The 57,671-nt window shown below is 47.2% G+C and carries 33 protein-coding genes (1 of these 33 running past the window's edge); 10 read left to right on the top strand and 23 right to left on the bottom strand.

All coding sequences use genetic code 11. From position 1 onward, the window contains the following. Positions 1-2,350, top strand: partial view of a DEAD/DEAH box helicase gene (locus RIF36_RS18535; protein WP_350127022.1) — the 3' portion only. It extends 596 nt beyond the left edge of the window; only the last 2,350 of its 2,946 coding nucleotides appear in the window; its start codon lies beyond the left edge, outside the window; its stop codon occupies positions 2,348-2,350. A gap of 12 nt (positions 2,351-2,362) precedes the next feature. After that, positions 2,363-2,539 (top strand): hypothetical protein, encoded by a 177-nt coding sequence (locus RIF36_RS18530; RefSeq protein ID WP_193218038.1) that lies wholly within the window; start codon positions 2,363-2,365, stop codon positions 2,537-2,539. 56 nt (positions 2,540-2,595) lie between these two features. Here RIF36_RS18530 and RIF36_RS18525 read toward each other — a convergent pair whose 3' ends face one another. After that, positions 2,596-3,099: a hypothetical protein gene (locus tag RIF36_RS18525; RefSeq protein WP_350088657.1), complete on the bottom strand. Its 504-nt coding sequence runs from the start codon at positions 3,097-3,099 to the stop codon at positions 2,596-2,598. Between the two features lie 21 nt (positions 3,100-3,120). Continuing rightward, a complete protein-coding gene (locus tag RIF36_RS18520; protein ID WP_193218037.1) occupies positions 3,121-3,696 on the bottom strand; it encodes an RNA polymerase sigma factor in 576 nt (191 codons plus the stop codon). Between the two features lie 114 nt (positions 3,697-3,810). On the opposite strand from RIF36_RS18520, the gene RIF36_RS18515 reads away from it, so the two are divergent. Further along, positions 3,811-4,137: a DUF6249 domain-containing protein gene (locus tag RIF36_RS18515; protein ID WP_152001535.1), complete on the top strand. Its 327-nt coding sequence runs from the start codon at positions 3,811-3,813 to the stop codon at positions 4,135-4,137. Positions 4,138-4,140: 3 nt separating this feature from the next. On the opposite strand, the gene RIF36_RS18510 is transcribed toward RIF36_RS18515, so the two are convergent. Both RIF36_RS18510 and RIF36_RS18505 read right to left on the bottom strand, forming a co-directional pair. Beyond that, on the bottom strand, positions 4,141-5,067 hold the full coding sequence (locus RIF36_RS18510) for a carbon-nitrogen hydrolase family protein (protein WP_350127019.1): 927 nt from the start codon (positions 5,065-5,067) through the stop codon (positions 4,141-4,143). Between the two features lie 10 nt (positions 5,068-5,077). Then, on the bottom strand, positions 5,078-5,794 hold the full coding sequence (locus tag RIF36_RS18505; protein WP_350127016.1) for a hypothetical protein: 717 nt from the start codon (positions 5,792-5,794) through the stop codon (positions 5,078-5,080). A 229-nt stretch (positions 5,795-6,023) separates the two neighbouring features. Between RIF36_RS18505 and RIF36_RS18500 the strand changes: the two genes are divergently transcribed. Beyond that, positions 6,024-8,921, top strand: coding sequence for a PAS domain S-box protein (locus RIF36_RS18500; RefSeq protein WP_350078833.1), 2,898 nt, complete (start codon positions 6,024-6,026; stop codon positions 8,919-8,921). 96 nt (positions 8,922-9,017) lie between these two features. On the opposite strand, the gene RIF36_RS18495 is transcribed toward RIF36_RS18500, so the two are convergent. Then, positions 9,018-18,980 carry a leucine-rich repeat domain-containing protein gene (locus RIF36_RS18495; RefSeq protein ID WP_350149501.1) on the bottom strand — a complete coding sequence of 3,321 codons (9,963 nt, stop codon included), beginning with the start codon at positions 18,978-18,980 and terminating at the stop codon, positions 9,018-9,020. Positions 18,981-19,217: 237 nt separating this feature from the next. Between RIF36_RS18495 and RIF36_RS18490 the strand changes: the two genes are divergently transcribed. Next, positions 19,218-21,611: an ABC transporter permease gene (locus tag RIF36_RS18490; RefSeq protein ID WP_350129692.1), complete on the top strand. Its 2,394-nt coding sequence runs from the start codon at positions 19,218-19,220 to the stop codon at positions 21,609-21,611. 6 nt (positions 21,612-21,617) lie between these two features. Here the strand turns inward: RIF36_RS18490 and RIF36_RS18485 are convergent, their stop codons facing one another. The 7 genes from RIF36_RS18485 to ccoN are packed head-to-tail and all read right to left on the bottom strand — an operon-like array spanning position 21,618 to position 28,115. Next, a complete protein-coding gene (locus RIF36_RS18485; protein ID WP_350129689.1) occupies positions 21,618-22,196 on the bottom strand; it encodes a Uma2 family endonuclease in 579 nt (192 codons plus the stop codon). A gap of 52 nt (positions 22,197-22,248) precedes the next feature. Beyond that, positions 22,249-22,953 carry a sulfite exporter TauE/SafE family protein gene (locus tag RIF36_RS18480; protein WP_350129686.1) on the bottom strand — a complete coding sequence of 235 codons (705 nt, stop codon included), beginning with the start codon at positions 22,951-22,953 and terminating at the stop codon, positions 22,249-22,251. Position 22,954: 1 nt separating this feature from the next. Continuing rightward, positions 22,955-23,389 carry a FixH family protein gene (locus tag RIF36_RS18475; RefSeq protein WP_350129683.1) on the bottom strand — a complete coding sequence of 145 codons (435 nt, stop codon included), beginning with the start codon at positions 23,387-23,389 and terminating at the stop codon, positions 22,955-22,957. Next, positions 23,386-24,816 carry a cytochrome c oxidase accessory protein CcoG gene (gene ccoG, locus RIF36_RS18470; protein WP_350129680.1) on the bottom strand — a complete coding sequence of 477 codons (1,431 nt, stop codon included), beginning with the start codon at positions 24,814-24,816 and terminating at the stop codon, positions 23,386-23,388. The genes RIF36_RS18475 and ccoG overlap by 4 nt, the downstream gene beginning before the upstream one ends. Before the next feature lie 29 nt (positions 24,817-24,845). Further along, the gene (locus RIF36_RS18465) at positions 24,846-25,775 is read right to left on the bottom strand and encodes a cbb3-type cytochrome c oxidase N-terminal domain-containing protein (protein WP_350129677.1); all 930 of its coding nucleotides are present in this window, start codon (positions 25,773-25,775) and stop codon (positions 24,846-24,848) included. After that, on the bottom strand, positions 25,759-25,962 hold the full coding sequence (locus tag RIF36_RS18460) for a hypothetical protein (protein WP_152001526.1): 204 nt from the start codon (positions 25,960-25,962) through the stop codon (positions 25,759-25,761). Before RIF36_RS18460 ends, RIF36_RS18465 begins: the two co-directional genes overlap by 17 nt. A 2-nt stretch (positions 25,963-25,964) precedes the next feature. Further along, complete coding sequence (gene ccoN, locus RIF36_RS18455) at positions 25,965-28,115, bottom strand: cytochrome-c oxidase, cbb3-type subunit I (protein WP_350078848.1); 2,151 nt, start codon at positions 28,113-28,115, stop codon at positions 25,965-25,967. A gap of 200 nt (positions 28,116-28,315) precedes the next feature. Here ccoN and RIF36_RS18450 point away from each other — a divergent pair, with 200 nt between their 5' ends. Next, a complete protein-coding gene (locus tag RIF36_RS18450) occupies positions 28,316-29,560 on the top strand; it encodes an aspartyl protease family protein (RefSeq protein WP_350078850.1) in 1,245 nt (414 codons plus the stop codon). Here RIF36_RS18450 and RIF36_RS18445 read toward each other — a convergent pair. From RIF36_RS18445 to RIF36_RS18435, 3 genes are all read right to left on the bottom strand, one after another. Next, positions 29,557-31,476 (bottom strand): LTA synthase family protein, encoded by a 1,920-nt coding sequence (locus tag RIF36_RS18445; protein ID WP_350129674.1) that lies wholly within the window; start codon positions 31,474-31,476, stop codon positions 29,557-29,559. The genes RIF36_RS18450 and RIF36_RS18445 overlap by 4 nt on opposite strands. A gap of 77 nt (positions 31,477-31,553) precedes the next feature. Next, entirely contained in the window at positions 31,554-31,724 is a 171-nt protein-coding gene (gene ccoS, locus RIF36_RS18440; protein WP_152001522.1) for a cbb3-type cytochrome oxidase assembly protein CcoS, read from the bottom strand. Positions 31,725-31,727: 3 nt separating this feature from the next. Next, positions 31,728-34,154 carry a heavy metal translocating P-type ATPase gene (locus tag RIF36_RS18435; protein ID WP_350129671.1) on the bottom strand — a complete coding sequence of 809 codons (2,427 nt, stop codon included), beginning with the start codon at positions 34,152-34,154 and terminating at the stop codon, positions 31,728-31,730. Between the two features lie 131 nt (positions 34,155-34,285). On the opposite strand from RIF36_RS18435, the gene RIF36_RS18430 reads away from it, so the two are divergent. Further along, a complete protein-coding gene (locus RIF36_RS18430; RefSeq protein WP_350129668.1) occupies positions 34,286-35,401 on the top strand; it encodes an NAD(P)/FAD-dependent oxidoreductase in 1,116 nt (371 codons plus the stop codon). Here RIF36_RS18430 and RIF36_RS18425 read toward each other — a convergent pair. Next, positions 35,398-36,264: a UbiA family prenyltransferase gene (locus RIF36_RS18425; RefSeq protein ID WP_350129665.1), complete on the bottom strand. Its 867-nt coding sequence runs from the start codon at positions 36,262-36,264 to the stop codon at positions 35,398-35,400. The two genes, RIF36_RS18430 and RIF36_RS18425, sit on opposite strands and share 4 nt — an antisense overlap. Before the next feature lie 54 nt (positions 36,265-36,318). On the opposite strand from RIF36_RS18425, the gene RIF36_RS18420 reads away from it, so the two are divergent. The 3 genes from RIF36_RS18420 to RIF36_RS18410 are packed head-to-tail and all read left to right on the top strand — an operon-like array spanning position 36,319 to position 39,067. Continuing rightward, the gene (locus RIF36_RS18420; protein WP_350129663.1) at positions 36,319-37,443 is read left to right on the top strand and encodes a type III polyketide synthase; all 1,125 of its coding nucleotides are present in this window, start codon (positions 36,319-36,321) and stop codon (positions 37,441-37,443) included. Next, entirely contained in the window at positions 37,436-38,149 is a 714-nt protein-coding gene (locus tag RIF36_RS18415) for a methyltransferase domain-containing protein (protein ID WP_350149497.1), read from the top strand. Before RIF36_RS18420 ends, RIF36_RS18415 begins: the two co-directional genes overlap by 8 nt. Before the next feature lie 9 nt (positions 38,150-38,158). Continuing rightward, the gene (locus RIF36_RS18410; RefSeq protein ID WP_350129657.1) at positions 38,159-39,067 is read left to right on the top strand and encodes a cation diffusion facilitator family transporter; all 909 of its coding nucleotides are present in this window, start codon (positions 38,159-38,161) and stop codon (positions 39,065-39,067) included. Positions 39,068-39,072: 5 nt separating this feature from the next. On the opposite strand, the gene RIF36_RS18405 is transcribed toward RIF36_RS18410, so the two are convergent. The 7 genes from RIF36_RS18405 to RIF36_RS18375 form a co-directional block, all read right to left on the bottom strand. Next, positions 39,073-39,657, bottom strand: coding sequence for a nitroreductase family protein (locus RIF36_RS18405; RefSeq protein ID WP_350129655.1), 585 nt, complete (start codon positions 39,655-39,657; stop codon positions 39,073-39,075). 37 nt (positions 39,658-39,694) lie between these two features. After that, on the bottom strand, positions 39,695-42,205 hold the full coding sequence (locus RIF36_RS18400; RefSeq protein WP_350129652.1) for a T9SS type A sorting domain-containing protein: 2,511 nt from the start codon (positions 42,203-42,205) through the stop codon (positions 39,695-39,697). A gap of 11 nt (positions 42,206-42,216) precedes the next feature. Continuing rightward, a complete protein-coding gene (locus RIF36_RS18395) occupies positions 42,217-46,674 on the bottom strand; it encodes a beta strand repeat-containing protein (protein WP_350129649.1) in 4,458 nt (1,485 codons plus the stop codon). A 166-nt stretch (positions 46,675-46,840) separates the two neighbouring features. After that, positions 46,841-51,817: a T9SS type A sorting domain-containing protein gene (locus tag RIF36_RS18390; protein WP_350129646.1), complete on the bottom strand. Its 4,977-nt coding sequence runs from the start codon at positions 51,815-51,817 to the stop codon at positions 46,841-46,843. 21 nt (positions 51,818-51,838) lie between these two features. Next, complete coding sequence (locus RIF36_RS18385; RefSeq protein ID WP_350078873.1) at positions 51,839-52,972, bottom strand: hypothetical protein; 1,134 nt, start codon at positions 52,970-52,972, stop codon at positions 51,839-51,841. A 151-nt stretch (positions 52,973-53,123) separates the two neighbouring features. Further along, positions 53,124-57,110, bottom strand: coding sequence for an ATP-binding protein (locus RIF36_RS18380; protein WP_350078875.1), 3,987 nt, complete (start codon positions 57,108-57,110; stop codon positions 53,124-53,126). A gap of 131 nt (positions 57,111-57,241) precedes the next feature. After that, positions 57,242-57,671: T9SS type A sorting domain-containing protein (locus tag RIF36_RS18375; RefSeq protein ID WP_350129643.1), on the bottom strand; the 430-nt coding region annotated here is incomplete at its 5' end.

The following is a 57,671-nucleotide window of genomic DNA, read 5'->3' as shown; positions in this document are numbered from 1 at the left end:
CACTTTCAAAAAAGAAGTAGACGGCCATAAGCTAATGCCGTTTTTGAACAAGAAATTTATTGTGATCCCCAAGTCGGTGGAGGATACTTACTACAGGAAATTCGTCGCTCCTCTCGTTGCAGCTTTTGACGTATATGCCAAAGGCTTTACCATCAACACTGTTAGCTTCCCCCCAAAGGCTGTTATCACTTTTTCTGAGCTTGCATCAACAAAAGAGCTATCACTCTTTTCCGACGAGGGCAATGTGGCTGTGGCGGGCGATCCCAACGATGAAAAAATGCTTTTTGAGCTCGTTTTTCAATACGGCCCGTACAAGTTCAAAGCTGAAAATCTGACAGAAGTGAGTGTGTCGGTAGAGCAAAACGGAGACGATTACACATTTCACAGGGTCAATCGTGACCTGGTAAGAGAGCGGGAAATTATTGCCATACTGAAAGAGTCGGGCCTGGAGTTGAAGCATGCAAAGGCCACCTTGAACAAAGGGGAAGCATTCAGTTGGATGTCTTTTACCGCCCCTAAGCTGGCTGACCTTGGTGTCAAACTTCAGCAAAATCAGAAGGGAGACAAACGGTACTTTATTGGCACGTCCCAAATCTCGATTGAGGTTCGAGAAAATATTGACTGGTTCGACATTTTTGCCACGGTTCGGTTCGGGGAGTTTGAAATTCCATTTCAAACCATCCGAAAGCATATCATTCGTAAACAGCGGGAAATTACACTCCCCAATGGGGAAATCGCCGTTATCCCTGAGGCCTGGTTTACGGAATATTCAGAGCTTTTCAATTTTGCCGAAGATGGCAAAGCTGATGGAAGTGCCGTTTCACTCAAAAAACATCACCTGGCGCTGGTTAAGGAGTTGAGCAATAGCGACCTGGCAACCGTGACACTCAGCAGAAAACTGGAGAAGTTGCGTGGCTTTGAGGAGATCGAAGACTTCCCGGCACCATTGCATTTTAAGGGCACTCTAAGACCCTATCAGAAGGCGGGGTTCAATTGGCTAAGGTTCCTCAACAGCTACAACTTTGGTGGCTGCCTGGCGGACGACATGGGCCTGGGGAAAACAGTGCAGACGCTAGCAATGCTTCAAGCTGTGAAAGAAGAACAAAACGGCAACACCGGCACCAGCTTGCTTGTGATGCCTACATCGCTTATCTACAATTGGGAAAAAGAAGCAATAAAGTTTACTCCCGGCCTCAAAGTGCTGAACTACACAGGCACACAGAGAGAGAAAGATGTGACCAAATTTGCCGACTACGACCTGGTGCTTACCAGCTACGGCATTGTGCGGCTTGACGTCGACTTGTTGGAAAAATTTTACTTCAATTACATTATCCTCGATGAGTCGCAAGCCATTAAGAACCCATCGTCCAATATTGCCAAGTCGGTGAAGAAACTTCGATCGAAGCACAAACTTATTCTGACGGGAACACCAGTCGAAAACACCACGCTGGACTTGTGGTCGCAAATGAGCTTTATCAATCCTGGACTTTTGGGAAATCAGGCATTTTTCAAAAATGAGTTTCTTAACCCGATTGAAAAAAAGAACGACGAAAAGAAGGTTCAGAAGCTTTACGCCATTATAAAACCGTTTATTCTGCGGAGGAAGAAAAACCAGGTGGCTACTGAGTTGCCCGAGAAAGTTGAAAACGTTCAGTATTGCACCATGACTGCCATGCAGGAAGAGGAGTATGAAACAGCCAAGTCGCTGTTCAGAAACAAAATCATGGATCAGATAGAAACGGATGGCGTCAACAAGTCGCACATGATTTTGCTACAGGGCCTGACAAAGCTCCGGCAGATAGCCAACCACCCCAAGCTCGTTGATCCCGACTATGGTGGCGACTCAGGAAAGATGGAGGACGTGACCCACATGCTGGCAACAGCTGTCGGCAAAGACCACAAAATATTGGTTTTTAGTCAGTTTGTGAAACACCTGGCTTTGCTGGAAAATTACCTGAAGGAAAACAGAATTACCTATTGCTATCTCGACGGCTCCACCAAGGACCGCCAGGCACAGGTAGAGAAGTTTCAAAATGATCCCTCCATTAAGGTGTTCCTTATCTCTCTGAAAGCAGGAGGTTTAGGACTAAACTTAACCAAGGCCGATTATGTGTTCCTCCTCGACCCCTGGTGGAACCCGGCCGTGGAGGCACAAGCCGTGGACAGAGCGCACAGAATTGGGCAGGAAAACAAGGTTTTTACCTACAAATTCATCACGAAGAACACTGTAGAGGAGAAAATATTGGCACTTCAGCAGTCAAAAATGAAGCTGGCTACGGAATTAATTAGCACCGAAGAGAGTTTTGTAAAAAATCTTTCGAAAGAAGATATCCAGAATCTATTAACCTAAAAACCACTAGTAATGACTGATCAGGAAAAAACCACCGTTGAAGGCGAAATCGCAACACTGGAAGGCAAGCTTACCGGCGACATGTTTCAAGACATGGAGATCAGGGATAAAATCCATAACCTCAAAATGACACTTGAGGGAGTCCGCCCGAGCAACTCTGAATTTGAGTGCGTGGGCTGTGGGAGCTAATGAATACCCTTCGGTAATATTTTCTGACCTGCCCCTCCGCAACCGCTATCTCGAAGCTAAAAGAGAGACGGCAGGTTAGGTTTGAACTTCCCACCTAAAAATTTGTCAGCCACCAGCAAGACAGCAATGGCCGTGGCAACCACCACTAGCTGAATAAGGGCAGGGTTGTTGATCATTTCGATCATGGGAGTAAAGTCAAATGCTGGCAACTTTGGGAGATAATTGTCCTCTACATTTGGGGCTGGTGTCGTTTCCTGAAATAAAGGCAGCATACTCAGTACCCCAGCAAACATAGCTGCAAAAATCCCCAGTGCCATCCAAAGAAGTCGGTTGCTCTTACTGGCCCTGGCTCTTCCGGCCTCTATCCTATTCATGATGTTATCGGTGAAAAACATATCATCGAATTCCATCATGTTATGTTCAGTCATTAGCTTGTCAGCATTTTGCATGCTTATCAACTGCTTTTGCAAAATGTTGTCCTTGCTTATTTGCTTCTCCAGCTCCTTCCTCTCACCGGCTGGAAGTTTATTTTCTAAATAGTCGAATAATTTTTGTTCCATGTTTTCCATTGCCTTTTCTTTTTAGGTCAATGAGGTTATTTCCTCTTTCAAGCACTTTCCCAGCCATTCGGCCAGCTTTTTTCGTGCCCTGAAAATTTTTACTTTAACGTTGTTGGGAGCAAACCCAGTAATTTTTTCAATCTCCTCCAGCGTCAGCTCCTGAAAGTAATAGAGTGTAATCAAAAACGCATCATCCTCAGGCAACCTTTCAATCGCCTTGTTGATCCAGGCCCTCCTTTCCTTTTGAGAAAGCAGCTCACTGGAGTTCATACTGTCCGCATCCAAAACGCCGGAAGCCTTCTCAATATCTGTTTCAGGTAGCCTTTTTTTCCTCCTTTTACTTATCGCAGTGTTAAAAACAATTCTATAAAGCCATGTACTGAATTTGGCGTCGCCTTTGAACGACGAAATATTGTTATAGGCCTTAATAAAAGAATCTTGTGCTACCTCCTGGGCGTCTTCGTGCGAGCCCGCCACCCTGAGAGCAAGCGTGTAAACATAGCTTTTGTGCCTGTCTACCAAATGGCGAAAGTAGGCAGACTCCCCCTTTTTAATAAAGGTGATTAGCTCCTCTTCAGTATAACTAGTTTTTGACACCGCCCCTATGACGCACGTTTAGACACAGAAGTTACCGAAAAAAATAATAAAGTTTCATTTGTAACCGCCGCAGGAAGCCGGGCGTCATAGGGGCAAATCAAAACTTAAAATATCATGCACGGACCAGAAGTATTAATCCCATTAGCGCTGTTTACCTCCATTGCCATCACCATCATCTTTTGGAGGAAGTTTCTTAACGAAGAAAGACTAGCTGCCATCGAGAAGGGTGCCGACCCCAATGTTTTCAGAGGGAAGTCAACCAATAGCATTGCGCTTAAATTTGGCTTGCTGTTTATTGGTGTAGGCTGCGGAATTTTATTTGGAGGTCTTATTGAAGGCTTTTTCAGAGATGAAGAGGTGGCCTATTTTTCCATGATTTTCATCTTTGGAGGCGCAGGACTTTTTATCTCACACAAAATGGAACAGAAGGAGAACCAATAATCTTTATTGGTTTCTCCTCTTGTCGACCTGAAAGTCAAAAATATCACTCCTTTTATAATGACCCGTTACATCAAGGGTCATTTTTTCCTTTATAGTCTCCCGTAGTGGTAACTCCACTTCAACTATAGCTTCCGAATCGAACACTGGCTTCTGGATGTAAAACCCGTCGGGCGCTACCACACAGCTTCCTCCTTTTAAAAGAAAGCTTTCGGGGTTAGCTTTTAGGTCATCGGGTAAATCCAGCGCTGAGGGTATGTCTTTCGCTCTCAGTATCTGCCCAACGGCCAGCACAAAACACCGGCCCTCGAAAGCATACTGACGACTGGCAACCTGGTGCATTTCGTGTACTGTGGGCCACAAAGCAATGTGAACTTCCTCCCCGGTTTCGTGCATTGCTTGCCGTGTAAGAGGCATCCAATGCTCCCAGCAAATGAGCCCACCTACTCTTGCGCCAGCGATTTCTGCTGACCGCAACCCATTTCCATCACCGACACCATAGATCAATTTTTCCGTGAAAGTCGGCATCAGCTTTCGGTGATGCACCACTAGCTCGCCAGCCGAGTTGATTAGGGCCATTGAGTTAAACAACGTTCCATTGGCATTTCCGCTGCCTTTTTTCTCATTGATTCCAATGCAAACAGCTATACCAAGTTCGGCAGCTGCCTGCTGTAAAGCCGCCATTTCAGGCCCGTCGATCACAATCGCATTTTCATAGGTCTTTGCGAAGACCTCCTTTGTTGGCTCGTGGTTCCAAAGGGCAGCTCCGGGGCAGTAGTCGAGCCAGGCCGGGTAGCCACTTAGCCAGCTTTCCCCAAAAACCGCCAGCACATTGCCACCACTAGCCGCCTCCTTTATCAGCACAAGGGCTTTTTCCAAACTCCTCTTCTTATCAAGGTATTCTGGGGCATGTTGAATAATGGCTACTTTCATTTGGATGCTGTCAGTTAAAAAAGCTATCGTTGAGAGGATAACCCAAAAGCACCTCGTCGTAGATTAAGTCGGCACTGCCTTCTTCAGTGTCCATCACAAACACGGCTGGCACTTTCACACCTCCGAGATCCATGTATCTGAGGTACCTGATTTCCTGCACGTCTTTTTTTGATGACTTTGAAACGCTGATAATTCTTTCCAGTGCTATCTCGTAACTCCCCTTGTCAACTAAAAACTCCAATTGCGACTCTTCAGTGTCAAGTGTCAGCTTGTAAAATTCCCCGTTGTTCCATTTTTCGGAAGACAAACTGAAGTGGCCGTCCCCCGTCTCCCTCAAAGGCGATGTCGATCTAAGCATCCAAAGCAGGTCGAACGACTCCTTTCCTTCCAACTCTGTGGTGATGCCGCCTTGTCTGCTTACAGCCCTCCCATTGGCATAGGTATCCGTCCACTTCACTCTCCCTTGTGTCCACTCAATCTTTATCTTATCCGGAAACTTCAGATAAGCCACGAATGAGATTGGCTCCATCGTTAGCGGCACGTACCGCCCCTTGATGCAAGCCGTGCGAAGCTGCTGAAGACTTGCCTCCCCTATCATACGAAAGTGTTTTTCAACTACCTGATTTTGTGCGAACAGCGTGGTGTGGACAAAGAAAACCAAGGTCAATACAAACCCCGCCACAACCGGCCCGGGAAGATTTTCATGCGCAAAAAGAAGTTTTCTCATAGTTATATGTCAAAAGTAGCAAAAACCAAACATTTCATGCTGTTGCTTAAATCATATATAATATTGAATTAGTCCAATATATGGCCCGAATAGTGACCATATGACTGCATAGTGGGCTTGCTTTTCGATTGAATAGCAGAAAAAAACATACATGTAAGGGGCCACGCCAGCTTCCGAAAACTGAGAGATGCCTACCCTTTAATTTTGAATCATACTTTACTCTCTGGTTATGTTAGTTGAAATTTTAAACGGTTACGAGAAAAAAGGCCCGATGGCTGCAAAGGATTCCAAGGCCTTTGTAACCACCAATATTATCAATTACTTCTTTGGCGCACTTAACGCTATCGTTGCATTTTCACTCTTCCGCACCTATAACATAGATGCGCCTTTTACTTTTGCTCTGATTAGCCTCACCCACTTTTCTCTTACACTATATACCAACAGCCACAAAGGTTTCTGGAAGAGATACTGTACACTGGCTAACGCCAGTTTGTTCACAATACTCCTGGGATATGCTTTTGACGGCATGCTGCCTATTCAAATACTGTTTTTTACGCTACTGACTGGAATATCGGCGCTGCTTTTCGGAAACAAAGAGAAAAAATCGTTGGTGCTCTGGTTCTCCATCCCATTTCTATTCCTCACCATCACCTCACTCTCCTCGGTTACCTTCGGCGACATCAGCAAATCACACCTTTCCCTTAATATCCTCCTGATCTGCGTGGGCATATTTGCCATAGCATTTGGCCTTGGCTCTACCATTATTAAGGTTCGTCAGGTACAAACCATACTAGATGCCTTGCTACGGTCTTCTTCAAAGGAAAAAAATTCGTTCTCCAGCCTTTCATCCAGCAATCTTGAGCTGATAAAAAACGACATCACTGAGAAAGAAGGAGTTTATAAGCTGCTTGCCACCCACTCGAAAGACATTATCCTCCTTTGCTCAAGACAGGGGGAAATTACCTACATCTCCCCTGCCGTAGAAACCATTCTTGGTTACCAACCCTCAGAAGTAATTGGTGAAAACATCAAGATGTTTATCGACCCAAGTGCCAAGGGACTGACACAAGACGGCACAAATAATGACTTCTCGGTGAGAACGAAGGCAGGCAACTTTGTATGGCTGGAAGCTACTGCGCAAAAAATATTTAACGAAGAAGGACAGCACATTCAAACTCAGGCCATTCTCAGAGACGTAACCGAGCAAAAGTGGCTAAACGAAGTACTAAAACAAACGACACAGCTAGCCCGCATTGGTGGCTGGGAAACCGATGTAGTGCCGGGAAGAAGTACATATACAGACAGTTTGGCTGAGTTGCTAGGGTTTAAAAGTGGTGAAATTCCGGCGGTCGGCGAAATTCTGAAGAAGTTTAGCAAAGCCTCTGCGGAAAAAATTGGTAGTGCTTATGCGCAGGTCTTCGAAGCAAATGTTGGCTTTGATATAGAGGCTGAATTGGAACTTCCCGGGAGTGAGACAAGCTGGGTGAGGATTGTAGTTGAGCCAAAAACTGAGAATGGCCAACTGCACAAAGTTATTGGCAGCCTTATAGACATTACAGAAAGAAAGAAAAACGAACAAGCGCTCAGTGAGTTGGCAATGGTGGCCCAATATTCAAGCTCAGGCACCATCATAAGCAACAAGAACGGGCTAGTGGAGTGGGTCAATGAGGCGTTCATCAAAATGTCGGGTTACAACCTCGAGGAAATGAAGGGAAAAAGGCCAGCCACGGTTCTTCAAGGCCCTGATTCTGATGTGCAGGTTAGAAAGGCCATGTGTGAAGCGCTTGACTCCGGCACTAGCTTCAGAGGAGAAATAATAAGCTATAACAAGGGAGGTGAGGCTTACTGGGTTGAAACACAAATAAACCCTGTTTTCAGCGAAAATGGCGAGTTAATAAAATTCATCTCTATTGAAAACAATGTGAGTGAAAGAAAAGCTGCAGAAAGCCAACTGCTGGAGGCGAAGAAAAATGCTGAAGAAGGATCTGTGGCAAAGGAAAGATTCCTGTCTACCATGACCCACGAAATACGGACTCCATTGAATGCTGTGATAGGCATGAGTAAAATTCTTATGGATGAGGATCCACGCAAAGATCAGCTTGAGCTACTACAGACACTCCACTACTCGGCCGAAAACCTGCTTACCCTGATCAACGACATACTTGATTTTTCAAAAATCTCTTCGGAAAACATTCAGTTTGAAAACATCCCCTTCAAGTTCAATGAAGAAATAAACAAGGCGGTTCAGTCGATGAAGTTTAAAGTGCAGGAACGAGGCAACACCATTGAGTTCGATGGGGATTCGAAGCTCCCCAAGCTACTTGAAGGTGACCTTCACAGGATTGTTCAGGTGCTCAATAACCTCATAGGCAATGCTACGAAATTTACTGAAAAAGGAAAGATCAGGGTAGCCACAAAACTGCTTCGCCAAGACAACAACAAACTTTGGGTCAGGTTCTCAGTGGCCGACAATGGCATTGGGCTGAGCAAAGACAAGCTTCAAATCATCTTCGAAAAGTTCAGCCAGGCTGATGCCTCGACTTCGAGAAAGTATGGTGGAACGGGCCTCGGCCTGGCCATTTGCAAAATGATAGTAGAACAGCAGGGCGGCAAAATATGGGTTGAAAGCAAAAACAATCAAGGCTCAACTTTCTATTTCGATATCCCTTTAAAAACCACAAATCAAACAATTAAAAGCGACCAGCATATGACACATCTACTTGAATCCCTGGAAGAAATCCGTGTACTTACTGTTGATGACAATCAGATCAACCAATTAGTACTTGATCGTTTTTTGAAAAAATGGAATGTTAGCTTCAAACAAGCAAGCAATGGCAAAGAGGCCATTGAACTAGCGAACAAGGAGAAGTTTGACATTGTTCTCATGGACCTTGAAATGCCGGTTATCGATGGGTATCAAGCAAGTAGAGAAATCAGAGAAACAAGTAATTTCAACAGCGACACCCCTATCATTGCTCTGACTGCCTCTACGAGAAAAGAAGTGGAGGGCAATGTGTATGCGGCCGGCATGAATGACGTAATGATGAAGCCCTTCAATCCTACTCACCTGCATCAATTGCTGATGGACTACACCATGCCGATCAGAACTTTGCATCATGTGGCATAACAAGAAAGACCACTAAGCGTGGTCCTTCTTGTTGATGATATCTCACAGCAACCTATACCGTTGTCCGCATGCAAACAGCTATCTACAATTTTTCCTCTATTTTTTCTGAATCCTCCATGTCTCAGTGAAGCTTCCTGCTTCATCAGAAATTACGAGAATGTACATTCCAGGTGTAAGTCCAGAAATATCCATTGCTGTTCTTTGGGGCCCATGACTAAAGGGAAGTGCTTGTAACATCAGCTCTCTTCCGGTCACATCCGTCACCCTCAAGTTAAGACTCTCAACTTTTCTTCTGACGAAATAATCGAGACTAATAATATCCTCGCCGGGGTTAGGGTACACATTAAGGTCACGAATAAACGGAGCTGCAATCCCCTTTACTGCTACTTTGTCCACTACAATTCCTTCGGGCGTTACAAGTGCGGCTACTGAAATCTCGTTGAGATCCGTCTCTGTGCCTAGTGTTAGCAAAATATCAGAGCTCTGATCCATTGGAACGCCCGGGTACTGAATATTTATGAGATAGGTGTCGTCTGGCAAAGTGCCAAAACTAAAATTCCCTTCTTCATCCGTCACAGTATATGCCACAAAATCATAGTCAAACTCATTGCCCTTTGCCCTAAACCGCTGGCGACTCAAGCTCACTCCGGCCCCAGCCACACGTTTTCTGTCAAGAATTCGAGCCTCTTCATCAGTGAATACGCTGTCTGGTAAGTCAGAGTCAACTCCTCCTGTTATCACACCATCGCCGTTGAGTGGTGGTGGTGTACCGAGAAGACCAATGGCCAACCCTGAAACCGGATTCCTTACCCTCAATGTATCCGCTTGTACCCAGTCAATAGTGCTTGAATAATAGGTTTGCAGAGCGTCGGGGAACAGCTCCAAGTCCGGTTTGGCTATTACGATATAGTCGCCGAGTACAATTTTGTTAACAGCAAACGCCCCTTCTGGAGACACCTGCGCAGCGGCTATTGAGTCATAGGGGCCACTCTTGATTTTATAAACAATGGCGGCACCACTGGTAAGAGGACTTTGATCAAAAGCTGAGTTGATCACACCAGAAATAGTTGTTGTGGCCAGCACATTCTGATTTCTGTTTCGAATACTAAAGTCAGGCACTTTCGGGCTCTTCACCTCCACGAAATAAGCACCCATCTTGTCATAGGTTACGTTGTCGATAATGTGGAATCGCCTTGTTGCGCCTTCAATAGGCTGATCGTTAAAGTACCATTGGTAGTTGTTGGTAAGACCGCTGACCTCAATGGCTACCTTATGAGCCTGCCCGACAGGCACGCTGTCGTATCGGGTTTCACCAAACCTGCGCTGCGGACTGAATAAGAACTTGTCGCCAAGAGCAGCCAGGTTTGTTTCGATGCTGACAAAACCGAGTCTGTTTCTCGTTAAATCCACAGCGGTTAAGCTGTCCAATCGCTTAAGATCAGGAAGGAACCTGATCTGGTTGTCTATTGCCGGGTCGAACGAAGGAGCTGAGTTGGAAAGATTAATAACGGCTAGCTCGCCAATGTCTCTGATGGCTGCTGGCATAGGGCCAACCATGCGGTTATTTGGCAAATTGAGCTGGCTCACTCGTCCATTCTTGAGCGTTATCCCACCCCAGGTAGACAACTCTCCCTGGAGCCAGTTGGTCTTGTTTACCCAGTTTGGCCCATCGGTTCCTTCATAGATCGCCACGAGCGCCAAACTATCTCTTTTTCGTGACGAAATCTTCAGCACGTACTCATCTGTGTCCAGCACAAGGTCGGGCACCGATGCATTGGCCACACGAGCAAAATAGGTTCCCTCACTGTCCTCCGTTGTACTCGCAATAAAATAGTCTTGTTCTACTGCACCAGCAATCTCAGCATCATCTTTGAACCACTGGTAGCTGTTCGTGGATCCTCCCATTTCTAACTCAAACAGGAACGCATCGCCTGCGCTATGCAGCGTATCGAGTGGGAGCCCAAACCTCCCTTGCGGGCTATAAGCAAAGCCATTCACCGCCAGGTTCGGCTCAATGGAGCCAAAGCCCACCTTGTTATTTGAGATATTTAGTGTGTCGAGGCTGGCCAACCCAGTGAGGTTGGGCACGAACGTGAATTGGTTCTGCTGCAAAATAAGAATCTGCAGGCTATCCATGGTGGCTACGCCCGCTGGCACCGAACCTTCAAGCTGATTGTCGAAGAGGTAGAGCGACTTCAAGCTTTTAAGCTTTGCAATCGAGTCGGGCAATGGACCTGTGAGCTTGTTTTGATGCAGATAGAGCGCCTCCAGGGCGGCCATATTACCAATTTCTGCCGGCACCGACCCGTCAAACTGATTGGCATCGAGGGCAAGAATCTTCAGTTTGTTGAGGTTCCCGATTGTAGGTGGAATTATTCCCTCCAATTGGTTCCCCATCACTCCAAAAATAGATTCCAGCATGGAGAGGTTGCCAATTGATGCTGGCAGGCCACCAATCAGCTGATTTCGCCCCAAATCAAGTGCGTTGAGTGACTGAAGCAGACCTATGTCATCCGGTATCTCACCCCCTATCTGGTTGTCATTCAAGTACAGCATTTCGAGCCTTTTCATCCCTGTAATGCTTGAAGGAATTGTTCCGTTCAATTGGTTGGCTCCCAGGTTCAATATGCGCAGAGAATCCATGGCAAATAGCTCGGTGGGCAACTCCCCTATCAAATTGTTTCCGGGAAGATCGATTTCTACTACTCTGCCATTGGAGGTCTTTATGCCATGCCAGAAACCAACAGGCAAAGCTGACTTCCAATTGGTTTTGTTCGTCCAGGTATCGCCGCCGGTAGTATCATACAACTTAACTATAGCAGCCAGGTCAGCTGAGTCCATTTGGCTGGCTGTCTTGAAAAAGCGCAAGTTAAGCCAATCGCCGCTTGCTGTTTTGTACTCCATCCACAACGTATCGGGAGCATAAATAACTGAGGACACAGACGCCAAAACGCCCGTAGGGTCTGTCAGTGAAGGTTTTGACACCACGTTGCACACCCTGCTCAGCGTGTCAATAACTGTCGCCGAGCCGAAGTACTTTTTGTAGTAGCCACCCGTTAAGCCATTGATAACATAGGTGCCAGGCGCTGTGGAATAAATGGCCGCATATGACTCCTCACTTTTTATGATTACCCCGTCTCGTTTTCTTGCCCCGTACTTCACCAGATAATCTCCATCCGTTAAAGGAAGCGCTCCACAGGACATCGTCACATTTACAGTGGCTGACACGGCAGACTGGCTAACACTTTGACCATAGGCGACCACCCTCACGTTGTAAACACTGTCCGGCAAAAGGCTTTTTATAAGCACCTGCGATGTGTCGGAGCGCACCACCTTGATGTTTGAAAAAGCAGCTGCGCCCGAAAGCTTGGCCTGCACCAGGTACGAAGAGGCATCAGCTACTGGTGCCCACTGTATGTAGGCTGACGTAGTATTTGCGGCTACAGCCTTACTAATAACAGGAGCCAGCGGTGTAGCCGACTGACCGTGCATAGTAAAGAACAAATCTCTTTCTTCTACACCCTCAAATTTTGTCGATCCAATTTGCGCATTAAAATGCACTCCGCCTGCCACTACCGCCGCATTGTGATAGGCTGAATAGTTCATCGCCCAGGAATATAGCTCTCCCTCACCGGCATCTGCCCATTTAATGGTGCCATTGGTATCAAACGAGGCAAGGTACAAAAGACCTCCATTGACGACCGGCCCACCAAACGGTGTCGGTTCAATATCCATTGCACCAGCTACAAAAAAGCCCGTGGGGTCAGCAGCTATTTTATATGGGTAGTCACTTCCTTGCGGAGTTCCAAAAGTTTTCCCCCATATGCCCCGACCTGTGCTGCCGTTCAACTTGGCAATAAGGTTTAATTGTCCATTTTGACTTACGGTTATCGTGTCTATTGAAATCGAGCTGCTTTTGGGGGAGGCTAACACCAACACATCTCCACTTGCATCAAGGGCTATGTCCCTGGCCTCATCGTCACCTGTCCCACCAATGGATCTAAGCCATCGTATGTTTCCGGCAAGGTCATAGTGAGCCACAAAAAGGTCTGTTCCGCCTATGCCAGTAGCAGGAAGTCCGCCAAAAGTCCAGTCGTTGTTGTACTGCCCAAGCACATAAACTCCGGCGCTGTTGACTTTCACTCTTTGGAACTGATTAACAAAGGCTGTTTGAGCGGAGACCAACGCCCCCTGCAAAGCCAGAAGTGGTGCGCCAGTGGCATCATATTTCAATAGTGCATGACCTCCGCCGTTTAAGGTTGTGGCCCCGTGAGTAAGGCTACCGTTGAAATAGCCTGCCACAAAAACATTTCCAACCGAATCGACGGCGACTGACAGTCCCCCCGACTCGCCAGTCCCGCCGGTCGGCTTGGCCCAAATAACGTCGCCGTTTGCCGCATTAAGCTTAATGGTTATCATGTCCGTATGGCCCAGAGCAGGGAGTGAATCCGCTCCGATGGTCATCGCTCCATTATAATAACCCGTCACATACACACTTCCCTGCCCATCAATCTGAACTCCCTCTAAAATATCGGTTCCTGTGCTACCGAAACTTTTTGCCCAAATTGGGCTACCTAACGAATCAAGTTTGACAGCCAAAAGGTCATGTGCGCCTTTGCTCGTGACTTGCAGGGCACCAAATGTGGTTGTGTCTGTTGCGTATCCAACCAAATAGGAAGAGCCCGAGGCGTCAGTGACCACATCCAGAAAATTTTCCCTACCCTTTCCCTTAAAAAATTTTGTGTTTTTCCAGGAATCCGCCAAAGAATTTGAAAACGTAAATACTTCTTCAGTATAGGTATAGTCGGAATAGACACCTTGCAGAGATCGCAACCTGTAGTAATAGGTCGCTCCCGAGGCTACGGACACATCAGAATAGGTCAGCACCGAATCAGGCAGTGACGCAATTTGGCTATAGGGGCCAATGAAATCATCCGCTCTTTCTAAACTATAGCTTGCTATACCCGGCACGGCGGCCCACTTTGCACTCACCGAACCATTGAACGTGGCAAATGCCTGAAAGGCACCTGGCGCAGCCGGAATAGGCAAACCAGAATCGTTGTGAAAAACCAAAAACCCATTTCTATTGCCCTGGTCTATTAAATCGGTGACACCAAAGCGCTGAGTATATTCGAAAGAACCCGTCATTAGAATCCCCTGATCAATAGCTGAGTATTCCAGTCCCCAGGGAAGGCCAAACGAACCTTCTGATTTGTCGGCCCAACGCACTGTTCCGTCGGTTCCGTAGGAAGCTAAGAAAAGCTTTCCGTTGCTGAGCGTGTTGGTGTCGAAGCTGGTGGCACCATAGCCCATTGTGCCTGCTATGAATGCGTTGCTTCCGTCGGTCGTCAAACTATATGGAAAGTCATTTTCATTGGCAGTTCCTGCACTTTTCCCCCAAAGCACTGTTCCGTCTACTCCATTGATCTTTGAGAGAAAAATATCGTATCCAGTTCCCGAATTGGTAACACTCACGGCATCGACCGTAGCTGTCGCACCGTTAAAATCCCCTGTCCAAAATACATTTCCGGCACCGTCAACCGCCACCTCCGCACTGTAATCTTCTCCTGGCCCTGCAAGGGTTCTAACCCACTTCAGGGAGCCGTCGGTGCCGTAGTTGATCAATACCGCATCTCTGAGCGCATTGGGTGTGATCGGTGTGCCTTCGAAAGACCACTGGCCGTCTACTTCACCCGAAACGTAGACATTGCTGCCGCTAACTGCAACCGAGTTAAAATTGTTAACAAAGCGGGTGTTGCCCACAAGTGTACCAAACCTTGCAAAAATCTTGCTGCCATCAGGCCCTACTTTGTAAAGAGCGGGCCCTCCTCCTCCACCGCTAAATGTAGTAGCTCCGAATGTAAAGTCTCCATTGTAGTATCCCGCCAGGTAGACGTTGCCATCAGCATCCACCCCGATTTTGTTGACAGAAGTTTCCTCAGGGGCGTTGATGTTGGTAATCCAGTTTGTCGTACCATCAGCACTCAATTGCATTACAAAGCCATCTCGCACGCCGGGGCTGACTTCCGTCACCGACTGGCTATCAACGATGAAAGCATCATTGTAATGGCCCCCAACATAAACCAATCCTGCGGGGCCAATTTCTACGTCTAACGCTACTTCTACCGCCAGGCCTCCAAAGGTTTTTATCCAATCAATGGTTTTGGCGCTATTCACTTTAATGACAATGGCATCGTTAGCGCCGTTGGAGTAGATACTATCTCCTTTCAGGAACAAGGTGCCTGAAAAATTTCCCGCCAGGTAGGTATTGCCGAGGCTGTCGACCGCCATATCGAGAAGGGTGAGCCGGCCCGGAGTTAGGAATGATTGCTGGATATTCCATGTGTCGGGCAAGCCGTTGCTGAAAGTGGCGGTAACAACGGAAGGCGAATATGCAGATACGGTAAGTCCGTTTTCATGCTTGAGTCGGTAATAATATACGGTGTTGGCAAATAGCCCAACATCCGAATAACTCGATATCGTATCACTAAGTATACCAACCGTCAGAAAAGGGCCTGCATCGCTGGTAGCACGCTCCAAATAAAGAGAGCCGCCATTGGCAAATTGGTAAGGTGTCCATTTCAGTTCAATGCTATTTGCCGACTTAGTGCCAGCCAAAAGCCCTTTTGGAACCGTGCTATTTTCGGTCACGGTCAAAACCTGATTAATCCCCGGATTTAGAATTACGTCGGTATTGCCAGAAGGCCAGTTCACTGTAACCGAAGTGATTGCAGTTTGAGCTCCTAAGCCGAAATGCTGGATCACGCTGTTTTGACCAGCATAACCAGATCCTGTTTTAACAACTCTACTCTGCGCACCCGCAGAGTATTGCAAAGTTATCTTAGCACCAATTCCTTCGGCATTGGAGATGCTTCCAGCCAACTTCACCTTTAGCCAGTTGTTGGCATTCCCAACATTAAGATAACCTCGAGGGATATTGGTTTCCAATTGCCCATCTGAACCAACATTGCGGTCAATATTCAGCATGTCAAGGAAGCCGTCGTTGTTAAAATCTGCCAAAGTAACGGCGTAAAACTGGTAATATTTATACAGTGTTTGCTGAAGAGCATCGAGTTTTGTAAAGCTACCGGCGCCATTATTTAAAAAAACCGGGGGCTCTATTGCTGGTGTCAAAGTAATCAAATCCAGATCCCCATCATTGTCAATATCCCCAAGCGTTGCTCCCCGGGTATTGATATCAAGGCCAGCAAATGTAAAGTCATCGGAAACTGTAAAGTTACCTGCGCCATTATTTGTAAATAGTTGGGTGTCGCCTGCTCCCTGACCACCAAAAAGGAAAAGGTCTTGATCCCCATCATTATCTATATCACCCCAGCTATGGCCTCTGGTTCCTAACACTGGCTGAGTTACAATAGGACTGCTAAGATTCTGGGTAAACGTGCCATCGCCATTGTTCTGAAAATAAAGCCTTCCAGTGAGGTAGCTAATAAAAAAGTCCAGAGTTCCATTATTGTCAACGTCCTCCCACGAAGCAGTGGCTAGTTGAGCCAAATTAACCCCAAACGCACCGACAACTTCTGTAAAAGTGTTGTTGCCGTTGTTTTTGAATAGAGTAATGGGACTTGACACATTGGCACTCCCCCAAACAGCCAAATCAATAAAACCATCACCGTCGTAGTCACCCCAAACACCACCCTCCGTATTGTCAAGATTGGCTACCGCAGGAAGCGTGAGGCCGGTAAAAGTGTTGTTTTGATTATTCAAATACACTTTCACATCTATGGTTGGAGGAGCGTCTGATCTATACCCCAAATCGCCTACAAAAATATCCGGGTACCCATCATTATTAATATCGCCCCAGCTAGCCGAACGAGGATCGAGTAAGTCTGTAGTTAAATCTCCCGCACTAATAGAAGTGAAGGTGCCATCACCATTGTTTTGGTAGAGTCTATTTGGAGTGCCCGGACCAGTAAAACCTGCGCCAATAAACAAGTCCTCATCGCCATCCTGATCAAAATCTGCCCACGCCTGGGCATATGTCTCGTTTGGAATTGAATCAGCAAAGATAGTGTTGGTCTCATCCAAGAAGAAAAGAGTCTCTGCCTTGGATCTAAGCGTTTTCGGAAAGGAAGAAATGGTAACAGCTAAAGTGGGATGATCAATATTAACAATATATTCTCCGGCATCTGTAGCTGTTGTAAAAGCACCGATCGAATATGTGTTGCTATTGGCTCCAGGGATGTCAACTCCATCCAGGGTCCATTGGTAGGTAACTCCTGTTCCAGACTGTACAGGCACGGTGAAAGTAAACGGATCACCATCCTGAAGAAAAAATTCTGTGGGGTTTACCGTGCCGAGATTTTGCTGTGGGTCATAGCTAAAGCCAGGCCCCAACGGCTCATATGGTTCAAGATCCCCGAACTGAAGCTTATTCTGCGTAACATCCAGAGTGCCTATGCTTATCCAATCGAGAGTAAAATCTGGCAAAGCGTCAAAATCATTGGCATTCAGCGCCACATTCACAAGACCTGTTAGCGAAGACCAAGCGGCTGGCACACTGCCTGAAAAGCTATTGTGATTAAGATATAGGTTTGCCAGGCTACTGCCAATATTGCCAAGCTCGTCGGGAAGCACCCCCGACAAGTTGTTATCAGAGATGTCCAGATAAGTTAATCCTGTCAAATCACCAATTTCTGCCGGAACCGCCCCTTCAAAATTATTGCTGGCTATATCGAGTATTGCTACAGTGAATAAAGAGCCCACAGGTATTAACGAACCTGAAAGGCTGTTATTTGAAAGGTCAAATGTTGTTATTGTTACCAAATTAGCTATTTCTACTGGCAGTGATCCATAAATCCCATTGCCTTCCAAATAAAGATCAAGAAGAGCGGAAAGGTCTCCAATAGATGGAGGCAAAAGACCAATTAGATTATTGGCATTTAAGCTGATCTGGGTAACTCGATCACCGGCTACTGTAACGCCATACCATGTTGCCACGTCCCCTGTCAGCCAATTGGCATTATTTATCCAATTTCCCCCGTCTGTCGAATTGTACAAATCAACCAGTGCCAAAGAATCTGCTGCATTGACAGATTGATAAACAATTATTGGTTTACTGGAGATGGTAAGCCCGGGAAAAACAGAATTAGTAACATTCAAAATGTAAGTGCCACCATCACCGACAGTGGCGCTAGGAATACTATATGTGGCAGCGTTAGCACCCGGAATATCAATAATCCTTTGCCATTGATAAGCATCACTTGCGCCAGCTCCGGGCAGAGGTGGATCAAATAGCAATGGGCTGCCGGTTTGTAAGTGAATATATTGGGTAATACCAAACTCCTGCTGAGTAGGAGAACCAGTAATGATTGCACTATTTGGCTCCAAGTCTTCGAAAGTAAATATGTTTCCATCTACTTCAAATGTCGTTAAGCCAACCAAAGCAGATAAATCCGGCAAATCAGTTAACGAATTTTCCTGCAAATACAGTGCGGTGAGCGCTGTAAGATTCACCAGCGATCCCGGAACTGCCCCGACAAACTGGTTATGATTTAACCACAATGTCCCGAGATTTACCAAATTGCCTATTTCCGTTGGGATGGTTCCTGAGAACTGATTTGGTGCCAAATCCAAATACGTCAAATTGGTCAGGTTGCCAATCGAAGTTGGCAATGATCCGGATAACTGGTTATCCCACAACTGAAAATCCACCAATGCTGTGAGGGTACCGATTTCAGTAGGGAGGGAGCCGCTTAGCATATTTCCTCCTAAGTTCAGGTTAGTAAGTGCCGTGAGGTCGCCAATAGAAGTTGGTATTGTGCCAACCAAGTTGTTTGTATTTAGGTCAACCTGTGTCACTCTGTTCCCAACGACCGTAATTCCGTTCCAGGTAGGAACAGCCCCAGTGGTCCAGTTAATGTTATTACCCCAACTTGCACCATTGGTGGCATTATAAAGATCCACCAGCGCCAGGGAGTCAGCCGCCAGCACCTGGGCCTTGACTTGTGACGGTTTGGATATCAGCAATATGAAGAAAACTGCGGATACTACTGCCAGAAAGGCATACTTAGTCTTGGGAGTGTTTGGTTTGGTCAACATAATACTCAGGCTAGCGCTAATACTAATTTAAAACATGTAACAATATAAACTATTTGTCAAAAAGTCATCAAACTTTGACCAAGAGGCAAAATGTGTACACTGTCGAACAGCTAATTGACTCATTAGCGTACAATTAAACAATACTCCTAATTGAGTATTTTTATAATCTACTGTTAATCAGACACATAGACAAACAGGTACGTAACTTGCGGCTGGTTTTGCATAAATCTTCTCTTTATGCTCAGAAGTTATATAATTGTCGCCATCAGAAATTTGCGCCGCCAGGGCTTTTATAGCTTCATCAATATTTTTGGTTTAACGGCTGGCGTGCTTTCCAGCCTGTTTCTTTTGCTCTATATCAAAGATGAGCTGAGCTTCGATGCCTTCCACAAAAACACCGATCAAATATATCGTGTAGGCATGCACGCCTCTATTCAAGATACCAAAGTGGATATTTGCCAGGCCATGTCACCCATTGGGCCTACCATGAAGACAGATTTTCCCGAAGTAGAAAATTTTGTTCGGATCAACTACCCCGGAAGAGAGCTAGTAACCAAAGACGCCCAGCAGTTTTATGAAGAAAAATTCTATTTCGCCGATTCTTCTTTCTTCTCCATTTTTAGTTTTCAACTACTTAAAGGGGATCCAAAAAAGGCACTAGTTGAGCCCAATTCCATTGTGCTGACTGAAAGTGTCGCAAAAAAATATTTTGGCGACGATGAGCCAATAGGCAAGGTGATCAAAACAGGGTCTGAAGAGTGGCAAAGAATTGTTACCGGTGTGATGAAAGATGTGCCGACCAACTCACACTTTCAGCCCAGGGCACTTATCTCCTATAGCAGCTTGCCAGTACAAGGCCCTTCTGCGTGGGGCAACATCAACGACTGGGTATACCTTCTGCTTGCTCCTGGCACTAACCCAAAAGTGCTGGAAGCCCGATCCCCGGTGTTTATGGAAAAGTATACCGGTGACCTCTTCCGCCAGTTCAATGCAAAAGCCGACTTTTACCTTGAATCGCTGGCCAGTATTCACCTTTATTCTAAAAATGAAGGGCAAATTGAGCCCGCCGGAGACATCACCTATATATATGTTTTCTCCATCGTCGCTGTATTCATACTGCTTATTGCCTCCATTAACTATATGAACCTGGCCACTGCACGTGGCACCATGCGGGCCAAAGAAGTGGGCATCAGGAAAGTGCTTGGCTCCTATCGCAAGCAGCTCATGATCCAATTCACTGTGGAGGCCATGGTGGTGACACTTTTATCCGTTGTGTTAAGCGTGGTTTTGGCATTCTTCCTTCTTCCCTATTTCAATGAACTGGCTGACAAGGCAATCACCCGGGAGTTCTATAAGGATCCAGTTATTTTGCTTGCTTTGAGTGGGGTTTTGGTGTTTTTAGGTTTGGTGTCGGGAAGCTACCCGGCTTTCTACCTGTCCAGGTTCCAGTCGGCGCAAGTGCTAAAGGGCAGGGTCTCCTCTAAATCGGGGAATCCGGCACTAAGGAAAACGCTGGTGGTATTCCAATTTTCCATTTCGATCATTATGGTGATATGTACCTGGGTGGTGTACGACCAGCTCAACTTTATGAAAGAAAAGAATCTCGGCTTCAACAAGGATCAGGTCATCCGTATTCCGCTGGAAGGGCAGGAGGCACGCAAAAAACTTGACGTGCTAAAACAGTCGCTTTTGACTAATCCGGATATTTACAGTGTAGGCTCCGGATGGGCCACTCCCGGAGGTGACTTCAACCTGAACGGTATATTTGTGGAAATGGAACAGGGTGGTTTTACGGAAAAGGGGTTTATGAGCTGTCAGGTGGATGCTGGCTACCTCCCAACGCTTGAAATAGAAGTGGTAGAGGGGCGCAATTTTTCCGAAGGTACAAAGAGCGATACTTCCAACGCTGTGATAGTGAACCAGGAGCTGGCCAGGGAAATGGGCTGGACGGAGCCTATCGGAAAGCGGTTCAAGGTAATGACTGGTGACGGCCTGCAAACCCGGGAAGTAAAAGTGGTAGGCGTTATTAAGAACTTTCACCAGAGAGCTCTTCAGGAGCCTATCATGCCCATGATTATTCACAACAGTATCCAAAACGGTATTTTGCTGGTGAGGATTAACACGGCCAACACTGGCGATGTGTTAAGCTTTATCGACAAAACTTGGAAAGATATTATTACCAACAGACCACTACAGTATTCCTTTCTTGAGCAGGACTTCTATGAGAAATACCATGCAGATGAGTCGAAAGGCCAGGTTTTTGCCACGTTCTCCATTTTCACCATTGTTATTGCCTGCATGGGCTTGTTTGGCCTTGCTTCGTACACGGCAGAGCAAAGGAAAAAGGAAATCGGTCTGAGAAAAGTGATCGGCGCCTCAGTTTCCAGCATCATGCTACTGATTTCGAAGGACTTTTTGAAGCTGGTTGGCGTTTCTATTTTGATCGCCTTCCCTATCGCCTACTATGCCATGAGCAACTGGCTGCAAGAGTTTGAGTTCAGGATCAGTCCCAGCCCAATTACTTTTATTTCTTCGGCTGGCCTCATTCTGATTGTCACGCTGCTCACAGTCGGTTACCACAGCCTGGTAGCAGCTACAGGTAATCCTGTGGCCTCATTGAAAGACCAGTGAGGTTCATTAAAATATCTTTGTCAGATTCAGACTGAAGCCTGGCAGCACCATTTCGCCATCAAGAACCTTGTTGAATGGAGTTTCAATCATTCCTTCAGAGCGATAAATGTATGTCATCCTCTTTCCAGAGTCGATTAACCAGCCAAGACGACAACCATTGCTTTGATACTCTTCCATTTTCTTGTGTAACTCGGAAAGCCGATCAGAAGGAGGCATCAGTTCAATGATAAAGTCGGGACAAATTGGTGGAAACCTTTCTTGCTCTGCAAGTGAAAGTGCCTCCCATCTGGCTTTTGCAACCCATGATGCATCGGGGGATCGAATGGCTGCGTTTGGCAGCGTGAATCCGGTAGACGAATCAAATGTATATCCAAGGTTGGTTTGCTCATTCCACGCATCAAGCCTCGCACCGATGCGCATTCCCTTATTACCAATTAAACCCCCGCCTGGTGTCATAATGATAATTCTTTTATCGAAAGTTCGCTCAAACCTCAAGTCTCTGTTTTGATGGCAAAACAGATAAAACTCCTCCTCAGTAAAGGAGTCAAGTACTTTATCCGGAAATTTGAGTTCGAAAGAGTCCATTTCTTGCCTTTTATTCTAAGATAGCAAATCTGCAGATATGCTTGTAGAAGTATCAGGGAGTCGTACAGATTGTAATTCCAGCAAAAGGACTGCTGCCAGGTGCCCCTGGGATATATTCAATGTGAAGATTGAGCCCACGCCAAATGAGCAACAGCCCAAGACACGCAATAAAAATGGGAGCCAGCCTTCTTATGTTCAGCCAGCTGAGATGATTGGCTAACCCACTGCCATAGGAAATAGCCAACAACATGGGCCAGGTGCCCAGACCAAAGAAGATCATGTATAAGCTACTTTGAAAATAGTCGGCCATGGACAATGAACCGGCTATGGCAATGTAGACCATGCCGCAAGGCAGCAGGCCGTTCAATCCGCCAAGCCAAAGTTGGCGAAACGGACTATGGGAGGCCACAGCCCTACCCATCCATTTTCTTACACCACCTGATAGCCATCCGCTGGTTTTAGCACTAAGGTAGTGACTGTGAAACCGGGAAGAAATCAGGGGAAATATCACTGAAGCAAGCAGGCCAACGCCAATCAGGACAGAAAACCACTTTTGCAAACCTGCAAGTTGGGAGGCAAAGCCAAGACCACCCAGAATAAGGCCCAACAAAGCGTAGGTAAGAATTCTACCCGTGTGGTAGGTGATTTTTCCATAGCCGCTACCTCCTTTGTGAAGGGCAAAAACCAGTGGGCCACACATGCCTGCACAGTGTAGGCTGCCCAATAACCCGAGCACAAAAGCTGACCAGAGCGGCATATCAGATCACTATAGTTTTCTCTTCAAAGAAAGTCTGTCCTCCTTGTTGCCAGGAAATTTTCATTTTCCAAAGTCCCTTTTTTAGCTGAGAGGTGTCCATTTGAAAACTTCCTGTATCGTCCAGCTTCAGCAAAAACTTCTTATCAAGTTTGGCATCAGATGGACGAAACATAACGACTTCGCCAGTCAAAGCCATACCTTGCTCGCCGAACGAAAGCTCCAGCCGGTTCTCACCTGGCGTGCGGGTTACTTCAACTTTTGTCGATGATTCCTGTGCATTAGCTATGTCATCGATCCTCGATTGGTACTTGATTTCCTGCTGGTAGTAGTCGGTTGACACCAGCGACACATCCTGCCGCACACAAACCACCACAAGGCTGATAATAAGACCTGCAAATAGTACAAAGGCTACTGTAATCCAGCTTCCGAAGTTCATGGCTTTTTCTGTTTAAAGGGCCCTAGAAAGTTTGTCTTTATCTCATCAAGCAACTCTCCGTCTCTATAGAGTTGTATCACCAGCTTATTACTGGTTTCGGTCACATTCTCTCGTGGCAGGTCAATAAAGTAAACGGACTCCAGGTTGCTGGCTGCCGGTATCACCAGGCCTTCGCCCCCTACCCGGTCAATCGTGCCTCCGTTGGCGTCTTTCAGCTTCACTTCTATGTGAATATCCTCATAGGTTTTGTTCACAAACTGAATATTGTAAAGATTGGAGATCATTCCGTTTTCCTTCTCCTGATACAGCATTCCCGGAACACGCAGCATGGTAGCTTCCACGTCTGTTCGGGTGGTAAGCAGAAAGGCCAATAGCCCCAAAATTCCCACAAGGACTGCGGTGTAAGCAGCTATCCTGGTGTTGAAAGAAAACTTCTTCCCCTCACTGACCATGCTGTGACTGTAGTAACCAATGAGGCCCGTTGGGCGGTCAACTTTAGTCATCACCTCATCGCAAGCGTCAATACAGGCTGTGCAGTTGACGCACTCCAGCTGCGTGCCGTTTCTGATATCGATTCCTGTCGGGCACACGTGCACACAAAGTTTGCAGTCGATGCAATCGCCCTTAGGCGGCTCAGCTTTCGCTCCGGTTACTTCTTTCTTTATTTTTCCTCTGGGTTCGCCCCGCAACCAGTTGTAGGCCACAACGATTGACTCTTTGTCGAGAAGCACGCCCTGCAAACGGCCATAAGGGCAAACGGCAATGCAAGCTTGCTCTCTGAAATAGGCAAAAACCCAAAAGAAGATGCCTGTAAATGCAATAAGCCCAATAAAACCCGCCATATGCGCAGTGGGCGGCTGCGATACAATCGTAATCACCTCGTCAATCCCAATCAGATAGGCCATAAGGGTATGGGCGATAAGGGCCGAAATCCCCAAAAAGATGGACAGCTTGAGGCCCTTCTTCCAAATCTTTTCAAAATTCCAGTCTTGTCTGGCCAGTTTACGCTGCTGATTGGCATCTCCCTCAATCCAGTACTCAATTTTCCGAAAGACCATCTCCATGAAGATAGTCTGAGGGCACATCCAGCCACACCAAATACGGCCGAATACAACGGTAAAAAGAATCACAAACACAAAGAAGGCGATCATGCCTATTCCAAAAATGATGAAATCCTGAGGCCAGAATACCGTGCCGAATAGAATAAACTTGCGCTCGAAAATATTGAAAAGAAACATTGGGTGCCCCTTCCACGAAAGGAAGGGAGCGCCAAATAATAAACCTAACAAAAGCACTGTTACTGCTATCCTGTAAGTGTGGTACCTCCCTTTGGGCTTTTTAGGATTAATCCACACTCGCTTGCCCTGTTCGTCTACAGTGGCAATCGTGTCACGGTACAGTTCATCATATTCATATAAATCTTCCATCGCTTTTTTGGGATACTTACGTCTTGGCTCTAGTTTCCAGATTCCTGCCCTGCGGCTCCCGGCTCATAAGGATCTCCCTGGGGCTCTTTGGGGCTTGCCGGCGTAGTGCCTTGCATAGTCAGTATATAACTCGCCACGTCTCTGATGTCTGTTGGTTTCAAAGTAGCCTGCCAGGCGATCATACCCTTCTGCGGCACACCGTACTTGATGGTTTTGAATACATCGCCAATTGATCCCCCATGAATCCAGTAAACATCGGTCAGGTTAGGCCCAACGCCGCCGCCGCCGTCGGCAGCGTGGCACACGGCGCAGCTTTTTTCAAAGATATCCTTGCCGTTGGCTAATTCTGCCTCTACCGTGGTTATTTCAACACTGTTCTCATCCAGCTCGTTTACAGCGAGTAGCTTTCTGGCCTCAGCCTCCTCACTGGCCACCGCTAATTCGTTTTGATATTCCTCCTCCTGTAGGGGAAGTGTGTCAAAAACATGGTAGGCAAGCATATAAACCACTGCAAAAACTACCGATAAATAAAACATGTACTTCCACCATGGCGGCAGGTGATTATCGAGCTCTCTGATGCCATCGTAGTTATGATCGAGCAATACGGCGTCCTCTTTTTCAAGTGGCACTGCATCCGTCATTTTTTGATTAAACCTTGCCCAAAAGCCGGGACCCTCTTTATACGTTAAACCCTGGTCAGCTAACTCGCTCACTTTTTCCTTCCTGATTATCACTTTGATAATGGTGAGGGTATATAGCGCCACAACCAGTACAAGCACGGCCACAATGACCACAAGCGCCATGGCTGTATAGAGCAACAATTCAGGGCTATCGGAGGTGGCTGATGAAGCACTTGCATCCTGGCCAAAGCCAACCGCAGGTGCCAGCAATCCAAAAAGCGTTAACCACGTTTTCGGCTTTTTCTTTAGCAAGGCCAAAAGTCTATTTAAGTGTGTCATGATTCAACTGGTTAGGGGTGGAACTTTGATCGCTATCCATAGGGAGGTGGCTCATTTCATCTATATAGTCTTTGTCTGCCAACCAGACCCAAAGCAATAACCCAACAAAGAAGGCGAAGAAGATGGCCAGTGAAACAAGCGGCCAAATCTCTATGCCCGTGATTGATCTTAATACTTCCTTATACATGGCTAGTTTCCTCCTTCTTGGGTTGACGATACATTTTGATTGGCAACTCCCTTCACTTTGATGTCAGTGCCCAGGCGTTGCAAATAGGCGATGAGTGCGATGATTTCTGCCTCCGGAGCGATCTCTATGCCATCCTTCTTCAGGTTTGTGGCTATCAATGCGGCTTGCTTACTCATCAACGCATTGGCCTGATCCTCAAACCCCTCCTCGTAAGGTACCCCTACATGGCGCAAAGCACTGATCATGGCCGGAGTTAAGTCGGCATCTACCTGTTGTTCAAACAACCAGGGATAGGGAGGCATAATAGAGCCGGGCGACATGGATGTGGGGTCAAGCATGTGATTGAAGTGCCATGAATCGGGGTACTTGGCGCCTACCCGGTGCAAATCGGGCCCGGTACGTTTAGAGCCCCACAGGAATGGATGGTCATACACAAACTCTCCTGCCTTAGAATATTCTCCATAGCGCTCCGTTTCCTCCCTGAATGGGCGCACCATTTGAGAATGGCAGGTATTACAACCCTCCCGGATATAAATATCTCGGCCGTGCAATTCCAATGGTGTGTAAGGTTTCACGCTGGCGATAGTGGGCACATTGGATTTGATCAAAAATGCCGGCACAAACTCAATCACCCCGCCGATTAAAATGGCAACAAGTGCCAGACTGGTAAAAATAATCGGCTTGCGCTCCAATACGGCGTGCCAATGTCCCCCAACAATTTCCCTTTTCTCAAGCGCTGGTGCTTCCGCTGGCTCATTGGCAATCAGCTTACCAGCATAGGCTGTTTTCACTAGGTTATAAGCCATTACCAGCACTCCAATGATGTAAAGCAAGCCACCAACAGCCCTCAACATGTACATGGGCACAATCTGAGTGACAGTTTCAAGGAAGTTAGGATACTGCAAGAAACCGTCTTCTGTGAATTGTTTCCACATCAAGCTTTGGGTGATGCCTGCCCAATAGAGTGGCAAGGCATAGAAAATGATACCAAGGGTGCCAATCCAGAAATGGAAATTGGCGAGCTTATCGGAGAAAAGCTTTGTCCCATAAATCCGTGGGATCATCCAGTAGAGCATGCCGAAAGTAAGGAAGCCATTCCAGCCCAGGCCACCTATGTGCACGTGGGCAATGATCCAGTCGGTGAAGTGAGCAATGGCATTCACATTTTTCAGTGAAAGCATAGGCCCCTCGAATGTTGACATACCGTAGGCGGTAACTGCCACCACCATAAATTTCAATACTGCATCTTCACGCACCCTGTCCCAGGCACCACGAAGCGTTAGCAGGCCATTGAGCATACCACCCCACGAAGGAGCCAGGAGCATGATGGAGAAGACAACACCGAGTGACTGAGCCCAATTGGGCAAAGAGGTATAGAGCAAGTGGTGAGGGCCTGCCCAGATGTAAATAAATATCAAAGACCAGAAGTGAATAATAGACAGCTTATAAGAGTAAACTGGTCTGTTAGCCGCCTTGGGCAGGTAATAGTACATCAAGCCAAGGAAGGGTGTGGTAAGGAAAAAAGCCACGGCGTTGTGACCATACCACCACTGAACCAGTGCATCCTGCACACCAGCAAAGGCTGAATAGCTTTTGAACAGGCTTACCGGCCATGCAAACGAGTTGAAAATGTGAAGCACAGCAACGGTGACGAATGTGGCAATGTAAAACCAGATGGCCACATACATGTGCCTCTCCCGCCTCTTGAGGATGGTGCCTATCATATTGATGCCGAAAACGACCCAAATGAGGGCGATGGCAATGTCGATCGGCCATTCCAGCTCGGCATACTCCTTAGAGGACGTGAAACCAAGCGGCAATGTGATGGCCGCAGCCACAATAATGAGTTGCCAGCCCCAGAAGTGAATCCAGCTTAAGGCGTCGCTCAGCATTCTGGCTTTTAGCAGCCGTTGCAAGGAGTAATACACACCGGCAAACATAGCGTTGCCCACAAATGCAAAAATCACCGCATTGGTGTGCAGCGGCCTGATTCTACCAAATGTGGTGTACTGCAGGTCAAAATTGAATATCGGGTAAAAAAGCTGAATGGCCGCAGTAAGACCTACAAGCATACCCACGATACCAAAGACAACTGTGGCAATAGCAAAGTACTTTACTATTTTGTTGTCGTAGCTAAATTTTTCTAATTCCATATTTATAGAGGGTTAGCAAATGGAAACAGAGACAAAGCTATTTGCCATGCGCCGGGGGATGAATGACTATTCTTCCCGGCAAAACTGACATTTGTCATAATTGCCCGTGAGTAAATAAGACTTGGCCCAATAGGTGTATAGAAAAACAGAAATGTTTACATTACGTTAAACCACTACCCTACTTGACGAACTGGTTGAAAATGATAGAGAGAAAAGCTTTTTCTCGCATCCTGTGTGTTTGTTTGCTGCTTCTACTTTCATCACAAGCCCGTGCTCAGTTTTTAGGCTTTAGAATGAGCACAGGTGCCAAGGTGATCGAGTTTCCTTTTGAGCGATATAATAACCTGATTATTATCCCGGTAACTATCAATGGCAGGATTACTGTCAAGTTCATTCTCGACAGCGGTGTTCAAAACTGTATTCTGACGGAGCCCCTTGTCGCCTCTCTCCTCAACCTTACTTACGACCGCACCATCACCTTTACTGCTCCGGGGCAAGCGGACAGCATTTTGGCGCACGTGGCCAAAAATGTGCAGCTTAAGCTCCCCGGCATTGAAGGACAAGGCATCTCCATGCTGGTGCTTGATCAGGACTACCTCAACCTAAGCAATCAGCTTGGCACCGAGGTATTCGGCATCATCGGGTATGAGCTGTTCAGCCGGTTTATCATCGAAGTCAATTATGACAAGAAGGTGGTAAAATTCTACGAGCCTAATTTTTTCAACCCAAAAAAATACTATGAAAAAGTGCCACTCATTGTTCGTGGTACCAAGCCCTATATGGCTGCCGAAATCACTCAAAAAAATGGAACCAAAATGAATGTGGCCCTGATGGTTGATAGCGGCGCCAGTCACGCAATTTTACTTGATCAGAGCACCAGTTCGCTGATTCATCTGCCAGAAAAGAACCTTGAGGCGAGCCTGGGCAAAGGCCTTGGTGGCGATATAGAAGGCGTAGTGGCCAGGGTCGACAAGGTGAAGATTGGTAAATACAGCTTTGACCAGGTGATCGCTTCCTACCCAAATGAAGGTTCGTATGGCCTCGTTCCGGAAGAAGCTGAGCGTAGAAATGGCACCGTAGGAGGTGAAATCCTCAGCAGGTTCAATCACATTTACGACTACTTCAGTCAAACGCTTTATCTCTCAAAAAGCGTTGAGTACCAAAAGAAGTTTGAGTACGATATGAGCGGGCTGGAAGTGGTGGCGCATGGCACAGAGCTCAATCGCATCAGGGTCGTTAATGTGAGGGAAAACTCGCCAGCGAAAAGAGCAGGTGTGATGGAAGGCGATATTATCAAAACGGTGAACGGCCTGACTATAACCAATACAAGCCTCAACTTTCTTACCACGCTCATGCGGCTTAAAAAAGGGAAAAAAGTTACGCTGAGGCTGCTGCGAAACGCAGAAGAGGTAAAGGTCACTTTCCGCCTGGAACGAATGATCTAGAAAAGAAAGTCCCTGTACACCGCCGTTATGAAGGCTCTGCTATTTTCGTAGGCGGTAGCAAAAGCAGACTCGTCAGTAAATTCACTTTCTACCACTTTGTTCCTGTCGAAGTCGAAAGCGAAATAGCCATTGGCGTCCACCCAACCATAGCCGTTGTGGTGCTCGTACATAGCAAAGCCCGCCGACCCTTTGTTGAGCAAATCCTTACTGAACCGATAGCCGGAAACTTCACGATCTATTTGGTTTAATAGCGTTTTGGCAAGGTCATATTGAGAACCTATTTTATCCACTTTGGCTCCCCGAAACTCCTCTTTGATCACTCCTCCCCACCAAATCATGGGAATGTGGTACATCTTATCATTGTAAGGAAAGGGGTTGTATTCGTTGGTGCGACCATGATCTGCTATCAACACAAACAAGGTCTTGTCGTAAATAGGCGAATGCCTGACCTTTTTAAAAAACTTACCCAAATGCTCGTCGGCATACGCAATTGTAGCAGCATAGGCCGCCCACTCCCCACCGGTTGGCCAGTCGGTCAATCCGGGTATGTCGTAAGGTGAATGACTGCTTAGTGTAAAGAGTGAATAGAAGAAAGGCTCATCTCCTTTGCCAGCTCGCTCCAATTGATCGTAAAAATAAGGCAGGGTAGCTTCATCGTGTGCCCCCAGTCGGCCCCGTGGCTGCAATGTGCTAAGCGAGTCTTCGTCGAACAACTTGTTAAACCCGGCATTCACCAGATATCCCCCGATATTTCCAAAATCGAGGTCGCCACCATAGTGGTATTCCGAATTGTAGTCACCGAGGCTCCGGGGCAAAGAAGGCAGGCTGCGTATTTTCTCATCCTGCTGATTGATGGGGCTGCGAGGCAGGGCCGGGTATCCGCTAAAAATGGATGCGTTCCCTTTTTGCGACGTCCATGACGCCGCATATACCCGCTCAAAAAGAATGCCTTCGCTGGCCAGTTTCGAGACACTTGGTGCACCCACCCCACCAAGCGCCTCCACCATTTGGGCCGACCAGCTTTCGAGCACTATAAACACAATATTGAAAGTGTCCTTTTTAAGCACTTTTGTAGTCAGGCTATCGTGGTCATTCAGCAAGGCTCTTGTAATATCGTTGGCCTTCTCCTGTGGATATTTACCAAAGAACTGATCAAGGTTGCCCTTGCGGTAGCGCAGCCATTTGTCTCCAAAGTTCCAGATGGTGTTAACCGAGGCATCGTTGACAATATGGTAGTTAGAAAAATAGCCATTAGATATACCTAACGGATACCTGCCCAAACCCCCTCTTATAGCCACAATAAGCAGAAAGGCATAAAAAAGAAGCGCTGGAAGGCCAATGGCAAAACGCCGGAACCAGGAACCCGGCGCAGCTACTGGAACTGCCCTCTTCAAAAGTTTGCGGTACAGCAGCCAGACAACAAGCCCCAATACCAGCACCATCAGAGCAAACTCAACCATGTAAGCGGGAGTCGCTGTGCGAACCACCTCGGTAGGGTGGGCAAGGTGCACAAAGACCCGTGAAGAAAGCTTCGACTTCCACTCCTGGTACGTAACCGTTTCACCTACATGAATAAGAATGGTTAGGGCTGCAAATAGCAGAATCAGCACGGTGATGACTTTAGTCAGCACGGTTCTCGCCCGCTGATGCCCGACAAAGAGAAAACCCAGGCTTAGTAAAAAGGGGATAACGGTAAAATAAGCAGCCGCAGAAAGGTCAAGCCTGAAGGGCATATAGAAGGCCCGGAGCGTTTCCTGGAATCCAGCTTCGCCCGACATCTCCGGAAAATAGAAGACAACGAATAGCAACCGCTCGAAAAAGAAGAGGGTGAAGAAAAATCCCAGCACTCTGAGCACAAAGGCTCCAATGTTCAGAAAACTCTTAACCGGGGTGCTCCCCTCAGGTGAAAACAACATTTATCCGTGTGCTAAAGTGTCTATCGTTAACCTTTTGGTTGCGCAAAGGTAACTTTTAGTTAACGATTACCTTACGGCTATTTTTCGGTTTTGTTCTCGTCTTTTTTGATGTTGTCGTCGAACAGCATTCTCACAGATGGCCCGTAAGTGTCTTCGTACTGGCCGCTTTTCATTGCCCAAAGAAATGCGATAAGAAAAACGATCGCCACAACTACACTGATGCTGATAAGAAGGATAATAATTTTCATCTGTTACGTGAGTTTAAGGCGGCCTGCCACCAATCGGACTAAAACAGTACTAAGAGCCACTATGCTGATGCTGCTAACAGGCATAAGAATGGCAGCCAGCAGGGGGGTGAGCATGCCTGTCATGGCAAAACTTAAACCCACAATATTGTAGGCAAATGATACACCAAAGCAAATAAAAATAATTTGTCTGGCTCGTCTGGCGAACAACAGAAACGTTGGAAGCCGCTCGAAGCTTTTGGCATCCAAAATAGCATCGCTGGCTGGCGAAAAGCTGGCCACATCTTCGCTGATGGCCATGCCCACATCGGCCTGCTGAAGGGCACCAGCATCATTCAGGCCATCGCCCAGCATCATTACTTTTTCAGCACTAGCCTGACAAGTAGCCACGTATTCCAGCTTCATTTCCGGTGTCTGATTGAAATACATGGGTGTTTCCTCGGGAAAAACCTCCTTCATCAACGTCTGTTCGGTGGATCTGTCGCCGGAAAGCAGCGTAGTTTTGAAACTCGCTGCCAGCTTTTGTATTACTTGCTTCAGTCCACCTCTTGTTTTTGTGCGAATCGAAAAGTGACCCCGGGTAATTCCATCAATGGCCAAATAAACCATATTACCCTCAGTGATTGACACCCGGGCCTCCTCAAAGCAAAATGACGGAGAGCCAATGCGATACGCCTTCCCGTTGACGGCCGCTTCAATACCTTTGTTCTCAATTTCCTTAAAATTATCAACCGGCAGCTTTTGAGCAAAGCGTTCCGAAAGGTGCTCGTGCAGTTTACGGCTCAGTGGGTGGGTGGAGTGACTGGCCACCGAAAAAATGGCTTGAAGCTCGTCGTCCGAGTAGCGCCCACCCAATGTCACTTCCCCGTCCTTTGCATAGGTAAGCGTGCCCGTTTTGTCAAAAACCAGGCGATTGATAGTCGCCATTTTCTCAATGATGTGCGTATTTTTTAAATAGAGTCCGGCTTTGCCCATCATCACCATCGCATTGCCAAGGGTAAATGGTGTCGCCAGCGCCAGCGCACAGGGGCAGGCAACAATAAGCACAGCTGTAAATGCATTTACCGCCATCGTGGGCGACTGTTGCCACCAAAAAATAAACGCTCCGGTGGCCAGCACCATGACGGCCATAGTAAAATACCTGGCAATTACATTGATTAGCTGCTGGTATTGTTCCTCATTTTCCTTTACAAAGGAGCTATGGTTCCAAAGCTGGGTAAGGTAGCTTTGCGACACATCCTTTTCAATCAGCACTTTGATAGAAGCGCCCTGCTGGCGGCCGCCGGCATACAGCAAGTCATTCTGTGTCCTTTTTACAGGGTCGCTTTCGCCAGTAACAAAGCTGTAGTCTACCGAGGCCGAAGGGCTGATGAGAATGCCATCAGCTGGTATCAGTTCTTTGTTTCTAATCAGCAAAATATCGCCTTTCTTAATGTCAGAAACGGGGATGTTTCTGGTTGCACCGTTTACCCACTTGAGCACCGCCAGGGGGAAGTAGGAGGTATAATTTCGTTCAAATGAAAGATGGTCATAGCTCTTGCTCTGAAACCACTTGCCAATAAGCAAGAAGAACAGCAGGCCCGCAAGCGAATCGAAATAGCCTGCCTCTCCTCCTAAAAACACCTCATAGGTGCTCCGCAAAAAAAGGGCAGCAATACCAAGAGAAATGGGCACGTCTATATTGACAAACTTCTTTCGCAGGCTCTTAAAAGCAGAAACGAAATAGTCCTGCGCAGAATAGAACACGACAGGAAGTGCCAAAAGGAAATTCAGATAGCCAACAAATTGTTTGAGATAATCCTCGTCACCATCGAAGCCGAGGTATTCAGGAAAGCTTAGCAACATAGTATTGCCAAAGCAAAAACCCGCTACACCGAGTTGTGCATAGAGCTTACGGTTGGGTGAGGAAGCTTTCTTCTGTTCTTTTGCTTCGTCTTCGAGTGTAATGAGCGGGGCATAGCCAATAGAAGCCAGTAACTCTACGATTTTTCTTAGGCTTACATTGTCCTGCTGAAAGGCTATCGTAAGCTCCTTCTTCACAAAGTTGACCCTGGAGCTTATCACCGAACTCTCCAACCTTGGGAGGTTTTCCAGTAGCCAAAGGCAAGAGCTGCAGTGAATTGCTGGAATATAAAAGGTCACTTTTGTGGTCTTGCCGTCAGTGAAGTCAATCAGTTTTTTACTGATTACCTCCTCGTCAAGAAATTCGTAGGCCTCACTGGATTTTGGCTGCTTCAAGCTCAACCCAGGGGTTTTCTCCAGTTCGTAGTAGTCGCAAAGTCCGTTGTCCTGTAGTAGCTCGTAAACTGTTTTGCAGCCCTCACAGCAAAAGTGCTTTTCGTGGGCCGAAATAGGCTCAAAGAGGCACTCATCACCACAGTGATAGCAATAAGTTTTCTCTGCAACAGGCTTCTTTGGGAGGGTTGTCTGCATGTTCCAAAATTCGAGGACAATACACTGCAAGGTTATGATATTGCTTTTCTCATGTAATGATTTTTGTCAGTTTGCTGCAAAGGGTTAAACAAAGCAGGCACTCCGTTCATTTTAAACTATATTTCTAGCTCATGAAAGACGTTATTATCATTGGAGGTGGGCTAGCCGGTCTGGTCAACAGCATACTGCTGGCCAGAAACGGGCTACATGTGCTATTGGTCGAAAAAAAAAGCTACCCCTTTCATCGGGTATGCGGAGAATACATTTCGAATGAGGTGGTGCCTTTTTTGCGGCGCAATGCACTCTATCCTGGCGATTTCGAACCCGCCTCCATCAAACAATTCAGCCTATCTGCCATTTCTGGCAAACAGGCCTCAGTGTCCCTTTCTATGGGTGGCTTTGGCATCAGCCGGTTTCAATTCGATCAGTTTCTTTATGAGGAGGCACTGGAGAGTGGTGTACAGTTTGCCCTCAATCAATCTGTTGACGACGTATCGAGAGAGAACCAGGGCTTTGTGGTAAGTTATGGCAATGGTCAGTCGGCCAGCAGCAGGCTGGTGATTGGGGCGCACGGCAAACGGTCTAAAATTGACAAGCAGTTCAACAGGCCTTTTATGGAAAAGAGGTCGCCCTTTATTGGCGTGAAATACCATGTGAAAACAGATTTCCCAAAGGATTTGATAGCCCTTCACAATTTTCCAGGGGGATACTGCGGCATTAGTAAGGTTGAAAATGACACTTACAATGTTTGCTACCTGAGCCGCACCGAAAATCTAAGAACGTTCGGAAGCATCGCAGAAATGGAAAAGGCTGTGCTTTATCAAAACCCGAGGCTGAAGGAGCTTTTCGAAAATTCCGACTTCCTGTTCGATGCCCCTCAGGTGATCAACGAAATATCTTTTGAGAAAAAAGAGACGGCAAAGAACGGTGTGTTTATGTCGGGCGACTCGGCTGGACTGATCACTCCCTTGTGTGGCAACGGTATGGCCATGGCCATTCATTCGGCTAAAATTTTGTCAGAAACAATTACTTCCCACCGCCGGAATAATGCCTTTGACCTGGCGGCCATTGAAAAAGAATATGCTCAGAAGTGGAAGCAGCAATTTGCCAGGCGGCTTTGGATAGGCCGTCAATCGCAAAACCTCTTTGGCACTCATTTTACCTCCAATATTGGGGTGGGGCTGGTAGGTGGCTTGCCATTTTTTGCCAAACGCATTATCGCTCAAACGCATGGCCGACCTTTCTAAGTAAACAGCCAAAGCCAGGAAAAAAACAGGTTGAGGCTGACGGCAGAATAGAAGTTCAACCGCATGGTGTTTCTAAAGTTTGCCTGCTTTCTATCGTTTCGCACCCCGCCATACCACCAGAGAAAATAGGCGAGCACCGGGCCCATGGCCACTGCAAAAGCCAATGCGGTGGTCATTCCGTAGCTCGTCAAAAAATAGTAGAAAAAGCCGCCGCTTGCAGCCGTGAAACAGACGGCTGTAAAATGAAAAGTGCCCAAAACACCGAGCTTACGGCTCAGCGTCTCATCTCCTCTTCTTCCATCCTCCTCGTGTTGATACACCTGGGTCATGGGATACGAACCCCAAAGCAAGGCAGAGGATAAAAAAGCAGGTACGAAATATTTGGCGTTCAGAAATAACTCAGGGGAAAAGTCTTTCAAGCCTACTACTACCAGCATAAACGTGAAATACCCTTGAAAGAAGCCGGCAACAAGCCAGCCAAGCAATGGCTTCTTTTTCCAGCGGGTAAGCGGGTGGCTGTAGGCTTTCGACGCCAGTCCATAGCCAAAAAGCATCAGTGCAAATGCCCAATTAATCATAAAACCGGCGACAAGAGCTACGGCATCGAAGATCAGCGACGTCCAGTAAAGTTCCTCAGATACTTTTGGCGGATGCTCCAAACCACCAATGCTTTCTTCATCTTTATCAAAATATGAGTTAAAGCCATTGCTGGCAGGGTAAAGGAAAAGGTGAAGTATTAAGAAAATAATCCCGGTCAATAAAAGACCATCAGGCTTTACAGTCGCACAGGCAAACACAAATACCGGTAATAAGTAGAAGGAAAAGGGTATGCGAAGATGAAGCCAGGTAGCCTTTTGTAACATATAATAGCCAAGTGTTTGAACAAGTAAGGCTAAATTTAGCTTATTATACCATCTATGGAATCTAATATTCTCGGAATAGGCACCGCTACCCCCGCTCATCGCTTTAGTCAAAGCGAGATTTTGGGTTTTATGATTAAAGCGCACGGGCTAACCAGGAAAGATGCCACAAGATTGGAGGCACTTTATCGGGCTTCCGGTATTCGATACCGCCATTCGGTGCTCGACGACTATGGTGCGGCAGTAGATGACTTCATTTTCTACCCCAAAAACGAGCGCCTGGAGCCATTTCCAACCATCAGCTCAAGAATGGAGCGGTACAGACAGGAGGCACTTCCTCTTTGCCAAAAAGCTGTAAGCGATCTCGAGAAGGCTATCGGGCTGACGCCAAACTGGCAAAACGAGGTAACGCACCTTGTTACTGTTAGCTGCACGGGTATGTATGCTCCGGGGCTCGACCTTGAGTTGCTAAAACAACTCGGTTTAACAGGTGATGTGCAACGCACAGCCATCAACTTCATGGGGTGCTACGCTGCATTCAATGCCATGAAAGTGGCCGACAACATCTGTCGCTCGCACAACGGTGCACAAGTGCTTGTCGTTTGCGTGGAGCTGTGCACATTGCACTTTCAGAACCAGCCAACAGAAGACAACCTCCTGGCCAATGCCCTTTTCGCTGATGGGGCGGCAGCCATGCTTATATCCGGAAAAAAGAAGAACGGAGTCAACCTCACCTTTGCAAACTTCCACTGTGATGTCGACACAACGGGAGAAAATGACATGGCCTGGCAAATTGGCGACTTCGGCTTCGAGATGAAGCTTTCAGCCTATGTGCCCGACATTGTAAAGGGTGGCATCGGAAAACTAACTGAAAAACTTCTGAGACAACATGGTGGCTCCGCAGCGGCCGTGGACTACTTTGCCATCCACCCGGGAGGCAAGCGAATACTTGAATCCATCGAAGAGGCCATTGGCATAGAAAAGGCGCAAAATTGGGCGGCTTACGAAATACTCCGTGAATTCGGCAATATGTCGTCACCCACCGTGTTATTCGTTTTGAAAAGGGTCATGCAAAGCCTGTCGGAAAAAGATGAAGGGAAAAAGGTGCTTAGTTTCGCCTTTGGGCCTGGCCTAACGCTCGAAAGTATGCTGCTCGAAATCAATGTCGGAAGTAATGCCTGATTTTTCCAGCCGCTCGGAAGAACTGGAATGGATGGATGATCTTAGCTCCTCGGGAGACATTATTGTCCAAACTCTCAAAGAGCTCGACACTATCAACAGGTTACTTGGCGGCAATAATATCAGCCTGAGTGGGCTAAAAAAGCTACTAAGTCGGCACCCTGAAAAACGAAAGGAAAAAATAGTCATCGCCGACATTGGCTGTGGAGGCGGCGATATCATGAAGCTGCTTGCTGGCTGGGGTAGAAAAAACAATCTACAATTGGAGTTGATAGGCATTGATGCGAATCCCCATGTGTTGGAGTATGCCCGGGAGAACACGAAAGATTTTCCTGAAATCAGGTTTGAGCAGGTTGATATTTACTCGAAGTCGTTTTCCAAACTAAAATTTGACATTATCCACACCAGCCTTTTCACGCATCATTTCCCCGAGTCCGAGCTCATTGCCTTCTACTCTCAATGGATCGGGCAGGTGAACATGGGCATTATCAACAATGACCTGCACCGCCACTGGTTTGCGTACCACTCCATCGATTGGTTAACAAGAACGTTTTCCCGCTCGCCCATGGTCAAATACGATGCCCGGCTATCCGTGCTCAGGTCATTTCTCAAGTCCGACCTTGAGCAAATACTCCATAAAGCCAAGATTCAATCTTACGATATTCAATGGAAATGGGCGTTCCGTTGGGAATTAGTCATATATGCCTGATATTTGAGCATGGCGCATCAGCACGGACACCATCATGGGCATCAACACCATCACGAGCACGACAGCTCGGGAAAGCTTCGGGCTGTTTTTTTCATCAATCTGATCTTTGCCATTCTAGAGTTGATTGGCGGCCTGTTGACAAATTCCATGGCTATTTTATCGGACGCCCTTCACGATTTGGGTGACTCCATGGCCATAGGGCTCAGCTGGATTTTTGAGCGGATTTCCAGAAAAAAACGGGACAAAAATTTTAGCTATGGTTACAAGCGGTTCTCACTCATTTCGGCTACCATTAGCGGCCTCATTCTTTTTGCCGGTTCTGTCATTATCATCATTGAAGCAGTTCCACGTTTCTGGAACCCAGAGCCAGTACAAACTTTTGGTATGCTGATTTTTTCTGTGTTGGGTATCCTGGTCAACGGTGCTGCTGCGTGGAAAATGTGGGGCGGAAAAACCGCCAACGAAAAAGTGGTAAAATGGCACCTGCTGGAAGACGTGCTTGGCTGGGTGGCAGTACTGATCGGCTCCATCGTCATACATTTTACCGATTGGTATTTTATCGATCCCTTGCTGTCGATAGGCATAGCAGTTTTCATCTTGTTTGGTGTATATCGCACATTGAGCGAAACCATCACCATATTTCTGCAGGCTGTGCCAGACGATGTGTCCGTGAAGGCGATCCACGATCAGTTGATGGCCGTCAACCACGTCAGTGATGTTCATGATATTCATGTGTGGACAATGGACGGACAGTATAATGTGCTTTCGTGCCACCTGGTAGTGGAAGATGACGCTTCATCTCAAGTTGTCGCCGCTGTCAAAAGGGACGCCCGCAAAGTTGCCACCTCTTTTGGCATCAACCACCAGACCTTTGAGGTGGAGACCACGAAGGATGTATGCGAATATGAAGATTGTTAAAAGGGCTATCGCACCCAGGTTGTTTTCTCCTCCACCGATCCTCGTTTTCCTTCGGGCCATTTTGAACCTGCTACTCCAACAAAAAGGAATCCCAGAAATTTGTCATTCTCGCCAAGGCCAAAAAAAGACTTTGCCTCTTCCATGTAGGTGATCCCTCCAGAGCCCCAATAACAACCAACTCCATAGGCAGCAGCCGTCAGGTACATGTTTTCGACAGCGCAGGCGACCGCTTCTACTTCCTCGATTTCACGGATTTTTCCTTTTGCATCTCTTTTCATCCCTATGCCGATAATGTAAGATGAAGTTAGTGGCTTGGTCTTAAGCCCCTCGTATTTTCCTTCGTTAAAGTTGCCCTGGGCAGTGGTTACTTTCTTGAATAATTCAGCCTGAAAGGTAGCCAGCTTTTGAATGCCGTCACCGGTGAAAACAGTAAACCGCCATGGCTCAGTAAGCCCATGAGTGGGTGCCCAATTGGCATTTTCCAGCATTTGGTGAATAACTGCTTCGTCCACCTTCTCCCCGGTAAATTGCCCTGTGTAAATTGATCTCCTGTGCTTAATGAGTCTGTTGAATTCCTCTGTATTGAACATTTTGCTGCTTTTTCCCCGTAAAGCTAGTCAACAAAAATTACCGGGAAATAATTATTCTGTAGGTAATTATTGGCTTGCCAGGAACCAGTTGATCATGAAAACGAAGGACGTATATCCCATTATTGACATCCGCAACGTCCAACAATTGCGTGTAGTTCTTTTCGTTTTTCAGTGCCATAGTTTTCAGGCTGTTTCCGTTCAGATCCATCAACTCAGCCACAACGTTTCCTTTAACCAGCTGCTCATATTTGATGGTAACGAATTTGTCAGCCGGGTTAGGATACACTTCAAGGTCCTTAAAATAGCTCAAATAGATGCCTGTTTCCTTCACCTTCGTAATAAGGAGCGACTCTTCCGTCACCAATGCTTCGAGTGAGATCCTGTTTTGCTCCAGGCCTGCTCCGCCTCCGAGCTGGAAGTCGATAAATGAAGCTGGGTCTATTGGAATGCCCGGGTACTGAATGTTGATCCGGTAGTCGCCGTCAGCCAGGTTGCTAATTTCAAACTCACCGTTTTCATCGGTCTGTATGTACACCACCAATTCATAGTCGTCTTCATTGCCCTTCGCTCTAAAACGTGACCGACTGATACTTACTCCTGCACCCTGCACCCGTTTGCGGTCCAGCACTTTGCCACTGCCGAAATCTTCATCCAAAAAACCCAACACAACGTTGTCGCCATCATCTGGTGTCAACTCTCTTGGAAGATACTCCATCGTAATGTCGGCGCCAGTAGTGTTTTCCCTCAAGTTTACGACGTCGGCAAATGCCCAGTCTATCGTCCTTTTATGATAGGTGGGAATATAAACGTTGTTGTTTTGGCTGGCATAGAGCAGATAGTCTCCTAACACAAGTTGAGAAATAAAAAACAAACCGTTGGCTCCCCCGGTATAACTACCCAGGGTGTCGTAACGCCCAGGTCTAATGCCCAGCGCAGCACCAGTGGCATTGGCAACATTGGCTCCATCTGCGTTCGTTACTCGCCCTTGCAGGCTGGCTGTCGCCCTGATCTTCTGAGTATTGCTGGCCAAAATAAGGTCAGGAACTAGTGAACTCGTAGCACGGAGTTCGTATTCTCCCATGTTGTCGTAGACCAAATCATCGATGATGAGGGTGGATGAGTTGGCTTGAGCAACCGACTCGCCTTTCCGAAACCATTGGTACTCGTTGGCTGAGCCCCCCACGGGCAAATCATTGACAAAAGTTGTATGTACTGGCTGAAGGGAGTCCAGCGCTGTTCCGAACCTCCCCTGATTAGCATAGTTAAAATTGGAGAGTCCGATGTTCGGTTCAAGGTCATCAAATTGTAAAAGGTTACCAGAAACATCGATCAACTGAATATTAGGCAACGTTGAAAGGTTGGGAAGGCTTTCCAGCCTGTTGCTCGCCAGGTTGAGCGTTTGAAGGTTGGTAAGCTGTGCAGCCGAAGCAGGTACGCCCTGTCCGATTTGGTTATTTGAAAGGTTCAGACTGGCCGCCAAAGACAACTTTCTAAGGTCAGCTGTGAGGCGGCCTGTGAGGTTATTGTCAGCCAGGTTGATGCCCACTACCCTTCCTCCCTGGACGCTGACGCCGTGCCAGGTATCTATCGGGGCAGTTAACCAATCTGTTTTGTTGATCCAGTCGTCTCCATTTGCCCTTGCATAAAGCTTTACCAAAGCGATGGAGTCGGCTTCCCTGCTGTTATTGATTTCGCTGGCCAAGGCATAAAAGTTAAAAAGTGCGTCTTCAAAACTGGTAACCGTGCCGTTATCAACCGTGCCACTGGTAGACTGCTGGCCCAGGCTTTCGTAAGTACCGCCAAGTTCATCTGATGCCACTATTGAGGCATTGTTCATCGTGCCTATGAAGCTTTCATTGATTGTCGGCAAGGTAATTTTCCCCTCAGTCATTTCGCCCGAAACAACTGTTCTCTCCCAATATCTAGCCTGTGAGATTTCGACAACCCCCAGGCCACCTTGGCCGACCGGGTGAGGTTCTTTCGCCTCCATGGCAACCACCGGAGCATTGCCTTTTACTTTTATTAGCTCAACTGGAGTGAAGGTGGAGCCAGTACCAATGGGAAAGTATTGATTGCCCTGCCCTGAAATTTGCATTTTCCCCCGGACATAACTCGACAAAGATGCGCCGGAAATACTGGCAGTACTTTTCACAACAAAGTTGGCCGATGGGTTTACATCTATCAGCCCATTCGCAAGCACAAGACCTTCAGTAATCAAAACACTGGATGAAATTTGCTTTGAGCCTCCTCCGTTAACAAACAACGAGGCTAATTGCTGCCCATTGTGAGCAAATGTTTGGCTTGTCCCTGACAAATTCACAATACCCAAACCTCCGTAGGTGCCGGAGTTACTCCAGTCGTTGTAGAGATAAAGCGTGCCATTATTAGAAATAGTACCCTGGTTGATCACATTGGCTTGCACACCCACTTTGGTGGCCACGGAAATACCAACAGTGGTGCCTGGAGTAGTGGTGAGCTGGGCAAAAATTTCTCCTCCACAAAGAGCGGCCAACAAAAAAATACTGACGAACTTATTGAACCATTTCATGCGATCTTTTTTCAATATGGCTTGTACATGTCATATTCAATCCGGGCATTGTATAACCGTGTGTTTTGGGAATTATCGTCCTTCCCGGTAAATCTCAAAAAATAGGAATACTGAGAATTGTCGATTGTTCCAAAAAAAATGGAGGTTGTAGTAAGGTTTTGAACCGAAGCCAGGGCCGTTGCGGTGAGGCTTTCAATTTGCGCCACCGAATTGTAGCTACTAGTTCCATGCTGATGTCGGACAATCTCAACTCTGACTGGGGTCGCCGCATCATCGTCCCAAATCCAAGCGGCCAATTCGGTTATCACAGCACCATCAGGCAAATTTACCGAGGCCATCGCATAACCCAGAGCGCCAGAAATTCCGTTAAAATAATGGTAGCCTGTGATGGAATTTGGGCTTGCGAATTTGGAGTCCGAACCCCCTACGGTCAGGATATCAAATACATTCGAGCTGTAGCTGGCATACTTTGTCACTGGTGCAGCAAAAGTGAAGTCATCAGCATCCAAAACTCCAGTTACATCTACGCCGCCTGCAGCCTTGGCTCGAATGCGTTCCGCACTATTGGCCCAAACTACCATGTCGTGACTTGTGTTGGTTCCTATCGCACTAAATGATGTACCTACAACACCGTACTGTGTTCCCACCGTGCCGTTATTTACGTTTAGGTAGTGACCACCTGTCGAGGGCACCGATAGGGTTAAGGGTGCTGAGCCAGCTGTAGAGGTTATTGTAGTTTCTCCACTGGTTCTGCTAATTCTTAGCCGGTTCAAGGTCCCCAGTGCGTTTGATGACGATACCTTGAACGCCTGTGCATCTGAATAATCTATTCCCATAGAAAAATCGACTCCGGAAACATTGAAATTCATCCCGGCGTCCCCCGTGCCAGTGTCGCTTATTTCTATTTTTGAAGCTGTGCCAGTACCGGTCACCTCCAGCCTCGACGATGGTGTTTCGTTACCAACTCCGACATTTCCCGCATTGTCAACTGTAAGATGGCTAATTGTCTTAGCGCTGTTGAAGACAGTGAATATGCCGTCCGGATGCGTACCTAAACCGTTGTTTACCACTTCAAGTTGTGCTGAAGGGGCGGTTGCCCCAACTCCTACGTTGCCATTGGCAGAAACATCCACCAAAGGGTTGAGATTGCTATTCCATATACTAAAAGTAGATGCTGATGTGCCGGAAACGGATCCGGTGATTTCGGTTTCGGGCGTGTAGAGACGGCTACCGGAAATCGAAACATTTCCTTGTGCCCCTGCTCCGTCTCCATATCCGCCAGCCAAGTTCAAATCACCTCCAACACTTCCGCTGGATATAGCAGCTGTACCAGCATATACAAACAAGTTCTTTCCCACCCCGCTTGAAGTCTGACTAAGTGAAATAAGCCTATCGGCATCGCCATCAAACAAAATGTCCTGCCCAATTGGATCATCAATCCCCGTGGCGCCGAGGTTTATCCACGTGGCTCCGTCGTACCCCTCAAAAGCACCATTGTACCTTATCATGCCTGAAGTAGGTGTTCCAAATACGTCTCCCACTTCAACAGCTCCGCTAAATGCGGCGTCACGGGAGTTACTAATTACCAAAGCGTTATCTATTGAACCAGCCAACAGGCCATCGGTTCCAACCGTCTGGCTGGTTCCCACCATAAACTGAATTTGGCCAGCGTTCTGGAAAATCAAACTGCCAGGTCCGGTCTTCGTATATTTAATAGCCGCTCCTTCACCGTATAAATTTTCTCCTATAAACTCCCCCTCGATGGTTCCTCCATCATCAAAATGAAAAAGGTGGAAATCGTCATTGATTTGCAAGTCGCTAAGCGGTGTGCTTTGTCCAATACCCACCTTTGTGCCGACAGTTCCTAAGGTCAGCGAGTTATCCTGACTAACTACTGCGTTTGCCCCGATGGCAGTTGCGTTTGTAAGACCATCCACGCCAACATCGGCGTTATCCCCGATCAGAGTGTTGAAATCACCAGTAGTATTGGTTCCCCCATCACCCCCAATGAAGACATTGTGAGCTCCAGTTGTGTTAGTCAACCCAGCATTGGATCCCACGAAGGTATTTCCGTTGCCAGAGGTTGCCTGACCGGCATTTGCACCCAAAAATGTGTTATCCGTTCCTGCCGACCCACCCTGTGCAGCCGTTTTTCCACCACCTGCACCAAGTGAAACCACATTATCGGTAGCATTAACCTCCATGTCATTGATGGCGTTGGCATCGAGCCCCGTGATCGCAGCACCATCTCCAACAAAACTGGTTGCGGTGATGTTGTTGGCTGCAAAGTTGCCTGAGCCGTCCCTGGCCACTATGGTTCCTGATGTGTTTAGGGCAGTTGCAGCATTGGCAGCATTGGCCCCCAACGCCACATTGGCTGCTGTCACACCCCCCACCTGCCCCACGACGGTAGCTCCCTGAGTGCCTGACACGTCACCAGCGAGGGAGCCCGTAAAACCAGTGGCGGTAACATTTGTGAGTTGTGAACCGTCAACGGCCGGCAAACCGGTCGCATCGAGCTGCACCACATTACCGGGGGATACCCCCACGTTGAGTCCAGCCGCCGTGCCGAGCCCTGTAATAACGGCTGTGCTAATACTATTGATGTCATCGTCAGTGATGGTATTATCGGCTATTTTTCCACCTGTGCCGCCGCTGACGGCACCATTTGATATGATGGTTGTTCCCTGGCCACCCGCCACGTCGCCAGCCAGTGCCCCTGTAAAATTGACTGCTGTTACATTGGTCAACTGCGAGCCTTCAACAGCTGGCAATTTGGCACCTCCGTCAAGCTGCACCACATTATTAGCAGCAGCACCTACATTCAGGGCGGCGGCTGTGCCCAGGCCAGAGATTTGAGCCGCCGACATATTTACCAGCGCTGACCCATCAAGCGCAGGAAGCATGCCGTCTGATGGTAGCTGAACCAGGTCGTTTGTAGTGACCCCTGCATCAAGCGTGGCGGCTGTGCCAAGGCCTGTCACTTTGCCCACGGCAACATCGGCAATATCGGCATCCGCAATGGAGCCATCAGCTATTTTTACGCCAGTAACTGCATTATTTGCAAGCTTTGCAGTGGTCACATTACCATCTGCCAGATCGATTGTGATGACTGAGCCATCAACAATTTTATCACTGCTTATTGCGTCAATGGCGATTTTCGCTCCGGTGACGTTACCATCTGCTATTTTTCCATTAGTGACTGCGTTTGCCGCCAATTCCGTGGCGCCAATAGTGCCAGCTCCAATTACCTGAACAATGCCAGTCAGATTAGACCCGTCTACGGCAGGCAAAGCACCACCACCATCCAGTTGAACTATTTGATTTGCCCCTGTGCCAACGTTAAGTGTCGCCGCAGTTCCCAGGCCTATTATCTTTCCCGCATCAACATCACTGATATCTACGTCAGAGATGGCCCCGTCCACAATCTCGGCACTACCTACGGTATTCGGCCCAGGTGTGGCGGGAATGTTCGTTAAACCGCTTCCATCGCCCGAAAAGGAGCTCGCCGTCACTGATCCTGTGGTCGAAATGTTCTGTGCACCAAAATCTGGGGTAACCTTGGTACCAGCAATTGCTGCGGCAGCGTTGACGTCCGCATCTGCAATCGATCCATCAATAACTTCCGGGCTGCCTACTGTATTTGGCCCCGGAGTCGCTGGTATATTGGTCAACCCGCTTCCATCACCGGAAAAAGATGCGCCGGTTACTGTGCCTGTGGTTAAGACATTTTGGGCGCCAAAGTTTGGGTTAACCTTTGTTCCTGCTATGGCGGCCGTCGCACTTATGTCTGCGCCAACAATTGATCCATCTATTATCTCAGGGCTGCCAATGCTGTTAGGGCCAGTGGTGATTGACAGTATCTCCACCTGTAGTTCTTCGAGCGCTGCCTGGGTATTGGTGGCCAATAGGTTTGCATTGGGAATGACCGTCTGATTAGACGCCGAATCCAGGGCAAATTTCCAAAGACTTCCATTCCAAACGAGGCTAAAACCCGTTGATGGTGCGATGCTGTCCAGCGGCAGTCCTTTGAGCCCTGAAACCACCAGAGAATCGAACCTCCCCAACACATCACCGGCAGATGCTGTGGTGATCGTCACGTCATCTGTCGCATCAATATCTCCTGAGTTGGTAATTTCCTGACCGACAATTGAAATACCGTCACCAGCTACAAACTGAGAGAGTCCAATTGCGTTCCAGCCAGCGTTGTACCAAACATACAATGTCCCATCATCGCTATCGAAAACCAACATGCCATTGTCGGTAGCCGTCAGATTGGCTGCGAAGGCGGTTCGCTCAGCGGCGGTTAGCCGGGGAGCAAGAAAGCCTTGATTTCCATTAATAGCAATTAACTCGAGGACAGCATTTTGATTTGGCGTTTCGGTGCCAATGCCAACTGAGTTTTGAGCATACAAGTTCTGAACAGCACATACCAGTGCAATTGAGAACACCAAAATTTTAAATTTCATGTTCGATTAGATCGGTTGAGCCCATATACGGCTCAAGAAAATACAATAGTTACAGAAAAGGCCCGCAAACTGGGCTATAGGCAGCACCCCAATATAATAATTTATCAATAAAAAATATCACTTAAACTGCCTAAGTGGTAAAATGGGCATTGGCCTCCTTGCTCAGCTATCTGCTTATAATTATTCTTAATGAAATAATACCAGCCCCATTTTCTGATACATCGTAAAATCGCAGTATATAAATTCCTGCTCTTACGCTATCAACATCAAGAAGAACCTGCCCATTAGAGCCCTGCTCAAGACTAGCGCTTCTTATCGTCTGTCCCGTCAAGTCCATCAGGTCGGCTACTACGTCACTCCTCACCAATTTCTCATAACGGATTGTCAAGAATTTATCCGCTGGGTTCGGATACACTTTCAGCCCTTTGAAGTAATTGAGATAGATGCCTGTTTCTTCAACTTTCGTCACCACAATAGATTCTGGGTTGGCAAATGCATTTACCTTGATACTGTTTTGTTCAACTCCACTACCTCCTCCGAGTTGAAAATCAATAAAGGATGCAGGATCCATAGGAATACCCGGATATTGAATGTTGAGCCGGTAATCTCCGTCGGGCAAATTGTTCATTTCAAATTCACCATTTACGTCGGTTTGCACATAGGCAATTAACTCGTAGTCCTCGTCATTATCCTTCGCCCTAAATCGTGAACGACTCACACTTACTCCCGCTCCTTTCACTCTCTTTCTGTCAAATACCCTCCCGTCAGCATCTCCAAAATCTGACTCAAACAACCCGCTGAATGTATTGTCGCCGTCTGCCGGGGTCAATACAGGCAAAACACCCTTCATCGTAAGCACCAGTTCACCAACATTGCCACGGAGCTGAAGAAGATCGGCAAAGGCCCAATCGATGGTACTTTTGTAAAAGCTTGGTAAAAAGGCCTCTATATCCTGCTCAGCATAAAGCAGATAGTCCCCCAGAACAACATCTTCGATGAAAAATGTGCCGTTTGGCTCGCTTCTAAAGTGCCCTGTGGTATCGTAGGCACCTGACTTGACTATAAGTAGTGCGCCAAGAGCATCACTTATCGGAAGTTCGCTTTTGTCTGTTATCCTACCCGAAAGGCTGGCTGTAGCTAAAACTCGTTGCACCCTACTTTTGATAGTCAGGCCAGCTACCTTAGAATTGGTCACTTCCAGTTGGTAGTCGCCCATCTTATTGAAGTCTATTCCAGCAATAGTGTACTCTGCCACATTTCCTCCCTCTACCTCCACACCACCCCTGAACCACTGATAACTATTAGCAGTGCCACCAATCGATACGCCAAGAATGTAATCAGCACCCACCGGCACCAGCTCTTCCAACATTACTCCCGCCAATTTTTGTGGACTATATACCAGGCTGGAAATGTTGATGTTTGGCTCGAGGTCATCAAACTGTAGCCTGTTGTCCGAGACATTAAGTAGGGTAAGCTGTATGATATTTGCCAGAACAGGGAGGCTGGTGATTTCATTTACCGATAAATCGATGCTCGTTAGCTTCCTCATATCGCCCAGGAATCCCGGCAAGTCACCTGAAAGGTTGTTTGCCGCTAAGTCAATCCCGCTTACTCTATCGCTGGTAACTGTTATACCAAACCAGGATGATAAATCGGCCGTGTTCCATCCCGAATTATTTATCCAGTTGTCCCCACTGGTTGAGTTATACAGCTCCTCCAACAATAACCTGTCACGCTCGAGAGAGCTCACCCTGAGTGCTACAGGCATAGTTGTTAACGTCAGCCCCGGAACGATACTACTGGTAACTTCTACATAGTAGTTGCCCTCGTCGGCAAATGTTGGAAAATCGATTGTATGATTGACCCCGGCAGCATCCCCGATTGAGATTTCATTTTTAAACCACTGATAATTGTTTGCGCTGCCGCCGACCTGGCGATCCAAGGTCAGGCTTTCCCCTCTCTCCTGAAGCGTATCAACCTGGGTAAGAAGTGGAGCCTGTGGCGAAAACGTGAAAGAGGCTAGCCCTATATTGGGTTCCAGTGAGGCAAAATCAAGAACATTACCAGCAACGTTGGTGGTAGAAAGTGTCAGTGATTTCAGGTTGGGTAAACCGGTAATCTGATTATTGCTGACATTGAGGGTTCTCAATGAATCAAGCACAAGAATATCATCGGGCACGGCTCCTCTGAGGCTGTTTGCAGACAAATCAATGCCTGTTATCCTTGACAGGGATGCCGTTACTCCAAACCAGTTCTCAATTTTCTGGCCAGGTGCAAGCCAATTAGTATTATTGACCCAATTAGCTCCGTCAAGAGATTCATATAGGCGTACAAGAGCCAGGGAATCAGATGCGATGACTCCATCCTTGATTTTCCGGATTTCAAGCACACTGCTATTTTCTGCGAGATTTCCTGCCAAGTCCGTCACACTTGTCGGCTGAAGATTTACCTCCAACAACGCAATGTCTGCGTTGACCAACAAGATAAGCTGATAATTTGAGGCGTTGATTTGGGCAATTGTATCCACGACACCATTGAGCACCTCAAAATCCTGGCTTGTCAGATTGGTGACTGCTTCTGAAAATTGGACGTCAACAGATATGACACCTGTTATTGCTGGCTGCGGCAGGCTGTGAATCAAAGTGGCTGTAGGGGGCACAATGTCTTTGAGCCCTTCGGTGCCAATTGTATCGCCCCGATTGCCAAGACTATCCGTTAAAACAACTTTAACGCTGATAATACCGTCGGCCAAGCTGGCCAAATCTATTTCGGTAAGGCGCTCTGGGTCGGAGGAAATAGTGCTACTGCCGCTTATTGTCAGGGCACTGCCGTCCGCCTCGCTATTTATGAAATAGTCAAAAGACGCTCCTATTTCCCCATTTAATATATCGAACGTTAATAACTGTGAATCAAGATTCACGGGCCCGCTTTGCACAATCACCGTGTCAGCAGTGGCTGGAATATTGTCGATGCTATATACCTCACCAGTGAAGGGGATGCTGATAACGGCTGGCAAAATTCCTGTGTTGTTGGTGAAATCCAGCCCCAGCGTGCCCCCGGCTGCGCCAAATTCTGCTGCAACCAGCCAGTTGGCCCCATCCACATCTGATACTGTTGTTAAGACTGGACTAGTTACGCCGGATTCGACAAGCGAGAAATTTGCTTCGGAAACCCCGGTCACCGGCTGGTCGAAGGCGACAGTCCAGCTAACTGCCGAAAGGTTATTTGGGTTGGCATCATTTTGCGTAATAGAAAGTACCGACGCTGGAGATGTAATGGTGATAGGCTCACTTATGAGGGTCAACGCCACAACCACAGTGTTGGTTACCCGCAATCTATATACACCGAGATCCAGCGCACCAAAACTTGCTATTTCGTACGTGTCAGTTGTGGCACCGACAATGTCCTCCCCGTCCTTCTCCCACTGGTATTCGTTGTTTATTCCGCCGACTGCAAAAGCCAATGTTTGATTATCTCCAGCATTTAGGCCGATTGTTTGGGTCAGCCCGAATGGCCTCTGCCCTGCATTGACGGTGATAATGCCTACGTTTGGCTCTAAATCTTCAAAGGTGAATCGATTATTGCTCACATCAAACGAGGAGAGCAAGCCGAGTGAGCTCATGTCGGGCAAGTGGGTCAGTTCGTTGTTGCTGATATTAAAACTGGTCAGCGCCTGCAAATTCACTATCTGCCCAGGGACACTATCTGTCAGAAAGTTACCAGACAGATCGATACTGGCTGCTTCAGATAAGTAGGCCAATTCATAGGGGAAACCGCCCTCCAAATTATTACTGCTCAAGCTCAACGCTTGCACCCTGCCTCCCAATGTGTCTATCCCGTACCAGGTGTTGAGATCCACATTGTACCAATTGGCGCTATTTACCCAACGTCCGCCAGCCGTTTTCCTGTAAATAGAATCAAGGGCCACGCTGTCTATCATAAGAGAAAAGCTTAACAGCTCGAAGGCCGTAGAATTTGTTAGGCTCCACGCCCCATTTCCATCTTTTACCCTCGCTAAGAGATTGTGGCTGCCACTACTTAACGAATTGACCGCAATAGGTATGCCGACGTTTTCATCAATGGGATTTTGGGGAGAGGCCACAACCACCTGGGTGGCCTGCCCCACACCGGGGTCTGTATCTATAGCGTATTCAACAGTAGTAATCAGCCTTGCCCCGTCTCTAAAAAAGGGCCTTGATTCAATATGGCTCCACTGTCCCCTATCATCCAGAGCCCTGATATGAAGCGTATGCATCCCGGGAGAAAGCGATCCAATGGGTATGGGAACAGCAGCATCAACCTGGGTTCCCGGAGAAATAGCCAACGCCAACCCATTTCCAAACCCTGGATCCACGTCGAAAAAGTATTCCAACGAGGTAATGGTATTTTGGCCCTCAACACTCGAAGTGGAGATAAAAAATGGCTTGCGCTCTATCGCACTCCACTGGCCGGGGGCATCACGCACTCTGAAATAGACCGTGTGAAAGCCAGCACTTAACGAAGCCGTTGGAATCTGCTCTAGTAAGTCTACGTCTGTGGATGGAGTAACTGCTACAGAAACACCATTGCCCTGTCCGGGATCAACATCTATAAAGTACTCAACAACATCAATGTCATTTCGAACCTCGGTGGTAGACTGGCTGATGAAAAATGGCCGATGCTCGGCCGCACTCCACTGACCAGATGCGTCCTGCACTCTGAAATAGATGCTATGAAAGCCGGAGCTAAGGGACGCCGTGGGGATCAGCTCAAAAACATCGACATCAGTAGACGGCGTCACCGCCACCGGCGTCCCATTACCTTGGCCAGGATCAGTGTCAAGGTAATACTCCATACTTACTATGTTGTTGCGAGTTTCGGTTGTGGATTGACTGATAAAAAATGCTCTTCTTTCAAAATGACTCCATACGTTGTTCTCATCCATTGAGCGAACGTACAAGGTGTGCATGCCTGTTGTAAGCGAGCCAGTGGGCACGGTGAAGTTAAAATCCACCTGAGTGCCAAGTGTGAAGACAATGCTGGTACCTCCCCCAAAACCTGGATCGGTATCCACATAGTATTCCATGGCCGCTATTTGCGGCGCTTGTGCCAGCCCAAATTGCGCACAGCACATCAACCCCAGAAAGGAAAGAAGCCTTTTCATCCTTTTTTTAGATGAGCTGTACTAGTTTCCTTTGGCCTGGATGTGCACATTCAGGTCATTGCCTTCAATCACCATAGAAGGAACGTCGAGCACTTGAATGGTGGGTATTAATGTGCCTTCCAAATTAAAAGGGATTGGGCCTCCATACACGCCCATATCGGTGCCACTGGTGCCTGAGCCAAGAGCAGGTGAGCCCGTATCCAGGGTAGGGTCAAACGTTGAAAGAGAGGGAACCCCGGTTCCAAATGACACATTAACAAAAAGAGGATTCTGACCGGTAATATTATTGACGCTTGTGTTGCCGCCTGTAGTGAGAAACCCTTGAGTAGGCTTGCTGGTAAAACTCAAGTTGTTTTCAAAAGTGTTGTTGGAAAGTACCAACTTTCCCCTTGGGCCAATGCCGTAAAAAATGTTGTTTTTCACTATGCTGTTTCTAAGCTCTTCGAAAGCAAACCACCCACCAGAAACCACGTCCGTGTGTATGAACAAATTGTTTTCTATGGTACTGAAATCTGTCGTCAGAGTTCCTTGTGATGCGTTACAACAATCAGCGAGAGCACTTGAACCATAAATGACATTGTTTGCAATAACCACGTTGGAAACATACCCAACCAAAAAATCTATTGTTTCCTCGGTTGAAGCGCCAATTCCATTGCCTAGCAAATTATTTCTAATTATGATGTTGTTGAGTGTAGTTGTGCTTCCTTCATGCTGAATTCTTAGTATCTGGCTGTTTTCGATGAGCAAATTATTAAGTGCGCCGGCGATGCCGCCAAGGGTAAGTGAGGTTGAAATAACCATTCCCGATATCCGGGTGCCGCTTGCTACCGGATCGGCTATCTCGACCGTGGTTACGTAGGATCTGCTGGAGCCATCAGTGTCCGGGAAAAGCCCAATTCCAAAAATGTTAAGCCGCTTGTCAACAATGATTGCTCCATAACTGGTAGAGCTCCGTATTACGTGAATAATGTCATCATCCACTGCCGCCGCAATGGCGTCCTGTAAAGCCGTTGCTCCAACAAAAACGGAACCAGCAACAGCGACTGCCCCTGGGTTTCTATCGGCTGTTAAAATATTTTGCGTAGTTCCGTAGTGCGTCACAAGCATTGCCAAAAGAAAGGCAAGCCTATTTTTTTGATTAAAAAATGTTTTCATGATCCTGAGAGTTAGTTAAACATTTGAGCTGATGATCAACCTTTCGGCCTTTCACAACTACAAGTTCGACCCTTAGGTACCGGCATGCTAACAGCCATGTAACACGGACTCACACAGGTGTAACATATTGCCTAAAAAATCTCAGGAGTTCCTAGTTGCTTGATTTTTCCTCAAGTTCCGAGGGCAGCAGACCATACTCTTCTTTGAAGCATTTCGAAAAATAAGAAAGGTTATTGAAGCCCACCTCAAAGGCAATTTCTGTCACGGTGGCGCTCCTCTGCCCGATGAGCTGGTGAGCTCGCTTCAATCGGATAGATCTGATGAACTCGCTGGGCGATTGGTCAGTAAGTGCCTTCAATTTACGGTGGAGGTGCATCCGGCTCATGGCCATTTCGTCACTCAGCCATTCAACGTTTAATTCGGAATCTGCCAAATGATTCTCCACTAACGTCACCGCCTTTTTAATGAAAGCTTCGTCCATCGACATGGCTTCTGCTGAACTCGGCTCCAACAAGACCTGTTGGCGAATTCTTTCCCTCAGCTTCTGCCTGATACTAATTAGGTTGTCAATCCGCACGGCCAGCTCCTTCCCGTCAAATGGCTTGGTTAAATAGTCGTCAGCTCCTGTTACTAGCCCTTCAATTTTATCTTTACTGTCGGCCCGGGCGGTCAAAAGCACAACGGGAATATGTGAAGTGCCAACATGTTCCTTCAATTTCTTCGTCAACGTATACCCATCCATGACTGGCATCATTACATCGCTGATGATTAAATCGGGTACCTGTTCTCTGGACATAGCAAACCCCTCTTCTCCGTCGCCTGCTTCAATAATTCTAAACTGTCGCTCGAGTTGACTTTTGATATAGGCTCTCACATCCGGGTTGTCTTCAACTACCAGCACGACGAGGCGGTCATCGTCAGCCACTATGCTCTTTTCAGTCAAAACTTTGGCTTTGACTGGCTTCGTGGCAACATCGATGGTCACTTTTTCCGTCGCAATTTCGCCTGCCCCGAAATGAGCGCTTCCTTTAAGCAGCGTCACCGTAAAGACTGTACCCTTGTCTCTTGCGCTTTTCACACTAATTGACCCATGATGAAGTTCAACAAGCTCCCGGGTCAGGGCCAACCCGATCCCAGAACCCTCCTGAAATCTTGTTGTTGAGCTATCTACCTGATAAAACCTTTCAAAAATATTTGTCAGTTGATCTTCCTGAATTCCTATGCCTGAATCAGCCACATCAATTTCGACGGATTCTTGTAAGTCTCTTATGGTCAAACTGATGGTTCCACCGTCTTCTGTGAACTTAATTGCGTTAGCGATGAGATTAAAAAAGACCTTTTCAATTTTATCGGTATCAAAAAAAATGTCCAGAGAATCTACCTCCGAGTAAATAGAGAGCTTTAATCCTCTGTTCTCCGCCAGCGATTCAAATGATCGGGTCAACCCTTTCACAAACGATACAAAATCATGTTTTCCAGCCTCTATCTTCAGCGAGCCAGTTTCCAGCTTCGAAAGATCCAAAAGCTGGTTGATCAAGCGCAAAAGCCGATCTGCGTTCGACTTCATCATGCTTAGCAAGCTACTCGGCATCACTGCATCCTTTCCATCCGCTCGGTCGTTTAGCGGCCCCAGTATCAGAGTGAGCGGGGTTCTAAATTCATGCGAAATATTAGCAAAGAAGTTAGATTTTACTTTGTCCATTTCCTGAAGTTGGTTGGCTTGCACCTCAAGCTGTGCATTCTTTTGCTCGATTTCTTGTGTGCGCTGTGCAACCAGACGCTCAAGCACTAATTTTTCCTCCTTAAGTTGTTTGGAGCGCCAACGAATAACCCCTTGGATCGTTCCCACAAACAACACGAGATAAATGATAAATGCCCACCAGGTGCGGTACCACGGTGGAAGAATCAAAAAAGTATAGGAGTCTGTCTTGCCCTGTACACCATAAATGTTTCTCCCTCGTACATAAAAAGAATAAGTCCCCTCAGATAGGTTTGTAAAGTCTTTTTGTGTCTCCGTTGTCCATGCCGACCAGTCTTCATCATAACCCTCCAGCTTTGTCTGGTATTCGTTCTTTTCAGCGAAATTGAAGCTAGTTGCCGCAAATTGAAACCGTATGAAGTTGTTCGGAAACTCCAATTCGGGAACCATCATTGTGTGTTCAGCCTGGTTACCTCCAAAAATCAAGGAATCATTTTTGCTGATAACCTTCCTTATGAGTGTATTGAATGGTCTGTTATAGTCAATTTCGACGCTATTGTCATGCCTCAGTAAAAGATCGTTGCCGCCCAGCCATGTAATACCATTTGGCTCAGAATAAATATAAAAAAGGTTGATGTCTTCCAATCCAGCAAAGGCGCTATTCACCCAGGCGTACTTTCCACCTTCCACTTTTTTTGCATAGCCAGTATCCCGAACCTTCTTATCACGATTATATAGGTGTATCCAAGCTCTACCATCAGCCCCTTCCTCAAAGCTATAGGCGGCATGAGAACCGTTGGCCAGCATGTCTCCAAAAGTAGAATCAGGTCGAAATTTATTCAGCCCACTATCAAACTGAAAAATACCTCGGTGGGTGACAATGACTTTACCTCCACCGAATGGATAAACGAAATTTTCAACCATGGAGGGAAGGCCTCCCAGCGTATCATACAGCGCTGCCTCTTGAATCTCAAGTGGGGAATTTGGATCCGTTTTCAGTCGATAAATACCACGATGAAAGGTGCTTAGCCAAAGAACACTATCCTCGACCAACATACGGCGGATTTCCCCTCCAACTTCAGGTAACTTACCCAGGTTCTCCCATTTTCCTCTCCTCACTTCGAACACCGCTACGCCATCCGTGGTGCCGCCATAAACAATGCCTGGGTTTTGCGGGGACTGATAAAGTTGCCGATACCCCTGAGGGGCTCCTGGTACCTGCTCGAAGCCACTTTTAGTCAATACCTTAAGGCCAAAGTCGGTGGCAACTACTAATGAACTATCGATCGCTAAAAAAGACCAGGCACTATTGGCCCCCTCAACGCCCTTGAACATTAAACCATCCTGATCTCGCCGCAGTCTTGAGACTTCATGGCCCGTTGCCACATAGAGTTCATCATCATACCTAATAATGGAATTCACAATGCCACGAACACCATTTTTTCGGTCAAAACGAGCAATTGGAGAGGCAATGTCAACCTTACTTATTCCGTTGTCGAGCGCCAGCCATACGGCACCACCACTATCAACAAATGCAGCGTGAACTGCGTCATTTTGAAGCCCATTCCCAGAATTAAGTCTGTATTTTAACTCACCGCCGCCCGTAATTACTACGGCTCCCCCCAGTATGGTGCTTAGCATAAAGCTTCCATCATCAAGCCTAATGCCATGATAAAGGAGGCTTTCCTTAAGAAAAGTGTCTACTTCAGTGGGAAACGCTGAAAATTCTGTCCCGTCGAAGTGGTAAAGACCATCATTTGCTGTCCCAATGACCAGGCCACTGCCAGCCTTATCCTCCAGCATGAAATAGAATCGCTTGCCCTTCAGTTTCTCACTCCCTGGTACAACCTGCAAAGAGTCTGCGACAAGCTTCAGAAGACCGACATTTCGCTGCTGCACATAGAAATCATTGTTTACAAAAAATGAAATGCCAAATGTGTTTTCGCCTGATTGCCAGGCCTTCATTTCCGATCCATTCCATCGGAAAATGTGACTGTACCCCCCAAAATAAACCCCTTCGGGAGTCGAGAAGGCTCTTCTCATGTTTCGAAAGCCCTTATTTTCCTCCCCCACTTTGGACTTGAGGGACACAAACTGCATTTGCCCGATTGAATCCGGTGCCAGGTAGCCAATTTCATCGTACCCTCCAACAAAAATTCTGTTGCTGTCGTCTTTTGCCAAAGAGAAAAACAGACCAGTCTTTGATTCGATCACCCTCCACCTCACTCCATCATATTCCAGAATTCCATTAGTGTTGGCGAAGTAGAGCACTCCGTTTTCGTCCTGAATCGTGGCCCAGTTTTGAGCGTGCCCTTCTGTTTCTTTGTGGCTAAAGTTCGTTGTTAGTGGGATTCCTATCTCACTGCGGCCTTGGCTAAATAGGTTTTGCCAGCTAAAAAAAATGATGAGTACCATGAGACCTCTGAAAGCAAGTTTCATATGATCGAAGGTTAGGCTGTAGGTGCAAATTGTAGACGGAGCGACTATAAAAGCTTAGAAATTAAGGCATAATCTGTTGAAATACAATTATTTGCTAACACCTCTTTTTACGTGCCAATCAGAGTGGCAGGCTATTTCTTCACGATCAACCTGAATGAGGCTATCTCTACTCCATTCATATCCTTGTCAAAAAACCTCAGTATATAAAGGCCGTTTTTGACATCCGTCAAATCCAATACCGTCTGCCGGTTGGTTCCCTGCCGCACCTCTTCCGACATTACCGCCCGACCGGTCAAATCCATGAGCTCGGCTTCAACCCTTCCCTTCACAAGCTTCTCATACCTTATCGTGATATAGTCGGCAGCCGGGTTAGGGTACACCGTCAGGCCTTTGAAGTAATCCAGATAGATACCCGTCTCTTCCACCTTGGTCACCACAATGCTGGTAGGAGTAGCCAACGCATTGATACGGATGCTGTTCTGCTCAACACCTGTGCCGCCCCCCAACTGGAAGTCCACAAATGAGGTCGGATCCATCGGGATGCCCGGATACTGTATGTTG

Source organism: Imperialibacter sp. (genome assembly GCF_040222815.1).
GTDB lineage: Bacteria > Bacteroidota > Bacteroidia > Cytophagales > Cyclobacteriaceae > Imperialibacter.
The sequence above is the reverse complement of the archived record's forward strand: the minus strand, read 5'-3'. Positions and strand labels throughout refer to the sequence as shown.

Coding starts and splice junctions, on each gene's coding strand:
- RIF36_RS18530 (WP_193218038.1), top strand. CDS start 2,363: ATGACTGATCAGGAAAAAACCACCGTTGAAGGCGAAATCGCAACACTG.
- RIF36_RS18525 (WP_350088657.1), bottom strand. CDS start 3,099: ATGGAACAAAAATTATTCGACTATTTAGAAAATAAACTTCCAGCCGGT.
- RIF36_RS18515 (WP_152001535.1), top strand. CDS start 3,811: ATGCACGGACCAGAAGTATTAATCCCATTAGCGCTGTTTACCTCCATT.
- RIF36_RS18510 (WP_350127019.1), bottom strand. CDS start 5,067: ATGAAAGTAGCCATTATTCAACATGCCCCAGAATACCTTGATAAGAAG.
- RIF36_RS18505 (WP_350127016.1), bottom strand. CDS start 5,794: ATGAGAAAACTTCTTTTTGCGCATGAAAATCTTCCCGGGCCGGTTGTG.
- RIF36_RS18500 (WP_350078833.1), top strand. CDS start 6,024: ATGTTAGTTGAAATTTTAAACGGTTACGAGAAAAAAGGCCCGATGGCT.
- RIF36_RS18495 (WP_350149501.1), bottom strand. CDS start 18,980: ATGTTGACCAAACCAAACACTCCCAAGACTAAGTATGCCTTTCTGGCA.
- RIF36_RS18490 (WP_350129692.1), top strand. CDS start 19,218: ATGCTCAGAAGTTATATAATTGTCGCCATCAGAAATTTGCGCCGCCAG.
- RIF36_RS18485 (WP_350129689.1), bottom strand. CDS start 22,196: ATGGACTCTTTCGAACTCAAATTTCCGGATAAAGTACTTGACTCCTTT.
- RIF36_RS18480 (WP_350129686.1), bottom strand. CDS start 22,953: ATGCCGCTCTGGTCAGCTTTTGTGCTCGGGTTATTGGGCAGCCTACAC.
- RIF36_RS18475 (WP_350129683.1), bottom strand. CDS start 23,389: ATGAACTTCGGAAGCTGGATTACAGTAGCCTTTGTACTATTTGCAGGT.
- ccoG (WP_350129680.1), bottom strand. CDS start 24,816: ATGGAAGATTTATATGAATATGATGAACTGTACCGTGACACGATTGCC.
- RIF36_RS18465 (WP_350129677.1), bottom strand. CDS start 25,775: ATGACACACTTAAATAGACTTTTGGCCTTGCTAAAGAAAAAGCCGAAA.
- RIF36_RS18460 (WP_152001526.1), bottom strand. CDS start 25,962: ATGTATAAGGAAGTATTAAGATCAATCACGGGCATAGAGATTTGGCCG.
- ccoN (WP_350078848.1), bottom strand. CDS start 28,115: ATGGAATTAGAAAAATTTAGCTACGACAACAAAATAGTAAAGTACTTT.
- RIF36_RS18450 (WP_350078850.1), top strand. CDS start 28,316: ATGATAGAGAGAAAAGCTTTTTCTCGCATCCTGTGTGTTTGTTTGCTG.
- RIF36_RS18445 (WP_350129674.1), bottom strand. CDS start 31,476: ATGTTGTTTTCACCTGAGGGGAGCACCCCGGTTAAGAGTTTTCTGAAC.
- ccoS (WP_152001522.1), bottom strand. CDS start 31,724: ATGAAAATTATTATCCTTCTTATCAGCATCAGTGTAGTTGTGGCGATC.
- RIF36_RS18435 (WP_350129671.1), bottom strand. CDS start 34,154: ATGCAGACAACCCTCCCAAAGAAGCCTGTTGCAGAGAAAACTTATTGC.
- RIF36_RS18430 (WP_350129668.1), top strand. CDS start 34,286: ATGAAAGACGTTATTATCATTGGAGGTGGGCTAGCCGGTCTGGTCAAC.
- RIF36_RS18425 (WP_350129665.1), bottom strand. CDS start 36,264: ATGTTACAAAAGGCTACCTGGCTTCATCTTCGCATACCCTTTTCCTTC.
- RIF36_RS18420 (WP_350129663.1), top strand. CDS start 36,319: ATGGAATCTAATATTCTCGGAATAGGCACCGCTACCCCCGCTCATCGC.
- RIF36_RS18415 (WP_350149497.1), top strand. CDS start 37,436: ATGCCTGATTTTTCCAGCCGCTCGGAAGAACTGGAATGGATGGATGAT.
- RIF36_RS18410 (WP_350129657.1), top strand. CDS start 38,159: ATGGCGCATCAGCACGGACACCATCATGGGCATCAACACCATCACGAG.
- RIF36_RS18405 (WP_350129655.1), bottom strand. CDS start 39,657: ATGTTCAATACAGAGGAATTCAACAGACTCATTAAGCACAGGAGATCA.
- RIF36_RS18400 (WP_350129652.1), bottom strand. CDS start 42,205: ATGAAATGGTTCAATAAGTTCGTCAGTATTTTTTTGTTGGCCGCTCTT.
- RIF36_RS18395 (WP_350129649.1), bottom strand. CDS start 46,674: ATGAAATTTAAAATTTTGGTGTTCTCAATTGCACTGGTATGTGCTGTT.
- RIF36_RS18390 (WP_350129646.1), bottom strand. CDS start 51,817: ATGAAAAGGCTTCTTTCCTTTCTGGGGTTGATGTGCTGTGCGCAATTT.
- RIF36_RS18385 (WP_350078873.1), bottom strand. CDS start 52,972: ATGAAAACATTTTTTAATCAAAAAAATAGGCTTGCCTTTCTTTTGGCA.
- RIF36_RS18380 (WP_350078875.1), bottom strand. CDS start 57,110: ATGAAACTTGCTTTCAGAGGTCTCATGGTACTCATCATTTTTTTTAGC.